We start from the raw sequence: 57,671 nt of genomic DNA, 5'->3' as shown, positions 1-57,671 counted from the left end.
AGTGAGATTGTTGGCGAGGGCCTGCGCATTCATCGCATGGGCAACGCAGAAGAACAGGAGCGCGCCATCATCGAGGCGCTCAAGGAGGTAGGTCTGGATCCGGAAACCCGGCACCGCTACCCTCACGAATTTTCCGGTGGGCAGCGGCAGAGAATCGCCATTGCCCGGGCTTTAGTGTTAAAACCGGCGCTGATTCTGTTGGACGAGCCCACGTCGGCGCTCGACCGCACCGTTCAGCGCCAAGTGGTGGAGCTGCTGCGTTCACTGCAAAAGAAGTACAACCTGACCTATTTGTTTATCAGCCATGACCTGGCGGTAGTCAAAGCCTTGAGCCACCAGTTGATGGTGATCAAGCACGGGCAAGTCGTTGAACAAGGTGAGGCGCAGGAAATTTTTGCCGCACCGCAACATCCCTATACACAGCAGTTGCTGGAAGCGGCCTTTTTGGCGCCGGTAGCTGCCGAATAATCTGAGTCTGAGGAGGAACAACACATGGGTTTTCTCGCCGGTAAGCGCGTCCTGATCGTTGGTGTCGCTAGCAAACTGTCCATCGCATCCGGCATCGCTGCCGCCATGCATCGCGAGGGCGCTGAGCTTGCCTTCACTTATCAGAACGACAAACTCAAAGGTCGTGTCGAGGAATTCGCCGCAGGCTGGGGCTCGAGCCCTGAGCTGTGCTTCCCTTGCGACGTGGCCAGCGATGAAGAAATCGCCAAGGTTTTCGAAGAGTTGAGCAAGAAGTGGGACGGCCTGGACGTGATCGTTCACTCGGTCGGTTTCGCACCGGGCGACCAACTGGACGGCGACTTTACCGAAGCCACCACCCGTGAAGGTTTCCGCATCGCTCACGACATCAGCGCCTACAGCTTCGTCGCTCTGGCCAAGGCCGGTCGCGAGATGATGAAAGGCCGCAACGGCAGCCTGCTGACCCTGTCGTACCTGGGCGCAGAGCGCACCATGCCTAACTACAACGTGATGGGCATGGCCAAGGCCAGCCTGGAAGCAGGCGTACGTTACCTGGCCGGTAGCCTTGGCCCGGAAGGCACGCGTGTCAACGCTGTATCGGCTGGCCCGATCCGCACCCTGGCAGCCTCGGGCATCAAGAACTTCCGCAAGATGCTGGCCGCCAACGAAGCGCAAACCCCGCTGCGTCGCAACGTCACCATCGACGAAGTCGGCAACGCCGGCGCGTTCCTGTGCTCGGACCTGGCGTCGGGCATCAGCGGCGAGATCATGTACGTTGACGGCGGTTTCAACACCACCGCAATGGGCAACCTCGAAGAGTAATCTTCAAGGCTGACCAAAAGCCCGCGCCTCGCAAGAGCCGCGGGCTTTTTTGTGGCCTGCCGAATCCGCTTACGCCTCTGTAGGAGCCAACTTGTTGGCAAGCGGTTTCACGCGGTAAGCCTGACACTCCGCCTCGCGAACAAGTTCGCTCCTACAGGATTCGCGCCATACCATCAAACCAGCGAAGAGGCCCTACCTGACACACCAAACAAAAAAAGGCCGCTCAATGAGCGGCCTTCCTTTTTTACGGTGTAGTCAGCGATCAGTAACGATCAATCTTCGCCTTGCTTTGCAGCAGCGCACGGTAAGCAGCAAAGTCTTGCTGGCCGGCACGCGAAGCGAGGAAGCGACGATACTGCTCTTTCTCGGCATCCGTTGGCGCAGCGCCTGGATTCACGCCGTTCAGACGCACGATCACGAAGCTGCCATCAGCAGCTTTCAGGCTGGAGTAGACCGGCTTGTCCTTGCCTTCCGGCTTGGCCATGCGGAACAGCGTTTGCAGCACCGCCGGATCGACACCTTCCTGATTGCGAGTAGCCGCTTCCAGCACTTTCCAGCTCAGGCCGTCTTGCTTGGCCGCCAGCGGGATCTTGCCGTCGCGCAGGCCAGCCAACAGCGCTTCGCCTTTGGTCTTGACCGCATCGCTCGCGTGATTCTTGGTCAACTGCGTACGAATGGCGGCGGAAACAGCTTCAAGCGGCAACTGCTCTGGCTGACGGTGTTCCTTGACCCGTACCACCAAAGCTGTTTCCGGATCGAGTTCCAGCGCGCCGCTGTTGGCGCCCTCTTCCAGCACTTCACGGCTGAACGCGGCCTGGATCACAGCACGGTTGGAGGCAATACCTTCACCGCCCTCACGCCCGAACGGCGCGGTGGTCTGCACCTTCAGCCCCAGTTCCTGGGCTGGCTGCGACAGATCCGACGCTTCGTACGAGGTATCTTCCAAATGCTTCATCGCATCAACGAAACGTTGCTCGACTTGCGCGGCTTTCAGATCGTGGGTCAGCTTGTCTTTCAGGCTGGCGAAGCTCGGCACCGCCGGTGCTTCAACGCCCAACAGCTTGATCACGTGCCAGCCGAAGCTACTGCGCACCGGCGCGGACACCTGGTCTTTCTTCAGCTCATACAGGGCTTTTTCGAACGCAGGGTCGTAAACGCCCTGACCGGCATAGCCCAGGTCACCGCCTTTGCTGGCCGAACCCGGATCCTGGGAAAGTTCTTTGGCCAAGGCCGCGAAGTCTTCACCTTTCGCCAGACGCGCTTCGATTTCTTCAACCTTCGACTTGGCCTGAGCGTCGCTCACCTTGTCGTTCACTTCGATCAGAATATGCGCAGCACGACGCTGCTCAGCGAGGCCGCTGATTTCTTTCTGATACGCCGCCTGCAGATCAGCGTCCTTGACGGTCACCTGATCAAAGAAAGACGACTTCTTCAATTCGATGTAGTCCAGAACGACCTGTTCCTGACTCATGAATTCTTTGGCGTGCTCGTCGTAGTGAGCCTTGATCTCGTCGTCGGTCACTTTCACGGCCGAGGTATCAGCAGTCAGGGTCAACGTGGCGAAATCGCGCGTCTGTTTTTCCAAATGAGCGAAGGCATCAACTTGAGAGTCAGTCACGAAGCTGCTACCCGCCAGGCCGGCGCGCAGCTGACCAATCAGCATTTCCTGAGCCATGATCTGGCGGAATTGCATGCGGCTATAGCCTAATTGGCGAATGACCTGATCGAAACGATCGGCGCTGAATTTGCCATCGACCTGGAATTCAGGTGTCTGCAAAATCTGCGCATCCAGAGCGGCTTCGGAGAAAGCGAATTTCGAATCGGCGGCGCCTTGCAGCAACAACTTGCGATCGACCAGCCCCTTCAAGGCTGAGTCACGCAGCATCTTGTCGTCCAGCAGCGCAGGATCGAAATCCTTGCCCAACTGTTGTGCCAGCTGACGGCGTTGCGTTTCAACGGCCTGTGACAGCTCGTTGGTGGTGATTTCCTCACCGTTGACCTTGGCAGCATCCTGACTGGTGCTGGTGGCCCTGAAAATGGCGTCAAAACCGGTCAACGCCATCAATGCCATCACGACACCAATGATCGTCTTGGCAATCCAGCCTTGGGAGTTGTCCCTGATATTCTGCAGCATTGCGTCCCCCAGAAACGGTTGTACTGAATTAAACCAACCGCGGAGCGTGGGTAGAATCCGGATAGAAGAAAGGCGCATCCGAGGATGCGCCTTCTCGTAACTGGCGGAGTAGTCGGGGCTCGAATCCGCGACCCCCGGTGGTCAGTTCGACAGGTTAGTCGACCGACCTACCCACTCCGCTGCCAGGACAGGAATGACCCTGCCTGGTTGGGCAAAGGCTCGAAAGAAACTTAGTTAACCGCTTCTTTCAGTGCTTTACCGGCTTTGAAACCTGGTTTTTTGGCTGCAGCGATTTCCAGCGTCTTACCGGTCTGTGGGTTACGGCCGATGCGAGCAGGACGGTCAGTCACGGAGAAAGTACCAAACCCTACCAAAACAACAGAGTCGCCAGCCTTCAGAGCGCCAGTGACGGATTCGATTACTGCGTCCAGCGCACGGCCAGCAGCAGCTTTCGGGATATCAGCAGATGCAGCGATAGCATCAATCAGTTCCGACTTGTTCACTCTAAGTCCCCTTATATCAATAGTGAGTATGTTTCTAAGTTTTTTGGTGTAAGCAAAACGAGTGCTGAATGGCCAACAGACACTTTAAGAGCCGCTTTATAACAAGGGCTCTAAAAAGCTGTCAAGGAAGGCCCTCAGACTAATGCGTGCTAATTCTTTCCTTAGAGTCAGACTCGCGCTTTTCATCTTTTGCAACCAGGTCCGGAGCCACATCCGGCAAGGGCTCCGGCGCGTATTGCAGCGCAATTTGCAGGACCTCGTCAATCCATTTAACGGGTTTAATCTGCAGGTCGCGTTTAATATTGTCCGGAATTTCTTTCAAATCCCGTACGTTTTCTTCTGGAATGATCACCGTTTTGATTCCGCCACGGTGAGCCGCCAGCAGTTTTTCCTTCAAGCCACCGATGGCCAGAACCTGCCCCCGCAGGGTAATTTCACCGGTCATTGCCACGTCCGCACGCACAGGTATCCCTGTCAGCGCCGAAACCAGGGCCGTGCACATGCCTACGCCTGCGCTAGGGCCGTCTTTCGGCGTCGCGCCTTCCGGCATGTGGATATGCGTGTCGCGCTTCTCGTGGAAGTCCAACGGGATCCCCAGGCTTTTCGCCCGGCTACGCACAACCGTCAGTGCGGCAGTGATGGATTCGACCATCACGTCACCCAGCGAACCGGTCTTGATCAGTTGGCCTTTACCTGGAACCACGGCCGCTTCGATGGTCAGCAATTCGCCGCCCACTTGCGTCCACGCCAGCCCGGTTACCTGCCCGATTTGATCCTGCTGTTCGGCCAAACCGTAGCGGAATTTACGCACACCGAGGAAATCCTCGAGCATTTCTGCCGTTACACGGACTGAAAAATGTTTTTCCAACGCGTGCTGCTTAACCGCCTTGCGGCAGATTTTAGCGATCTGACGCTCCAGGCTACGCACGCCAGCTTCACGCGTGTAGTACCGGACTATGTCGCGAATGGCCTCTTCTTCGAACTCGATTTCGCCCTTTTTCAGGCCGTTGGCTTGAATCTGTTTCGGCGAAAGGTACTTGACCGCGATGTTGATTTTTTCGTCTTCGGTGTAGCCAGGTAGACGGATAACTTCCATCCGGTCCAGCAGCGCCGCAGGGATATTCATCGAGTTCGCAGTGCACAGGAACATGACGTCCGAGAGGTCGTAGTCGACTTCCAGGTAGTGGTCGTTGAAATTGTGGTTCTGCTCGGGATCGAGCACTTCCAGCAACGCCGACGCCGGATCGCCACGCATGTCGCTGCCCATTTTGTCGATTTCGTCGAGCAGGAACAGCGGGTTGCGAACCCCCACCTTTGTCATCTTTTGTATCAATCTTCCTGGCATCGAACCGATGTAAGTCCGGCGATGGCCACGAATTTCAGCCTCGTCACGTACGCCGCCGAGGGCCATACGCACGAATTTGCGGTTGGTTGCATGGGCAATCGACTCCGCGAGCGAGGTTTTGCCCACGCCAGGAGGACCCACCAGGCACAACACCGGACCGCGAATCTTCTTCACGCGCTTTTGCACAGCGAGGTATTCGAGGATGCGTTCTTTGACTTCTTCCAGACCGTAGTGGTCGGCATCGAGGATGTCTTCAGCGCGCGCCAGATCGAGACGCACCTTGCTCTGCGCCTTCCACGGCACCTGCACCAGCCAGTCGATGTACGAGCGCACCACGGTGGCTTCGGCCGACATCGGCGACATTTGCTTGAGTTTGTTCAGTTCAGCCTGAGCCTTGGTCAGGGCATCTTTCGGCAGACCGGCAGCATCGATGCGCTTTTTCAGCTCTTCGATTTCATTGTGACCTTCGTCACCTTCACCGAGCTCTTTCTGAATGGCCTTCATCTGCTCATTCAGGTAGTACTCGCGCTGGCTGCGCTCCATCTGCTTTTTGACGCGACCGCGAATGCGTTTCTCGACCTGCAACAGGTCAATTTCGGCATCCAGCAGCGCCAGGACATGCTCGACCCGTGCAGACAGGTCGACAATTTCGAGGATTTCCTGCTTCTGCTCGATCTTCAGCGCCATGTGGGCGGCCATGGTGTCGACCAGGCGACCCGGCTCATCGATGCTGTTGAGCGACGACAGGACTTCAGCCGGGACTTTCTTGCCCAACTGCACATATTGTTCGAACTGCGCCAGCAAGCTGCGCACGAACACTTCGGATTCGCGGTCAGGTGCATCGACCTCGTCGATCAGGATCACTTCAGCGCGGCAATGGCCGTCGACTTCGATGAATCGCTCAACGGTGCCACGCTGCTCGCCTTCGACCAGCACCTTGACGGTGCCGTCCGGCAGCTTGAGCAACTGCAATACGGTTGCAACGGTACCGACGTTATACAGGGCGTCTTCACCCGGATCGTCATCAGCGGGATTTCTCTGGGCAAGCAACAGAATCTGCTTGTCGCCCGTCATCGCGGCCTCGAGGGCTTCGATAGATTTCTCGCGCCCCACGAACAGCGGGATAACCATGTGCGGATAAACCACAACATCACGCAATGGCAAGAGAGGCAATTCGATGGTTGTCTTCATGATTTCGCCTCTACAGCGGCCCTAAGGCCGTGGACAGAAAGAATTGAGCTTGGAGCCAAGATGGGGGCAGCTTCGCAAAAAAACAAGCTCTGACTCAGGAAAAGCAAAAGGGGGCCCTAAGGCCCCCTCTTTATCAGCTATCCACGCAGCAGTTTCGCTTACGCGTCTGGCGCGGCCTTGGCGGCCGGCTCGCTGTTTTCGTAAATCAACAGCGGTTTGGACGTACCCTCGATGACACTCTCATCGATCACCACTTTGCTCACCTCGGTCTGCGAGGGGATCTCGTACATGGTGTCGAGCAGAACGCCTTCCAGAATGGAACGCAGTCCACGAGCGCCTGTTTTGCGCTCAAGAGCGCGTTTGGCGATCGATTTCAGCGCATCAGCACGGAACTCGAGGTCCACGCCTTCCATTTCGAACAGTTTCGCATACTGCTTGGTCAGCGCGTTTTTCGGCTCGGTGAGGATCTGCATCAGCGCAGCCTCATCCAACTCGTCCAACGTCGCCAGAACCGGCAGACGGCCCACGAACTCTGGAATCAGACCGAACTTGACCAAATCGTCAGGCTCGACTTCACGCAGCGATTCGCCAACCTTCTTGCCTTCTTCCTTGCTGCGAACTTCGGCGTTGAAGCCGATGCCGCCGCGAGTGGAACGGCTCTGAATAACCTTTTCCAGGCCCGAGAAGGCGCCACCGCAGATAAACAGAATGTTACGCGTGTCCACTTGCAGGAATTCCTGCTGTGGGTGCTTGCGACCGCCTTGGGGCGGCACGGAAGCCACGGTACCCTCGATCAGCTTCAGCAAGGCTTGTTGCACGCCTTCGCCGGAAACGTCACGGGTAATCGAAGGGTTGTCGGATTTGCGCGAAATCTTGTCGATTTCGTCGATGTAGACAATACCCATCTGGGCCTTCTCTACGTCGTAATCACATTTCTGCAACAGCTTCTGGATAATGTTTTCAACGTCCTCACCCACATAACCGGCTTCGGTCAGGGTGGTGGCGTCCGCGATGGTGAACGGAACATTGAGCAAACGCGCCAATGTTTCGGCCAGCAACGTCTTGCCGGAGCCCGTCGGGCCGATCAGCAGGATGTTACTTTTGCCAAGTTCAACATCGTCATTTTTCTTGTCACGCTGGTTCAAACGCTTGTAGTGGTTGTACACCGCTACCGCGAGAACCTTTTTGGCACGCTCCTGACCAATCACATACTGATCAAGGATGCCGCTGATTTCTTTCGGCGATGGTAATTTATGCGCGCTGCTCTCGGCCTGGGCTTCCTGCACCTCCTCGCGGATGATGTCGTTGCACAGGTCGACGCACTCGTCGCAGATAAAAACCGAGGGGCCGGCAATCAATTTGCGCACTTCATGCTGGCTTTTGCCGCAGAAGGAGCAATAAAGCAACTTGCCGTTGTCCTCGCCGTTGCGGGTGTCAGTCATTCGATCGATCCAATCCGGTAGGCTTGCAACACAAGATGAAGGCTATTGCGGGCTTTTTCAAGTCCGCAGGTGGCCAGTTGTCCCAACCACCTGCGATTAGGCTTATTTAGCCATTTGACGCTGGGTGAGCACCTGATCGATCAGACCGTATTCAGCAGCGCGTTCGGCGCTCATGAAATTGTCACGATTGGTGTCTTGCTCGATGGTCTCAATCGATTGCCCGGTGTGGTGCGCAAGAATTTCGTTCAAGCGAGCACGGATGGACAATATCTCTTTGGCGTGGATATCGATATCCGACGCCTGACCCTGGAAGCCGCCCAGTGGCTGGTGAATCATCATCCGCGAGTTCGGCAGGCAGTAACGCTTTTTAGCGGCGCCGCCAGCCAGCAGCAAGGCACCCATGCTGCAAGCCTGACCGATGCAGATTGTCGAAACGTCTGGCTTGATGAACTGCATGGTGTCGTAGATCGACATGCCCGCAGTCACCGAACCGCCCGGTGAGTTGATGTAGAGATGGATATCCTTGTCCGGGTTTTCCGCTTCAAGGAACAGCAATTGCGCCGCGATCAGGTTGGCCATGTAGTCTTCTACCGGACCGACCAGAAAGATCACTCGCTCCTTGAGGAGTCGCGAGTAGATGTCATAGGCGCGTTCGCCACGGGCGGACTGCTCGATAACCATCGGGACCAGGCCGCCTGCGGCCTGGATGTCAGAGTTCTGCTGAATATAAGAATTGCGGGACATGTCCTGCATTCACTCCCAAATAGTCATTTCTTGAATACACATAAGCCAGCACGAAGGCTGGCTTATGGGTGTTTTCGAACGAGAGAAAAAATCAGTCGGCTTGTGGAGCTTCTACCGGCTTGACAGCTTCTTCGTAAGAGACCGATTTGTCGGTCACGCTAGCTTTCTGCAAAACAGTATCCACAACTTGTTCTTCCAGCACAACCGAACGTACTTCGTTCAGTTGCTGGTCGTTCTTGTAGTACCAGGACACAACCTGCTCAGGCTCCTGGTAAGCGGATGCCATTTCCTGAATCATTTCGCGAACGCGAGCGTCGTCAGGCTTGAGGTCGAACTGCTTGACCACTTCAGCGACGATCAGACCCAGCTCAACGCGGCGCTTGGCTTGTTCGGTGAACAGCTCGGCTGGCAGCTGATCAGGCTTGATGTTGCCACCGAACTGCTGAACAGCCTGCACGCGCAGACGGTCAACTTCGTTGTCGATCAAGGCTTTAGGCACTTCGATCGGGTTGGTGGACAGCAGACCGTCCATCACCTGGTTCTTGACCTTGGATTTGATCGCCTGACGCAGTTCACGCTCCATGTTCTTGCGAACTTCGGTGCGGAAGCCTTCGATACCGGTTTCCTTGATACCGAACTGAGTGAAGAACGCTTCGTTCAGCTCAGGCAGCACAGGCTCGGACACAGTGTTGACGGTCACGGTGAACTCGGCGGCTTTGTTAGCCAGTTCCAGGTTCTGGTAGTTTTCCGGGAAAGTCAGGCTCAGAACACGCTCTTCGCCGGCTTTAGCGCCAACCAGACCATCTTCGAAACCAGGGATCATGCGGCCGGAGCCCAGAACCAGCTGGGTACCGGTGGCAGAACCGCCAGCGAATACTTCGCCGTCGACCTTGCCCACGAAATCGATATTCAGTTGATCTTCGTTCTGAGCGGCGCGGTCGGCAGCTTCAAAACGAACGTTCTGCTTGCGCAGGATTTCCAGCATTTTGTCCAGATCGGCGTCAGCCACGTCTGCACTCAGACGCTCGACAGCGATGGACTCAAAGCCAGCAACCGTGAATTCCGGGAATACTTCGAAAGTAGCGACGTATTCGAGGTCTTTACCTTTTTCAAAGGTTTTTGGCTCTACCGCTGGCGCGCCAGCCGGGTTCAGCTTCTGCTCAACCACTGCTTCGTAGAAAGTCGCCTGAATCAGATCGCTCAGGGCTTCCTGACGAGCGCCGTCTTCGTAACGCTGACGGATCACGCTCATAGGCACTTTACCAGGACGGAAGCCTGGGATCTTGGCGCTACGGGCAGCCTGCTGCAGACGCTTGCTGACTTCAGTCTCGATGCGTTCGGCAGGCACGCCGATGGTCATGCGGCGCTCAAGAGCGGAAGTATTTTCAACAGAAACTTGCATGGATATTCCTCGTTGCACAAACGTTAGCCGGCCGTTTCCGACCCCAGAATCAAGGGCATGCATTCTAGAGGGTCAAACTCAAGAAGTCACCCTACTGAAAACGGCTAAATAAACGGCATGAGATCGAGCCACCGCGAGGGTTCGACAGTGACTCGTGCGAACAATTGACACAGGCAACGGGCGAGGCGTCTGGCGCAGCCTATATAAAGGAAGCGACGGAACCCGATCTGCCACCTGCGCAATCGGAAAACCACCCGTCGCGGAATACGCCGGGAGCAAAAACCAATACGCTGAAACAAAAAAAGCCGCACTAGGCGGCTTTTTCTTTACGCTGCAAAAAGCTTTGGGCATTTCGCAACGTTTATATCTTGGTGCGGACGGAGAGACTCGAACTCTCACACCTTGCGGCGCTGGAACCTAAATCCAGTGTGTCTACCAATTCCACCACATCCGCGCATCAAGCTGTTGAAGCAAAGACGCCAGATTATAAAATCTGGCGTCTTTTTCTAATATGGGGTGGACGAAGGGGATCGAACCCTCGACAACGGGAGTCACAATCCCGTGCTCTACCAACTGAGCTACGCCCACCATATAGCGTGTGACCTGACATCTACATCTTCACTTGTTGCCAAAGCTGCCTTGATTGGCGCACCCGGCAGGACTCGAACCTGCGACCATCCGCTTAGAAGGCGGATGCTCTATCCAGCTGAGCTACGGGCGCTTATTTAATCTGTATCTTTTACCGACTACAAATTAAGAGCTTTCAGTCACGCTGAGCCAACCTTCAACTCTGCCTGACTTTCTTAACCAGTGCTAGGCTGTGCCCGACAAGTGCGACGAATCTTATAGACGGTCCTGAGGGTCGTCAACTTTTTTTTTAAAAAAATTCAGTTAGATAAAGGGGTTAGGGGAATATGCAGACCAAGCGCCTTTGCCCTTGCGCCATGTCATGCGAGAATGCGCGCTCTTTTCCAATCCCTATCGATGGTTAATCACGCGTAATGACTGCAAAACTAATAGACGGTAAAGCGATCGCAGCCAATCTGCGCCAGCAGATCGCCAAACGTGTCGTCGAGCGTCGCCAGCAGGGCCTGCGCACACCAGGTCTCGCGGTGATTCTGGTCGGCAGCGACCCCGCCTCTCAGGTTTACGTCTCGCACAAGCGCAAGGACTGCGAAGAGGTCGGCTTTCTCTCGCAGGCCTATGACCTGCCGGCCCAGACCACTCAGGTCGAACTGACCGACTTGATCGATCGCCTCAATGACGATCCGAACATCGATGGTGTTCTGCTGCAGTTGCCGCTGCCGGAACACCTGGACGCGTCCCTGTTGCTGGAGCGCATTCGCCCGGACAAGGACGTGGATGGCTTCCATCCTTATAACGTCGGCCGTCTGGCGCAGCGTATTCCACTGCTGCGCCCCTGCACGCCTAAAGGCATCATCGCCCTGCTGGAAAGCACTGGCGTCGATCTGTACGGGCTGGACGCCGTGGTGGTGGGTGCTTCCAATATCGTCGGTCGGCCGATGGCCATGGAGCTGTTGCTGGCGGGTTGCACGGTGACCGTGGCGCATCGCTTCACCCGTGATCTGGCGGGCCATGTCGGTCGTGCCGATCTGGTGGTGGTGGCCGCTGGCAAACCGGGCCTGGTCAAGGGCGAGTGGATCAAGGAAGGCGCGATCGTGATCGACGTCGGCATCAATCGCCAGGAAGACGGCAAGCTGGTAGGCGACGTGGTGTACGAAACCGCCCTGCCCCGCGCCGGATGGATCACGCCGGTACCGGGCGGCGTTGGCCCGATGACCCGTGCCTGCCTGCTGGAAAACACCTTGTACGCGGCGGAAACCCTGCACGCTTGATCGGTGTTCATCGCGAAAAAAAACGGCACCCGAGGGTGCCGTTTTTTATGCGCCTAGCGCTTATTTGGTAGACGCTACCTTGCGGGCATCGACCCAGCTTTTCAGCAGATCGTTGTAGCTGACGGTTTCGCCTTTCGGCTTCTCGTTAGCCAGTTTGCGTTGCGGAGCAGCCCAGCCATCAGACGTTGCTTCGCCCTTCTTGTACCAGGCTTCGGCCGTGGTTTCCGGGTTCAGCTTCGGTGCGCAACCGCTGGCGCTTTGCACGCCGGACTTCTCGATACGCTCCATGATCCGGTCCTGATCCTTCGCCAGACCGTCCAATGCCGCCTGAGCCGTTTTCTCGCCACTCACGGCTTCAGCCACATGACTCCACCAGAGTTGCGCCAGCTTCGGATAATCCGGCACGTTGGTCCCCGTCGGGGTCCATTGCACACGGGCCGGGCTGCGATAGAACTCCACCAGACCACCGAGTTTCGGTGCCAGGTCGGTCATCGCCTGCGAGTTGATGTCCGACTCACGAATCGGTGTCAGACCGACGATGGTTTTCTTCAGCGACACGGTTTTCGAGGTCACGAACTGCGCATACAACCACGCAGCCAGGCGCTTCTTCTCGTCAGCCGACTTGAGGAAGGTCCATGAACCCACATCTTGATAACCGAGCTTCATGCCCTCTTTCCAGTACGGACCTTTTGGCGACGGCGCCATCCGCCATTTTGGCGTGCCATCGGCATTCATTACCGGCAGACCCGGCTTGGTCATGTCGGCGGTGAACGCGGTGTACCAGAAAATTTGTTGCGCCACGTTGCCTTGCGACGGCACCGGACCCGATTCGGAAAAGGTCATGCCCGCCGCTTCAGGCGGTGCATAGGCCTTGAGCCAGTCGATGTATTTCTGCGTGGCGAACAACGCCGCCGGGCCGTTGGTGTCGCCACCGCGGGTGATGCTAGAACCAGCCGGGCTGCAACCTTCGACACGAATCCCCCACTCGTCCACTGGTTTGCCGTTCGGCAGACCTTTGTCACCACTACCGGCCATGGAGAACCAGGCGTCCGTGAAGCGCCAGCCCAACGATGGGTCTTTCTTGCCGTAGTCCATGTGGCCATAGACACGTTTGCCGTCCAGTTCCTTGACGTCTTCGCTGAAGAACTTGGCAATGTCTTCATACGCCGACCAGTTGACCGGAACCCCCAACTCGTAACCGTACTTGGCCTTGAACTTGGCTTTCAGATCAGGACGCTCAAACCAGTCAGCGCGGAACCAATACAGGTTGGCGAATTGTTGGTCAGGCAGTTGATAGAGCGTGCCATCCGGTGAGGTGGTGAACGATGTGCCGATAAAGTCCGGGACATCCAGCGTAGGAGAGGTCACCTTCTTGCCTTCCGGGCTAGCCATCAGCTCTGTCAGCGACAACGCCTTGCCGTAACGGAAATGCGTGCCGATCAAGTCAGAGTCGTTGATCCAGCCATCGTAGATGGCCTTGTCCGACTGCATGGCGGTTTGCAGCTTCTCGATGACGTCGCCTTCCTGCATCACGTCATGCGTGACCTTGATCCCGGTGATCTCCGCGAACGCCTTGGCCAGCACCTCAGACTCGTACTTGTGCACGGTCAGGGTTTCCGACACCACCTTGATGTCCATGCCACGGAACGGCTCGGCCGCCTTGATGAACCACTCCAATTCAGACAGTTGTTGCTCAGGGGTCAGGGTGGACGGCGTGAACTCGCTGCCGATCCATTTCTTCGCCGCATCTTCGTAAGCATCCGCCCACGCTGTCAGACTCATTCCGCTGAGCGCCAGCATTGCGGCCAGCGTCACGCTATGTCGCAGTTTGTTATTTTTGTCGAACATAGACACCTCCTAGTCAGTTTCGTAACGAGACCTACCGTTCACAGCGCGGCTAGCCCCAGCGCATCACCACCAACAGCCACACCAGGGACAGTAACGACGCGACCCAGATGCTCCAGTCAGTCACGCCGATTACCAGCAAATGCAGGTAGGCGCTTCCGAGAAGACCGATAAACAACCGATCACCACGGGTGGTGGAGATCGGCAACAGACCACGGCGTTCGATACTGGGCGAACGCAACTCCCACACCGTCATGCTGGTCAGCAGCACGCCGATGGCGATAAAAAAGGCGGCGGTCAGCGCCGTCCAGGACATCCACTCCATACGTCTGCTCCTCAAACCCGGCCCAGAGCAAAGCCCTTGGCCACGTGATTACGAACGAACCAGATCACCAGCATCCCCGGCAGAATGGTCAGCACCCCGGCGGCTGCCAGCACGCCCCAATCGATACCCGACGCCGACACCGTACGCGTCATCACCGCCGCGATCGGTTTTGCATCGACCGAGGTCAGCGTCCGCGCCAACAACAGTTCGACCCAGGAAAACATGAAGCAGAAGAACGCCGTGACACCGATCCCCGAACCAATCAGCGGGATGAAAATCTTGGCGAAAAACTTCGGAAAGCTGTAGCCATCGATGTAGGCGGTTTCGTCGATTTCCTTGGGCACGCCAGACATGAAGCCCTCGAGAATCCACACCGCCAACGGCACGTTGAACAGGCAATGGGCCAGCGCCACCGCGATGTGGGTATCGAACAGCCCGATGGACGAATACAGCTGGAAGAACGGCAGCAGGAACACCGCCGGCGGTGCCATGCGGTTGGTCAGCAGCCAGAAGAACAGGTGCTTGTCACCGAGGAAGCGATAGCGCGAGAACGCATAGGCCGCCGGCAACGCCACGCTCAGGGAGATCACCGTGTTCAGGCACACGTAGTACAGCGAGTTGATATAGCCGCGGTACCAACTGGGCTCGGTGAAAATCACGTGGTAGTTGGCGAAGGTGAAATCCTGCGGCCACAAGGTCAAGGTGCCGAGGATTTCGGTGTTGCTCTTGAACGACATGTTCAACAGCCAGTAAATCGGCACCAGCAAGAACAGGATGTAGATCAACAAGGGGATGAGTTTGCGCTTGGTCATGACGGCCTCAGTTCTTGTCGCCGTGGGTCATGGCGGTATAAAACAGCCAGGACACCAACAGGATGATCAGGAAGTACACCAGCGAGAACGCCGCCGCCGGGCCGAGGTCGAATTGACCGATGGCCATCTGCGTCAGGGTCTGACTGAGGAAGGTAGTGGCGTTACCCGGACCGCCGCCGGTGAGCACGAACGGTTCGGTGTAAATCATGAAGCTGTCCATGAAGCGCAGCATCACTGCGATCAACAGCACGCTCTTCATCTTCGGCAGCTGGATGTGCCGAAACACCGCCCAGCCCGATGCCCGGTCGATGCGCGCTGCCTGGTAATAGACGTCCGGGATCGCCCGCAGACCGGAGTAGCAGAGCAGCGCCACCAGCGACGTCCAGTGCCAGACATCCATCACCAATACCGTGACCCAGGCGTCCATGGTGTTGGCCGCGTAGTTGTAACTCATGCCCAAACTGTTCAGCGACCAGCCCAGCAAACCGATATCGGCACGCCCGAAAATCTGCCAGATCGTCCCCACCACGTTCCATGGAATCAGCAGCGGAATGGTCATCACGATCAGGCACAGCGACGACCAGCGACCCTTGGTCGGCATGGTCAGGGCGATGCCGATCCCCAGCGGAATTTCGATCAGCAGTACGCAAGCCGAGTACACGAACTGGCGCAGCAATGAGTCTTGCAGACGCGGGTCCTGCAACACCTGGCGATACCAGTCCGCCCCCACGAAGTAACGACTCGACTGGTCGAAGATGTCCTGCACCGAGTAGTTGACCACCGTCATCATCGGCACGATGGCACTGAACGCCACCAGCAGAAACACCGGCATCACCAGCCACCAGGCCTTGTTGTTTTGCACCTTCATGGGCTGACCTCCAGCAGGTAATCGTCGGCATAGACCATCAGCCATTGGCTGGGAAAGCTGATCCAGGCCTGCCCCTGAGGTACCGGTTTGTCTTCCTGGAGCCGAACCTTGAGCGTTTGGTCGGCCAGCCGCAGGGTGATGATTTTGTAAGTGCCCAGGTCCTCCACGTAGACCACCTCCGCGCAGAAGGCATCGTCATAGCGACCGTCCCACACATGGACGAACTCCGGGCGAATACCGATCTTCAGAGTTTTCCACGGGGTACTGGCGATTTTCTGTTGCAGCGCGTCGGACAACGGCACGTACACATCGCCGAAACCGACACCGCCGGCGTGGGGCTGGACCTCGATCAGGTTCATCCCCGGGCTGCCAATGAAGTAGCCCACAAACGTGTGCCTGGGCCGCTCGAACAATTCCCGAGGTGTGCCGAACTGCACAATGGCCCCGCCATACATGACCGCGATCTTGTCGGCGAAGGTCGAGGCCTCCAGTTGGTCGTGGGTGACGTAGACCATGGTGATGTTGAATTGCTCGTGGATCTGCTTGAGCTTGCGTCGCAGTTTCCACTTCAAATGCGGGTCGATAACGGTCAGTGGTTCATCGAACAAAATCGCCGACACGTCGTCCCGCACCAGGCCACGGCCCATGGAGACTTTCTGTTTCTCGTCGGCGGTCAAGTTGCTGGCTTTCTTTTTCAGCAGCGATTGCAGGTCCAGCACCTCGGCGATTTCCTGCACCTTGATCGACACTTTCGCCTCCGGCATGCCCTGATTGCGCAGCGGAAACGCCAGGTTGTCGTACACCGTCATCGTGTCGTAGACCACCGGAAACTGGAAAACCTGGGCGATGTTGCGTTTCTCGGGGGTCAGGTCGTTGACCACCTTGGAGTCGAACAGTACCTGGCCTTCCGACGGGCTGAGCAGTCCGGAAATGATATTGAGCAAGGTCGACTTGCCACAGCCGGACGGCCCGAGCAAAGCGTAGGCACCGCCCTGCTCCCAGACGTGATTCATCTCACGAATCGCGTAGTCATCGGCGCCAGTGGGGTTGGCGCTGTAGCTATGGGCGAGGTTCTGCAGGTGGATCTCAGCCATCAGGCAACCCTCGCAATGCGTACACCGGGCGCCTGAATCAGGCGGCCTTGTTGATCGAAAACAAACAGTTTGTGGGTCGGGATATAAATCCGGATCGGCGCGTCGACGTCGTACTCGTGTACGCCCGGCAGGTGCAGGACCAGCAGGAAATGTTCGTTGCGCACGTGGAGGAAGGTTTCCGAGCCGCTGATTTCCGCGACTTCGACCGTCACCGCCATCTCCAGATCGTCATCGTTGGACGGCACCAGGCTGATATGGCTTGGGCGCACGCCAAAGCGGTATTGACCGTCGCCGACCGGGCGCAGATCGACGTTCAACGGAAAATGCACGAAGTCGGCGAAACTCACTTCGTTGCCGCTGATTCGCCCAGGCATCAGGTTGATCGGCGGCTCGGAGAACAACTCGGCCGCTAACACGGTTTGCGGCTGGTGATAGACCTCGGGGGTCCGGCCGCTCTGAATCACTCGCCCCTCGTGCAACACCGTGGTGGTGCCGCCCAGGGCCAGGGCTTCGTTGGGTTCGGTGGTGGCGTAAATCGCGATGGTGTGACGCGCTTCGAACAGCTCGCGCATTTCCTGCCGCAGCTCTTCGCGCAATTTGTAGTCGAGGTTGACCAGCGGCTCGTCGAACAGGATCAGTTCGGCATCCTTGACCAGCGCACGCGCCATCGCCGTGCGCTGCTGCTGGCCACCGGATAGTTCCAGCGGATAGCGCGCCAGGAACTTCTCGATCCGCAACATTTTTGCGGTTTCCAGCACCTTGCTGTGTATCAGCTCTTTCGAGGCACCGGCCTGGCGCAGTGGCGAGGCGATGTTCTCGAACACGGTCATGGTCGGGTAATTGATGAATTGTTGATAAACCATCGACACGTTGCGCCGACGTACCGAGACCTGGGTGACATCCACCCCATTCATCAGGATTCGGCCGCTGTCAGGTTTATCCAGCCCGGCCATCAGACGCATCAGACTGGTCTTGCCCGACAACGTCCGCCCCAGCAGCACATTGAAGGAGCCGGGTTCGAAGCTCAGGCATGCATCATCGATCCAGATCTGGCCCTCGATGGTGCGACTGACATGCTCCAGCGTTAGTGACATGACGTGCCCTATTTATTATTGGATTCAGGGTCAACGGCGCAGTGCACCGTTCAGCAGCCGTTCAGCAAAAGCGACATTCGTGCCAACGCCATATTTTATTGAAAATATTCTTTATCTAATTGATTTATAAATATTTTATAAATTTCAATCACAGACCAACGTTCACAGGCGAACAGAAATGAACAGCGTTCGCTGAACAATTGAACAGCTCGGCTATTGACTTTGAACAGTAATGAACAACACTGGGCGGACGCCTTGAGGCCACTTCGCTCAGGCGCGCGGTAAAAAAAAACAATAAAAGGACCCGCAGGACTTATTGCCCATGGCCGTACCCAGTGCATCAATTGCCCACGACAACCTGATCAAGGATTCATGGAACCGCTGCCGCGAGTTCGGTCTGAATCACCAGTCGCGGCCATCGTTCGATCCATTGCCCAGGGATCAGGTGGCGCAGTTGCTCGAGCGCCATCATTCGCTGGTGCAGACCACGCATCAGGAAGTGCTGCCGTATTACGAGAACATCCTGAGCAACTCCAATTGCCTGATCATGCTTGCCGACAATCGCGGGCAGTTGCTCAAGTCGTGGGGCACCCAGCGTTTTGTCGATCCATCGCGCACCGAGGGGTTTCTGCCGGGTGCCAATTGGACCGAGCGCGGCACCGGCACCAATGCCATCGGCACGGCACTGGCCTGCGAGCAAGCGGTGCATATCGAACACGACGAACACTTCCTCAAGGCCAATCGCTTCATGACCGGCTCGGCGGCGCCGATTTTCGATGCGTCGCGGCGGATGATTGCGGTGCTCGACGTGTCCAGCGACAGCTTTTTGCCGCCCTCCCACACCTTGGGCATGGTGCGCATGATGAGTCAGACGGTGGAGAACCGGCTGATCCTTACCCAGTTTCAGGACACCCATTACCAGTTGACCTTCAATACCGGCCTCAACAACCTCGACAGCCAGTGGGCCGGGTTGCTGATTTTCGATGAGAGCGGGCAGATCCTCTGTTCCAATCGCCGTGCTGATAATTTGCTCGGTGTGAGCCTGCTGCGCGGTAATGTGGAAAATCTGTTCAAAAGTCCACTGTTGCATGTGCTTGGCCAGACCGAAGGGCAGGCCTTTGCCCTGCACTCCGCCGGCCACAACCGTTTTCATGGACTGCTCAGGCGCCCTCGGCAGAAAGCGCCCACGCTGCGAGTGGTGCCGAGTGAGAAAGCCCCCGCTGCGGACGAAGCCCTGACCTTGGCGACCATTGCCTTGGGCGATGCCAAAGTTGAAAAAGCCGTGCGTCAGGCCGAGCGCCTGCTGGAGAAAAACGTTCCGCTGCTGATCCACGGCGATACCGGCGTCGGCAAGGAAGTGTTCGTCAAAGCCCTGCACCAGGCCAGCTCCCGCGCGCGGCAGCCGTTGATCGCGGTGAACTGCGCGGCAATCCCGTCGGAGCTGGTCGAGGCCGAATTGTTTGGTTACGAGAAAGGCGCCTTCACCGGCGCCAACCAGCGCGGCAGCATCGGCCTGATTCGCAAGGCTGACAAAGGCACGCTGTTCCTCGATGAAATCGGCGACATGCCGCTGTCGGTGCAAGCTCGCCTGTTGCGAGTTCTGCAAGAGCGCTGGCGTTCAACCGTTGGGCAGCAGCGAGCTGTACCCAGTGGACATTCGCATCATCTCCGCCACCCACTGCCCGTTACGCGAACTGGTGCACAGCGGGCGCTTCCGCCAGGACCTTTATTACCGAATCAACGGCCTCACCGTCGAACTGCCGCCGCTGAGCCAACGCACTGATAAAGCGGCGTTGATTCAGCGAGTCTGGGCGCAACACCGGGAACCGTCGCAGTCGGCGGGTTTTGCCAGTGAAGTGCTGGAGCTGTTCCATCGCCATCCGTGGCCGGGCAACCTGCGTCAGCTCAGTAGCGTGATTCAGGTGGCACTGGCCATGGCCGACGAAGAACCCATCAGGCCCGAGCATTTGCCGGATGATTTTTTTGCCGATCTGGAGATGGAGTCTGTGTTTTCTTACTCACCGACCCCGGACGAACCGGAAGACCTGAACCGCCTGTTGCAGGCAGCCGGGGGCAATATTTCTCTGTTGGCCAAACAGTTGGGGGTTAGCCGGAATACGCTTTATAAGCGGTTGCGTGAGCAGGGAATGTAATCGCACAGACGAAACGTCCCTGTAGGAGCTGCCGAAGGCTGCGATCGACCGGGAACCGGTCGCAGCCACCGAACGCCATAAAGGTCGTACCGACCTTATCGCAGCCTTCGGCAGCTCCTACAGAAGATGGCAATTGAGGTCAGTCCGCCAAACGCCAGGTGGTGCTGCCTTTACTGTCTTCCAGCACCACGCCCATCGCCGTGAGTTGATCACGAATACGGTCAGAGGCGGCCCAGTCTTTCTCGGCACGAGCAGTCAATCGAGCCTGGATCAGCGCTTCGACTTCTGCCGCATCGACCCGCCCTTCTGCGCCTGCGCGCAAAAAGTCATCGGCTTCGAGCTGCAACACACCCAGCACGCTGGCCAATTGCTTCAAACGCGCCGCCAAACCAGCCGCCGCGGCCAGGTCGGTGTCGCGCAGACGGTTGATCTCGCGCACCATCTCGAACAACACCGCACAGGCTTCCGGCGTACCGAAGTCATCGTTCATCGCGGCAGAGAAGCGCTCGACGAACGCCTCGCCACCCACAGGCTCCGACACCGGCAAGCCTTTGAGCGCGTGATAAAACCGTTCCAGCGCGCCTTTCGACTCTTTCAGACTGTCTTCGGAGTAGTTGATCGAGCTGCGGTAATGGCTCGACACCAGCAGATAACGCACCACTTCCGGATGGTATTTATCCAGCACGTCGCGAATGGTGAAGAAGTTGTTCAAGGACTTGGACATCTTCTCACCATTGATGCGGATCATGCCGCAATGCATCCAGGCGTTGGCGTAAGGCTTGCCAGTGGCGGCCTCGCTTTGGGCAATTTCGTTTTCGTGGTGCGGGAACTCAAGGTCGTTGCCGCCGCCATGAATATCGAAGGTGTCACCCAGGCAGCAGGTCGACATCACCGAGCACTCGATGTGCCAGCCCGGACGCCCTGGACCCCATGGCGATTCCCAACTTGGCTCGCCGGGCTTGACGCCCTTCCACAGCACGAAGTCCAGCGGGTCGTCTTTCGATTCGTCCACTTCGATCCGCGCACCGATGCGCAGGTCTTCGATCTTCTTGCGTGACAGCTTGCCGTAACCGACAAATTTGCCGACGCGATAGTACACGTCGCCATTGCCCGGCGCGTAGGCGTAACCCTTGTCGATCAATGCCTGGATCATGGCGTGCATGCCAGGGATATGATCGGTGGCACGCGGCTCCAGGTCCGGCGGCAGGATGTTCAGGCGCGCTTCATCTTCGTGCATCGCGTCGATCATGCGTGCAGTCAGGGCTTCGAACGACTCGCCGTTGTCCCGGGCACGATTGATGATCTTGTCGTCAATGTCGGTGATGTTGCGCACATAGGTAAGGTCGTAGCCGCTAAACCGCAGCCAGCGGGTGACCAGGTCGAACGCGACCATGCTGCGGCCGTGGCCCAAGTGGCAGAAGTCGTACACGGTCATGCCGCACACGTACATCCGCACCTTGTTGCCATCCAGTGGCTTGAACACTTCTTTGCTCTTGGTGAGCGTGTTGTAGATCGAAAGCACGTTACTACCTCAGCTCCACGAATCGCGCAGAGTTACAGTCCGGTTGAATACCGGGCGACCTGGCTTCGAGTCCTTGATGTCCGCGCAGAAATAACCTTCGCGTTCGAACTGGAAACGGTCTTCCGGCTGAGCTTGCGCCAGGGAAGGTTCGGCACGACAACCGGTCAGGACCTGCAGCGAGTCAGGGTTGATGTTGTCCAGGAAGCTGGCACTGTCTTCGGCTTTCTCCGGGTTCGGCGAGCGGAACAGGCGGTCGTACAGTCGCACTTCGCATTCGACGCTTTCAGCAGCCGGCACCCAGTGCACCACGCCTTTGACCTTGCGGCCTTCAGGGTTCTTGCCCAGGGTTTCCGGATCGTACGAGCAACGCAGTTCGACGATGTTGCCGTCGGCGTCCTTGATCGCTTCGTCGGCACGGATCACGTAGCTGCCACGCAGACGCACTTCGCCGTTCGGCTCGAGGCGCTTGTAGCCTTTTGGCGGCTCTTCCATGTAGTCGTCGCGGTCGATGTAGATTTCACGTGAGAACGGCAGCTTGCGCACGCCCAGTTCTTCGTTCTGCGGATGACGCGGCAGTTCGAGGTGATCGACCTTGTCTTCCGGATAGTTGGTGATCACGACCTTCAATGGGCGCAACACGCACATGGCGCGCGGGGCATTCTGGTCGAGATCCTGGCGGATGCTGAATTCGAGCATGGCGAAATCGACCACACCGTCGGAACGGTTGGTGCCGATCATTTCGCAGAAATTGCGGATCGACGCCGGAGTGTAGCCACGACGACGGAAGCCCGAGAGCGTCGACATGCGCGGGTCATCCCAGCCATGCACGTGCTTCTCATCCACCAGTTGCCTGAGCTTGCGCTTGCTGGTGATGGTGTAGTTCAGGTTCAGGCGCGAGAATTCGTATTGGCGCGGCTTGCTCGGCACTGGCAGGTTGTCGAGGAACCAGTCGTACAGCGGACGGTGGCTTTCGAACTCCAGGGTGCAGATCGAGTGGGTGATGCCTTCGATGGCGTCCGACTGACCGTGGGTGAAGTCGTAGATCGGGTAGATGCACCACTTGTCACCGGTCTGATGGTGATGGGCGTGGCGAATGCGGTACAGGATCGGGTCGCGCAGGTTCATGTTCGGCGAAGCCATGTCGATTTTGGCCCGCAGTACGCGTGCGCCATCTTCGAATTCACCGGCTTTCATGCGGGCGAACAGGTCCAGGTTTTCCTCGACGCCGCGCTCACGGAACGGGCTGTTCTTGCCCGGCTCGGTCAGCGTGCCACGGTATTCGCGGGCTTGCTCCGGGGTCAGGTCGTCGACATACGCCTTACCCGACTTGATCAGCTCCACGGCCCAGTCGTGCAGTTGGTCGAAATACTGCGAGGCGTAGCGCACTTCGCCGGACCATTGGAAGCCCAGCCACTTGACGTCGCTTTCGATGGCGTCGATGTATTCCTGGTCTTCCTTGGCCGGGTTGGTGTCATCGAAACGCAGGTGCGTGACGCCGCCGAATTCCTGAGCCAGGCCGAAGTTGACGCAAATCGACTTGGCGTGACCGATGTGCAGGTAGCCATTGGGCTCAGGCGGGAAGCGGGTCACGATCTGAGTGTGCTTGCCCGAATCCAGGTCCGCCTGCACGATTGGGCGCAGGAAATTGGTAGGGACGGCAGGGCCTGCCTTGGAATTCGCAGCGGAGTCAGTGGGCTTGCTCATAGGATCCTTGGGCGTACAAGTGCGCGGCCTGGGTAGGCCGACTAAATCAAAGCGCTTATCATAGCCGAAGCTGTCAAGGTGTTGCGACCGGCGCGACCCCTTCCTCGAAGTCAAAAAGAGCGATTTTTACGATGTCCAAAGTCAAATTGAGCACCAACCATGGCGATATCGTCCTGGAACTGAACGCTGAAAAAGCGCCGGAGACGGTGGCCAACTTTGTGCAGTACGTTAAAGAAGGGCATTACGCCAACACCGTTTTCCACCGAGTGATCAGCAACTTCATGATCCAGGGCGGCGGTTTCGAGCCTGGCATGGCGCAAAAGAAAACCCGCGCCACCATCAAGAACGAAGCCGACAACGGCCTTTCCAACGACAAGTACACCGTCGCCATGGCCCGCACCATGGAGCCGCATTCGGCATCGTCGCAGTTCTTCATCAACGTCGGCGACAACGAGTTCCTCAACCACAGCGCACCGACCGTGCAGGGCTGGGGCTATACCGTGTTCGGTAAAGTGATCGAAGGTCAGGACGTGGTCGATAAGATCAAAGGCGTGGCCACCACCATGAAGGCCGGTCATCAAGACGTGCCGGCCGATGACGTGATCATCGAGAACGCCGAGATCGTTGAGTGATACTACTCATCTCTGATTTGCACCTGGAAGAACAGCGCCCGGACATTACCCGGGCGTTTCTGGATCTGCTCGACGGTCGGGCCCGCTCCGCCGAAGCGTTGTACATCCTCGGCGATTTTTTCGAGGCCTGGATCGGCGATGACGCGATGTCGCCTTTTCAGCTGTCTATCTGCAAAGCCTTGCGCGCCTTGAGCGACAGCGGCACACCGATATTTCTGATGCACGGTAACCGCGACTTCATGATCGGCCGGCGCTTCTGCAAAGCCGCTGGCTGTACGTTGCTGCCCGACCCGAGCGTGGTGCAACTCAATGGCGAACCGGTGCTATTAATGCACGGCGACAGCCTGTGCACCCGCGACGAGGCCTACATGCGCCTGCGCCGCTACCTGCGCAACCCGCTGACGTTGTGGATTCTGCGCAACCTGCCGCTGCGCACCCGCCACAAACTGGCGCGCAAGCTGCGCAATGAAAGCCGTGCGCAAACCAAAATGAAAGCCAACGACATCGTTGACGTCACCCCCGAGGAAGTGCCGCGGATCATGGAGCAATACGGGGTGAAAACCCTGATCCACGGCCACACCCACCGCCCGGCGATTCACAAGCTGCAAGTGGGGGAAGACGCGGCAAAAAGGATAGTGCTGGGGGACTGGGACAAGCAGGGATGGGCGTTGCAGGTGGATGAGCATGGGTTCCAGTTGGCGGCGTTTGATTTCATTCCGGTGCCACCCGCATTGACTCATTCAGGCTGAAAATGCGATCCCTGTAGGAGCTGCCGGAGGCTGCGATAAGGCCGGAACGGCCTTCAAACAGCGGCTGGTGCCCAGCCCATCGCAGCCTTCGGCAGCTCCTACAGGTTTTGTGTGTGTATCAATGCCCCGCCGATGCCCCGGCCTTGGCGGTAAACGGCGGTTTGGCGAACCACACCAACAAAATCAGCGCCATGAACATCCAGCCCAGCATGTAGAAGTAATCCACCGTCGACATCATGTACGCCTGACTGTTGAGCACCCCTTCAAGCTTGGCATACGCCTGACTGCTGGCGCCGCCCAAGGTAGTTAGCGCATCCCGAGTCGCCTGATCGTAGGTATTGATGCTCTCGCTCAGGTACGCATGGTGTTGGTCGGCCCGGCGAATCCAGATCCAGGTGGTCAACGAGGCGGCGAAACTGCCGCCCAGGTTACGCAGGAAGGTCGCCAGCCCCGAGCCGTCGGCAATCTGATTCGGCGGCAAGTCCGACAGCAGGATGGTCAGGGTCGGCATAAAGAACAGCGCCACACCAATACCCATGAACAACTGCACCATCGCGATGTGCCCCACATCCACCTCGGTGGTGAAATTGGCGCGCATGAAGCAGCTGGCACCAATCGCGAGGAATGCCAGGCCAGACAGCACGCGCATGTCGAACTTCTGTGCGTACTTGCCGACGAAAGGCGACATCAGTACCGGCAAAATGCCTAGCGGTGATACTGCCAACCCGGCATAGGTCGCGGTGTAGCCCATCTGCGTCTGCAACCACTGCGGCATCAGCAGGTTGATCCCGAAGAAACCCGCGTAACCCAGCACCATCGCAATCGTCCCCACGCGAAAGTTGCGGTAAGCAAACAGGCGCAAGTTGACGACGGGGTGCTTGTCGGTCATTTCCCAAATGACGAAGATCGACAAGGCAATCACCGAAATCGCGGTTCCGATCAGGATGAAGTGCGACTCGAACCAGTCCAGGTCGTTACCCTTGTCGAGCACGATCTGCAAGGCGCCGACGCCAATGATCAAGGTGATCAACCCGACGTAGTCCATCGGCTGGCGACTGGTGGTTATCGGCCGGGTGCGCATTTGCGAGCGAACCACCCATGCCGCGAAGATCCCGATCGGCACATTGATGAAGAAAATCCACGGCCAGCTATAACTGTCGGTAATCCAGCCACCGAGGATCGGTCCGGCAATCGGCGCCACCACCGTAACCATCGCCAGCAATGCCAGGGCCATCCCCCTTTTCGCCGGGGGGTACACCGCGATCAACAGCGTTTGCGTCATCGGATACAGCGGCCCGGCCACCATGCCCTGGATCACGCGAAAGCCCACCAGCTCGGGCATCGAGGTGGAGATCCCGCACATGAAAGAGGCCAGCACGAACAGCAATGTAGCCCAGATAAACAGCTTCACTTCGCCGTACCGGCGGCTGAGCCAACCGGTCAGCGGCAAGGCAATTGCGTTACTCACCGCAAACGAGGTGATTACCCAGGTGCCCTGCTCCGAACTCACGCCCAGGTTACCGGCGATGGTCGGCAAGGCGACGTTGGCGATGGTGGTGTCGAGAACCTGCATGAAGGTCGCCAGCGACAGGCCGATGGTGCACATCAGCAAACTGGGCGGCGTAAAAGAAGCGGGGGCGTTAGCGCTCATCGCAAATCCTTCGAAACTTTAGCGGTGCTCCGGCCGTGTGGCCGGAGCGGACGGATTGGCGGATCAGCGCTGGACAGTTTTGCTGGCGACGGCGCTGTTTTCGTGGATCAAACGGGTGATCAGCGTATCAGCCTGGGCCAGTTGCTCATCGTAGATCGGGGTGCTGAACGCGGGTTTCTGTGGCGGTTGCTGAGTCAGCATCGGGCCGCTCTGGTCGTGCAGATCGACGTCAACCACAGTCGACAGGCCGATCCGCAACGGGTGGTCCGTCAACTGTTCAGGGGCGATGTGAATCCGCACCGGAATCCGCTGCACGATCTTGATCCAGTTACCGGTGGCGTTCTGCGCCGGCAGCAGGGCAAACGCGCTGCCGGTACCGGCACCCACGCTGTCGACGGTGCCGCTGTACTTCACTTTGCTGCCGTACAGATCAGACTCAATATCCACCGCCTGGCCAATGCGCATCTTGCCCAGTTGGGTTTCCTTGAAGTTGGCATCCACCCACACTTCGTTGAGCGGGATCACCGCCATCAACGCCGTGCCAGGCTGAACCCGCTGGCCCAATTGCACCGTACGTTTAGCCACATAACCGGTGACCGGCGCGATCAAGGTGCTGCGAGCGTTGCTCAGATACGCCTGACGCAATTGAGCTGCAGCTGCCGCCACTTCCGGGTGCGACGACACCACGGTGTCATCCACCAACGCCGAACTGGTCGCCAATTGCTGCTGAACATTGTTCAGCGAGTTTTGCGCGGTGGTCAGGTCATCGCGAGCATGGGACAGCTCTTCCTGCGAGATCGCCCCGCCCGCCGCCAGGTTCTTACGACGGTTGTAGTTGTCCTGAGCTTTCTGCACTTCGGCGCGCTGGGCAGCCAGTTGAGCGCGGATCCCGTCGACGTTGCTGTACAAGCCACGCACTTGACGCACGGCCTTGCCCAGATTGGCTTCAGCGCTTTGCAGGCCGACTTGCGCGTCGCTCGGGTCGAACTGGACCAACACCTGCCCTTGACGGACCAGATCGCCATCATCGGCGCCGATGCTGACCACGGTCCCGGTGACCAGCGGCGTGATCGAGACCACGTTGCCGTTCACGTAGGCATCGTCGGTGCTTTCGCTCCATTGCCCGTATTTTTCGTACCAGCCCCAGATCCCCAACCCGCTGAGGATCACCACCAGCAGCACGACGAACAGCCAGATCTTGCGCTTGCGAGGATTTTGATCTTTTACAGGAGCCTGATCGGTAGGCCCGTTCTGACCTTTCGGGTCGTTGGAAGATGCAGTGTCGGTAGTGGCAGTGGCCATGACGATTACCTTAATTATTCAGTCTGCGAAGCGGTTGATGGGGAGGCAGCGCCGGGGGCTTTATTGGCGGAGGCGACCTGACTGTCGCCGGGGCCCACACTGTGGAAGCCGCCGCCCAGGGCCTGCATCAACTGAATCGACAAATCGATTCGCTCGGCGGTGAGGTCGGCCAGTTGGCGTTGCGACTGGAGCAATGTTTGTTCGATGGTCAGCACGTCGAGATAGTTGCCGATACCTGAGCCATAACGCTGGGTCGCCGTGTCATAAGACGCTTGCGCCGCATCGGTCGAGCGCTGTTGGGCGTCGATCTGACCGCTGATGGAACGCAGTTGCGACAGCGTGTCGCTGACATCACCCAAGGCCTGGACCAGGGTTTTGTTGTACTGCGCCACGGCGAGGTCGTAATCGGCATCCTTTGCGTCGAGGTTGGCCCGTAGACGTCCACCATCGAAGATCGGCAATGACACGGTCGGCGCGATATTGAAGAAACGGCTGGCCGAACCGAGCAACGAGTCACCCAACAACGACTGAGTGCCGGCGGCGGCGCTGAGGTTCAGGTTCGGGTAAAAGGTGGTCTTGGTCGCGACGATGTTTTTGCTCGCCGCTTCAACGCGCCAGCGAGCGGCGACCAAATCAGGACGACGCCCCAGCAACTCGGCCGGCAGCATTGACGGCAACGCTACGGCACCAGGCTTGAGCACGTTCGGCCGGGTGATGTCTTCACCACGGTCCGGCCCTTTGCCCAACAGCACCGCCAAGGCGATTTTTGCACTGCGCAGGCGCTTGCCGGCGTCGATCAATTGCTCTTCGGAGCTGGCTTCCAGGCTTTGCGTCTGCTGGAACTGGAAGCGGCTGTCGATCCCGGAACTCAGGCGACGGTTGCCCAGGTCCAGCAATTGTTTGGTGCGCTTCAGATCCTGTTCGGCGAGGTCGTACACCACGTGGGCCTGGCCCAGGTCGCTGTAAGCACGAGCCACGTTGGAGGCGATGGTCAGCTGTGCAGCCTGTTCATCGATTTCGGCGGCACGCGCCTGGCCCAACGCCGCTTCCCAGGTAGCACGCTGGCCGCCCCAGAGATCGAAGGTGTAATTGAAGTTGGCCCCCAGGCTACGCACGGTACCGTAGGTACCGCCCTGCCCGGTCGGGCTTTGATCGCGGGCCAGACGCTCACGGGTGACACCGGCACTGGCGTTCACGTCCGGCATGCGCGCAGCGTCGGCAGCATAGGCCGCGGCGCTGGCCTGATGCGCACGCGCGCCAGCGATTTGCATGTCCGGGTTATCGCGCAGGGCTTCCGTAATCAGCCCGTCGAGCTGTGGATCGCCGAGGCTTTTCCACCAATCACTCTGCGGCCAGGCCGCCGACGACAGTTTTACATCCTTAAAGCTCTGCGCGGTGTGCAGGCCTTTGGCGTCCAGCTTAACGCCTTCGGTGTCGAGGCCCAGGTAGTTGGCGCAACCGGCCAGGCTCATGGCGAGGACGATCAGGCTCATTGACGTGCGCAAGGTTGCGTTACTCATTTCTCACCTGCCTGCACAAAGCTCAAACGGGCGATGGTGGTCTGGTCGTCAGCGGCCACAAGCACCTTTTTCAGGATGCCCTCCAGCAGTGCCAGCTCTGATGCGTCGATACAGCCGAACATCTCGTTCATCGCCGCTGCGCCGACTTGCGGCAGCAAATCCGAGAGTTTCTTCCCCTCTTCGGTCAAATTGAGGTGCACCTGGCGCCGATCAATGTCTGAACGGTTGCGCACGATCAGTTCTTTCTGCTCCAGACGATCGAGCATGCGCGTCATCGAGCCGCTGTCCAGCGACAGGTGACGGCACAGGTCAGCCGGCGTATCGGTGCCGAACTGCGCGACGATAATCAGCACCTTGAACTGCGATGCGGTCACGCCATGCGGCACCAGAAACTTGTCCAGCAAACGGTCTTTGACGGCATTCATGCGGCCCAACAAGAGGCCCATGAGACCGGAGTCATAATTTTCAGGAGTGAAGTGCTTCATCGGATTCACCAGAAAGCTGCCTAGGCAGAGAGTTAAGGTGATCTTACTGCCTAGGCAGCGAATGTCAATGCATTAAATAGCAAGCTTTCTATTGTTACGATGAATGACATTCATCCCCATGACCCCTGCCCCGTTCTCTGTAGGAGCGGGCTTGCCCGCGATGACGGTGTACCTGACACACCGCATCAAACGGATCGCCGGCAAGCCAGCTACTACATAGTTCCTGTGTACGGCCGGAAACAAAAAAGCCCCGCTGGATCGCAGCGGGGCTTAGAGAAAGCAAGGAGTGAAGCGTCAGTGCGCCTCTTCCAGTTCATCATGCAGCAGACCGAAGATCTCCCGTTTCATCTCAATAAACGAACGCTCCATGACCATGTCCAGCGTGCGCGGACGTTCGATCGGCACATCAAGGATCTGCTTGATCCGCCCCGGTCGAGCACCCATCACATACACCCGGTCGCCGAGCAGAATCGCTTCGTCGATGTCATGGGTGACAAACAACACGGTCTTTTTGCTGTTGCCCCAGACCCGCAGCAACAGTTGCTGCATCTGTAGCCGGGTCTGACTGTCCAGCGCGCCGAACGGCTCGTCCATCAACAGAATCTGCGGATCGTTGGCCAACGCACGGGCGATGGCCACGCGCTGCATCATCCCGCCAGACAACTGCTTGGAGAAGTTGTCGGCAAACTGCGTCAGGCCGACTTCATTTAGGTAGTAATCGACGATCTCCTTGCGCTGGGCGGCAGGCATGCTGCGTCGTTTCAGGCCGAACTCGATGTTCTGCCGCACGGTCAACCAGGGAAACAAGGTGTAGCCCTGAAACACCATGCCACGATCAGCACCCGGCCCTTCCACCAGATTGCCGCCGACATAGATGTCGCCTTCGGTAGGTTCCGCCAGCCCGGCGGTGAGGTACAGCAAACTCGACTTGCCGCAACCGGACGGGCCGACCAACACCGCGAACTGCTGGTCCGGCACCTCGAACGACACCTGCTCCAGCGCAGTGAAGGTGCTGCCGTTCGGGCTTTGATAGCGCAGGCTGACCTTGTCTACCTGCAAACGTGGCGCCGCCTGGGGCGCCACCGCCAGCGGTGTGGCAAAACGTGGATTCACTGCAGTTACAGAGCCCATGCGGCCACCTTCAGACGGAGGAATCGGAACAGTTGATCGGTCACCAGCCCCAACAGGCCGATGATGGCAATTGCCAGGAAAATCACATCCACCTGAAAACCACGCATGGCTTTCAGACTCAAATAACCCAGGCCACTGGAGGCCGCGACCAACTCGGCCACCACCAGATACGTCCAGGCCCAACCCATGGTCACCCGCAAGGTATCCAGCACGCCCGGCAATGAGGCAGGCGCAATCACATGCACCACCGCGTCGTAGCGATTGGAACCCAGGGTGTAGGAAGCGTTGATCAGGTCCTTGGAGATGCCTTTGGACACGTCGGCAATCATCACCAGTTGCTGGAAGAACACGCCGAAGATGATCACCGAGACCCGTTGCTCCAGGCCGATGCCGATCCACAGGATGAACAGCGGCACAAACGAGGTCACCGGCAGATAGCGAATGAAATTGACCATGGGTTCGAGGAACGCCTGGACAATCCGGAAGCTACCCATCAACAACCCCAGCGGCACCGCCACCAGCGACGAAATAATGAAGCCGACCATCACCACTTCGACGCTGGCCCACACGTGTTCGCCGAGGGTGCCGTCGCGGGCCAGACGCATGGCCGCCTCCAGCACCGCGCCCGGTGTCGGCAGAAACATGCCCGGCACCACGCCACCGTAGGACAGCCCGGCCCACATGCCGATCAACAGCAACCAGGCCAAACCGCTGGCACTCCAGATCAGTTGCACCGGCAAACCGGTCTTGGGCGTGATGCAACGGTTCAACCATGAATTGCGCTTGGACATGCTGACCTCCTATCGAGGGGTAACGAAGCGGCTGTCGACCAGGTCGTCGTAGCTGACGTTGTAAGGCTTGCCCTGCAGTTCGCTGGCGGTTTCATTAGCCAGTTTGATCACGGCGGCGCCGTCACCCGGCTTGCCCGGCGAGCCCAGCAGTTTTTCGCTCATGGCTTGATCGTAGAAGCGCACGCCTTTTGCGGCGGAAGCCAGTTCAGCCGGATCGGCGAGGTAGCCACCCACGCCTTTGGCCATGATCGCGTAGGCCTCGGTCGGGTGGTCCTGGGTGTACTTCACCGCCTTGTACAAACCGGAGACCAGTGCCTTGACGTCGGCCGGCTGCTTGTCGATGACGTTGCAGTTCAGCGCCACCACATCGACGATCACTCCAGGCGTCGAGCTGCTGTCGATCAGCACCTTGCCCTGTTGCTTGGCGCGCACCAGCGACAGATGCGGTTCCCAGGTCACGGCAGCAGGTACGCGCCCGGCGATGAATGCGGTGGCAGCATCGTCGGCAGTCATGTTCTGCACGGTGATGTCGCTCATCTTCATGCCATTCTTTTTCAGCAAGTACGACAGCCAGAACTGCGACACTGAACCTTCGTTCACCGCCACGGCCTTGCCTTTCAGCTCCTGGAGGCTGTTGACGTCCTTGCCCACCAATACGCCGTCGCCACCGTGACTTTCATCCAGCGCCGCGACCGCGCGGAAGCAGAACTGTGGGCGGTACTTGAGCACTTCGTCGAGGGTCGACGCCGAGCCGGACAACTTGCCCGACGCCTGAGCGGCCATGTACATCGAAGCTTCTTCAATCGTCGGCAGCTCGACCGTCAGGCCGTTTTCCTTGAAGTAGCCGAGGTCTTGGGCGAGGTACAAGGTGCCGTAACCGACCCAGGTGGTATGACCGATGGACAGGGTTCCGGCCTGGGCGCTGGTGGCGACGCCGGCAGCGATGGCGGTCAGGGCGAGGGGATGAGCAAAACGTTTAAGCAAGGACTTGATCATGAAGCACTCCCACAGTATCGAATTGGTTTTGTCTTGCGGGGCAGTACGGCCAGCGGCCTTGAACAGGGGTATGTCCGGTCTCTGACGGACCTTGGAACGTCAGTCATTGGCTGACTGGCGAGGTTGATGTTGGCCTAAGCCGGGGGATAGGAAAATGAGTAAATATGTGGTTGCTAGCGAGGAAAAAGATGGGCTGTGGTGCTGCGCACAATCACGGATCGAAGCCGCCGAGCACGGCCTCTTTTTGGTGCTTTCAGGTTGGGAGCGAAGGTCAAAACTGTAGGAGCAACTGTCTTCCGCGCTTTTTGCTCTGACTAGGAGTCAAGGGGCATGGCCTCGCAAGCGATAAGGGCCTGGCAGCCGCTATCGCCAGTGCTGCAGCCAGTGATTGCAAGGCTGCTCCAGCGGTTTTCGTCCTTAGTTTGTCGGTTTGCACCGTCTTGCCGGGCAGCATTTCCTCGCCGCGAATGCTGTCGAACTGTGTGTCCGCGAGCACCCTGCGTGCCAGTTTCAACCCTTCGATCACTCGGGTCCGCACTCAAGCGGTTTGCCAGAACACAGCCGGAAGAACCAGCGCCGACGATCACATAGTCGTAAGAGGTCTTCATGTTGGCATTCCCCGTCTTAACGCAACTGGAACCAGGTGGTTTTCAGTTGCGTGTACTTGTCGAATGAATGCAGCGACAGGTCCCTGCCGAAGCCCGACTGCTTGCCGCCGCCAAACGGCACGCTGACGTCCAGCGCATCCACGGTATTCACCGACACGGTCCCGGCATTCAACCGGCCTGCCACCCGGTGCGCGCGATTGAGGTTGTCGGTCCAGACCGACGCCGCCAGACCGTAGATGTGATCGTTGGCCAGCTTCACTGCCTGCTCTTCGTCGTCGAAGGCGGTAATCGCCAGCACCGGGCCGAAGACTTCCTCGCGGGACAATCGCATGTCGGGGCTGACCTGAGTAAACAGCGTCGGCTGAATGAAATTATTCGAACCGTTGATCATCAGGCGATCACCACCGGCCACCAACTGCGCACCAATGGCGCTCGCTTCAGCGATGTAACCCATCACGCGTTCGGCTTGCTGGGCATCGACCATCGCGCCCATCTTGCTCGCCGGATCGAGCGGGTCACCCGGCTGCCATTGCTTGGCTTTATTGACCAGGCGCTCGACGAATTCATCGTGAATCGACCGCTGCACCAGCAGGCGCGAGTTTGCCGAACACACCTCACCCTGATTGAAGAAGATACTAAACGCGGCTTTTTCCGCCGCCAGGTCCAGGTCCTGACAGTCGTCGAACACCAGATTCGGACTTTTGCCGCCGCACTCCAACCACACTTGCTTGAGGTTCGATTGCGCCGAGTACTGCATGAAGTACTTGCCCACCTGGGTCGAACCAGTGAACACCAGCGCGTCGACGTCCGGGTGCAGGCCCAGTGCGCGGCCGGCCTGCTCGCCGAGCCCGGTGACCACGTTGAACACACCTTCCGGCACGCCTGCTTCCAACGCCAGTTCGGCCAGGCGCAGAGCGGAGAACGGCGACTGTTCCGCCGGCTTGAGAATCACGCTGTTGCCGGCCGCCAATGCCGGTGCGACTTTCCACGCGGCCATGTCCAGCGGGAAATTCCATGGCACTACGGCGGCGATCACACCCAACGGTGTCCGCGTGATGGTGGCCAGGGTGTCGCGGCCAGTGGGTGCCACTTGGTCGTAGAGTTTATCGAGGCTTTCCGCGTACCAGGCAAACACCTGAGCGGCGCCCGGTACATCTATCATATAGGCGTCCATCACCGGCTTGCCCATGCTCAATGAATCGAGCAACGCCAGCTCCTCGCGATGGGTCAGAATCAGCTCAGAAAGACGAAGCAGAATACCCTTGCGCTCGCGCGGTGCCATTCGCGCCCAAGGCCCGTTTTCAAAGGCGTGGCGAGCGACGCCGACGGCCAGCTCAACGTCCGCCTCGGAACAGGCGGCGACACGGGCCAGCAGGGTGTTGGTGGCCGGATTGATCACTGCAAACGTCTGGCCGTCCTGCGCGTATTGGGCACGGCCGCCGATGTTTGCCGCATCGATCAAGCGTTGGTTTCTTGCGAGGTTTTGCCAGCTGTTGAGGTCGGTCATTGCAGGCTCCTTGTCCGCTATCAGTTGCGCCGATAGTGGCTGAGGCGTGCATGGCGAGAAATGAGTAAAAATGTGGTCGTTATCGATAAAAAACCTCGCCAGTTGCGTACGTCTTTGCTGCACAACGAGCAAGCAATGGACTAACCTGCGGGCGACGATCAAGGTCGTCGGTCCACCACTTTCGAGGTAGCCATGGCAGCCTACAACCTGCGACAACTCAAATATTTTGTCACCACCGTCGAGTGCGGCAGTGTGGCCGAGGCGTCACGCAAGCTGTACATCGCACAGCCTTCGGTGTCGACCGCGATCAAGCAACTGGAAGACAGTTTCGGCGTGCAACTACTGATTCGCCATCACGCTCAAGGCGTGTCATTGACCCCCAGCGGCGCGCGCTTCTACCGCAAGGCGCAGGAGCTGTTGCGCGTGGCCCACGAGTTCGAACAGAACGCCCTGGCCGACAACGACGTGGTCGCCGGGCAGATCGATATCGGTTGTTTTGAAACCGTCGCCCCGCTGTATTTGCCGCGCCTGATTGCCGGTTTCCGCGATCGCTGGCCGGGCGTTGAAATTCGTATTCGCGACGGCGAACAACAGGAGCTGGTCCAGGCCTTGACCTCTGGCAGCATCGACCTCGCGATGCTCTACGAGCACGACCTGGACAGCACCATCGAAACCGCGCCGTTGATGCCACCGCAACAACCTTACGCGCTGTTGCCGGAGGGCCACCGCTTCGCCCAGCAGGCCAAGGTGTCACTGAATGATCTGGTGCTGGAACCCATGGTTTTGCTGGACGTACAACCCAGCCGCACCTACTTCGTGAGCATCTTCGAAGAACGTGGACTGAACCCGCATATCCTGTTCAGTTCACCCTCCATTGAAATGGTCAGAGGCATGGTTGGCCGCAGTTTCGGCTTTTCGATCCTGGTGACCCGCCCGCACTCTGATTACACCTACGATGGGCAAAAAGTCGTGTGCGTGCCCTTGGCTGAACACGTCACCGGCTCCGGGTTGTCAGCGGCCTGGCTGCGCCGCTCGCAACTGACCAAACCGGTACAGCTATTTGTGGATTATTGCCGGGAGGTGTTGGCGCCTAAGGAGTAATGCCTTTCAGCCAAGAACACGGTCCCCTGTAGGAGCTGGCTTGCCTGCGATCTGGCGCGAAGCGGCAGTATAACCAGAACCCGCGGAGTGTCTGATTCAATCGAAAAATCCGGATTTGCGACTGCTACGCAGCCGATCGCAGGCAAGCCAGCTCCTACAGAGATCGCAACACCAACGCCATACGCTCAAGCATCGCGTCACATTTATCCAACTGCTCAACACTGACAAACTCATCAGCCTTATGCCCCTGATCCATACTCCCCGGCCCGCAGACCACGGTCGGGATGCCGATCGCATCGAACAACCCGCCTTCGGTCCCGAACGCCACGGTGCCGAACTCGCTTGAACCACAAAACTGCGCAATCAACTGCGCCGCCTGGCTCTGCGCATCGGTGGCCAACCCCGGATAGGCCGACAGTTCGGAAAAACTGATGTCACTCGCCGCATTCACCGCGCGCATCCGCGGCAAGATTTCCTGCTCGGCGTAGCGCGCTAGCTGCTCGGCAACTTCACGTGGGTCCTGCGCTGGCAGCGCGCGCACTTCGAAATCGAAACGACAGTTTTCCGGGACGATGTTGAGGGCCTTGCCGCCGTTGATCACGCCGGTCTGTACCGTGCTGAACGGTGGATCGAACCGCCGGTCGTGCAGTGCAGGGGCGCGCAGGCGCGAGCCGATTCGGCCCAGTTCGCCAATCAACTCGGCGGCGTATTCGATGGCATTCACGCCTTGGGGTGCATAGGCCGAGTGACACGCCGCGCCGTGTACATCACAGCGCATGGCCAATTTGCCCTTGTGCCCGAGCACCGGTTTCAGCTCGGTGGGTTCGCCGATGATGCACAGCAGCGGTGTGTGCGGCCGCTGTGCGAGTTCGGCCAGCAGCGAGCGCACGCCCAGGCAGCCGACTTCTTCGTCATACGACAGGGCAATGTGCACCGGCATGCGCAGCGGCGCGGCCAGCAGTTTGGGCACGGCGGCCAGCACGCAGGCGATGTAGCCCTTCATGTCGGCCGTGCCGCGTCCGTAGAGCTTGCCGCCTTTTTCTGTCAGCTCGAAGGGCGGGACGCTCCAGGCCTGGCCATCCACCGGCACCACATCGGTATGCCCCGACAGCACAATGCCCGGGCGGTCATCCGGGCCGAGGGTGGCGAACAGGTTGGCCTTGCTGCGCTCGTCGTTGAAGATCAGTTCGCAGGGCACGTCGAATTGGGCCAGGTAGTCGCGGACGAATTCGATCAACTGCAGATTCGATTCGCGGCTGGTGGTGTCGAAGCCCACCAGCGCGGCCAACAGTTCTCGGCTGCTACTCATCGCCAGGCACGCCATAGCTCGGGGCCTTGGTCGGGTCCAGGGCGCGGACGATGTAGTCCTGCATCTGTGGACTGTAAGCGCTCCATAGCTGGGCCAGTTGGCCGATGGGGTCTTGATCCGCCCAGTCGACGCGCAGGTCTACAATCGGCCACGTTAGCTCACCGACCACCACCAACGCCGCCGAATGCACCGGTCCCGCCTCTCCGCCCGCCGCGACGGCAGCCTGCATCGCGGCCAGTAGCCGATCCGCCAACTGGCCGCCGCTGTTTTCGAAGGTCTGCACCAACGTTTCAATCACGGAGCGGTCCGCCAGCATGTTGCCGGCCGCCACACACTGTTCACCGGCCAGCGCATTGTGCGTGCCAAGGGTTTCGTTGCCACTGAAATGAGCGGTCTGCCCCAGGTGATCGATGGCCGTCAGTTGGCGGTACTGACTGTAGCCATTGCTGGTCAATGCCTTGTCCAGCGCCTGCGCCGGAGACAGCCCGCTCTCCATCAGTTCGAGTACTTGCGGACCCAGCGCCGGCAGGGTGATGTTCTGCGTGGCGACCGCCCCCACACCCGGCAGCAACCATGGGCAACGCGCACCCACGGCGATGCTGGAGGAACTGATGGCAATGCCCAGTTGACCGGTTTCGGCGCAACGGCCGACGATTGAAAACGTCATGCGGTGTTCCCCCTGTCTATTCTGGAATAACCGCGATCACGTCGATTTCCATTAGCCATTCAGGCTGCCCCAGCCCGGAAATGACCAGCCCGGTGGAGATCGGAAACACGCCTTTGAGCCACTTTCCGACTTCCTGATAAACCGGCTCGCGGTAACGCGGATCGGTCAGGTAGGTGGTGGTTTTGACGATGTGGCTGAGGTCGCTGCCCGCCTCTTCAAGCAGTTGCTTGACGTTGCGCATGGCCTGCTCGGCCTGGGCACGCGGGTCGCCGAGGCCAATCAGGTTGCCTTCGAAATCGGTACCAATCTGACCGCGAACATAGACGGTGTTGCCGGCGCGCACGGCCTGGCAGAGATCGTTATCCAGGTTTTGATTGGGGTACGTCTCTTTGGTGTTGAACATGCGGATGCGGGTGTGGGTCGGTTGAGTCATGCTCGTTCCTCCGTTGGACATGAAGCATTCTGTCCATGCCCGGTTGCTGGCGAAACGAGGTTTTTTGTGGGGCTTGGCTAGCAAAAAAATAGCTAGAGAAGGCGCTGCAAAGGAATGACCGGCCCGTAACAACGAGCCGGCTTTTTAGCGATTAAAGCCGACCGTATTCCCGCGCCGTGCGATCCACCGCGATGCGCGTTTTGTCCACCAGTTCATCAAGCTCCATGCGTGTCGCCACCAGTGCCGGGGCCATGATCATCCGGCCCAACGTCGAACGAATAATGACGCCCTCCTCGAAGCCGATGGTCCGGCAGCGCCAGGCGATATCGTTCTCGTTGGCGAAGCGCTTGCGGGTCGCTTTGTCCTCGGCGAACTGCAACGCCGCCACCAGACCCACGCCCTGCACCTCGCCCACCAACGGGTGATTGCTGAACACTTCGCGCAGACAGTTTTGCAAATACGGCCCGGTGTCGTTTTTGACCTGGGTCACCACCCCTTCATCGCGCAATGCCTTGAGGTTGGCAATGGCCACGGCAGCGGCGACCGGGTGCCCGGAGTAGGTCAGCCCGTGAGCGAACACGCCGCCCTTTTCCACCAGCGCTTCGGCCATGCGTCGCGACAAAATCAAACCGCCCATGGGGATATAACCGGAGGTCAGGCCCTTGGCGATGGACAGCGTGTCGGGTTCGAAGCCAAGCGTTTGATGAGCGAACCACTCGCCGGTCCGGCCGAAGCCGCCGATCACTTCGTCAGCGCACAACAGCACGTCGTATTGGCGGCAAATACGTTGAATCTCCGGCCAGTAAGTGGCCGGTGGAATAATCATGCCGCCCGCGCCCTGGAACGGCTCGGCAACGAACGCCGCGACTTTGTCGGCACCCAGTTCGAGGATTTTTTCCTCCAATTGTCGGGCTGCACGCAAACCGAACTCTTCAGGGGTCAAGTCACCTTCATGGGCAAACCAATACGGCTCGTCGATGTGCGCCACATCAGGAATCGTGCCGCCCATTTCGTGCATGAACTTCATGCCGCCCAACGCCGTCGCGGCCAGGGTCGAGCCGTGATAGCCGTTCCAGCGACCGATCATGATTTTCTTGTCCGGCTTGCCCATCACCTGCCAGAACTTGCGCACCGTACGGATCAACACCTCGTTGGCTTCGGAGCCGGAGTTGGTGTAAATCGCGTGGCTGTAGTGCGAGGGCAGCAGGCTGAACAGCAGCTCGGACAGCTCGATCACCGCCGGGTGGGTGGTGTGGAAAAACATGTTGTAGTACGGCAGTTGCTCCAACTGCGCACAGGCCGCGGCCGCCAGGTCCTTGCGCCCGTACCCGAGGTTGGTGCACCACAAGCCCGACATGCCGTCCAGGTAGCGCTTGCCCTCGTTATCCCACAACGCCAGCCGCTCGCCGCGCACCATGACTCGCGGCCCCTCTTCGTTCAGTAGTTTCTGATCAACGAAGGCATGGATGTGGTGGGCCGCATCGGCCGCCTGATAGTCACTGGTGGTACGGGTTGGGCTGAGTTCAGTGGACATGATTGTCTCCATTGTTATGTTCGACGGCTGCCAGGGCCTGGATAATATTTGTCATCTAAAAATATTTTTGTAAAGAAAATATTTGTGATTGAAAATAAATATCCCTAGGCTGGGCGCCATCGATACACGGCGTCAGGAAAAAATGACCGGACTTAGAGAAAGACAAAAAGAGCAGCGCCGACAGCTGATCGCCGACGCCGCCCTCGAGCTGTTCAAGGCCAACGGCTTCATCGCGACTACCCTGGAACAGATCGCCAACCACGCGGGTGTGTCTGCACCGACGGTGGTGAACTACTTCGGTGGCAAACAGGAAATCCTGCTCGCACTGCTCAAAGAGCCGGACGAACAAGCCATGCGCGAGGCGCGCTCCCACCTGGACGACAACGCCGACCCGCTGGACGCCTTGTGTGAACTCGAAGGGCTGATGACCACCTATCAACTGCGCGCCATGCCGGCTTCGCTGTGGCGCGAACTGGCGCCGTTTTTGTTCACCGGCGAACTGTCGGCGGCTTTTCATCCGTGGAATGTGGCGGTTGTTGAAGAGACCAAGGCGTTGCTGGTGCACTTTCAACGCAAAGGCGCGTTGAGCGAGTCGGTGGATATCGACTTGGCGGCCACCATATTCAACCAATACGCGAACATGGCGTTTATTCGGTTGGCGACTGAGCCGACACCGGACAGAGAAGCCCATGCCCTGCATATGCGCGGTGTGTTGGGGTTGATGTGTCAGGGCATGTTGAAGCGGTAGACATGGGAGTGTCAGATTTTTTGTGTTCGGGCTGGTTGTGGCCTGCCGTCAGGCAGGCCTTTGTTTTACCAGCTCGGCCTGGTAAATCGATCTCCATAGAGAATCGCAAATTGATTCATCGCCACCTTCCAATCATGCGCTGCGTTACCCCAGTTAGCGGTGATGTTGCGTAATCCCAGCCATATCAGCTTCGTCGCTGCATCGTCAGTGGGGAAGTGCCCTCGGGTCTTGATGATCTTTCGTAGCTGAGCGTTGATGCTTTCGATGGCGTTGGTTGTGTAGACCACCTTTCGGATGCCTGCCGGGAAGACAAAAAACGGGATGACTCGATCCCAGGCTCTACGCCAAGCAGCAACTACAGTCGGATACTGCTTGCCCCAAGGCCCCGCCTCAAAGGCGTTCAGTTCCTGCTCAGCGATATCGGCGTTAATGGCTTGATAAATCGGCTTGAGCGCCTTGGCCAGTGCTCGACGTTTATCCCAAGCCGCATAGTCCAGGCTGTTGCGGATCAGATGCACGATGCAGGTTTGCAGTGTGGTAGCAGGAAACACCGCCCCTAGGGCCTCTGGTATCCCTTTAAGGCCGTCTGTGACGGCGATCAGCACATCTTCAACACCACGAGTCTTCAGGTCGTTGAACACCTTCATCCAGAACTTGGCACCCTCGGTGCTTTCGATCCAGATGCCCAAAATATCTCGTGTGCCATCGGGTAACACGCCCAGTGCCAAGTACACCGCCTTGTTACGCACCAAGCCTTCGTCGCGAATTTTGACCCGCAGCGCATCAAAAAAGATGACTGGGTACATAGGCTCTAAAGGGCGTTGCTGCCAAGCGCCAACCTCTTCCAGCACAGCATCGGTCACTGAACTGATGAAGTCATGCGACACATCGGTTCCATACTGCTCGGACAGGAAAGCGCGTATCTCACGCACCGTCATCCCTCGGGCGTACATGGCAATGATCTTGTCATCAAAGCCTGTAAATCGGCGCTCATGCTTGGGAATGAGGATCGGCGCGAAGCTGCCATCGCGGTCTCTGGGGATATCCAGGCGAAGTGGCCCGTCATCGGTCAGTACCGTTTTACCGCTTTTACCATTGCGCTGGTTGGTTGAATCCTCAGGGCGCTCCGCGCCCTGAGGATAGCCAAGGTGGTGACCCAGTTCGGCGCCTAGCGCACGCTCGATCAGCGCCTTTTTGAACGCCATAGAGGCGTCCTGAATGGCTGCGGCGCTCATCGGGCCTTGGACGAACTGATCAATCAGCTCTTTGGGTATCGAGGGCAATTCCCTCGGTGTTGCACTGGCGGACTTCTTTTTGGTCGGCATAAATGTACCTCTGGTGACATGTTATGCCCGAACACAAAATTTCTGACAGTCTCGTAGACATTCGTCAAATGATATACCCCCTGTAGGATCTGGCCTGCCTGAGTCCTCGCACCAACCCTCCCCAGCTTTTTCCTGCCTTGCGACGACAAAAATCATAATTTCGCTCGCCCCCGTATCTGAACAGAATGCAGCCAACGTCACCCCACAGCCGCAAGTCTCAACCTGCCTTTGAGAAGGACACAGACATGACAGTTGGAAAAATTGAAGTCGATACGCTTGTTGTTGGCGCCGGTCAGGCAGGCGTGGCCATGAGTGAGCACCTGAGCAAACTTGGCGTGCCGCACCTGGTGCTGGAGCGCGATCGGATTGCCGAGCGCTGGCGCACGGGGCGGTGGGATTCGTTGGTAGCCAATGGTCCGGCCTGGCACGATCGCTTTCCCGGTCTTGAGTTTGACGACCTCAGCCCCGACGGCTTTGCGCCTAAAGAACGAGTGGCGGATTACTTCGAAGCCTATGCCAAGAAGTTCAACGCGCCGGTCCGCACTGGCGTGGACGTCAAGAGCGTAGTGCGCAATGTTGGCCGGCCGGGCTTCACCATCGAAACCTCCGAGGGTGTGATCGAGGCCAGTCGGGTGGTGGCCGCGACGGGGCCGTTTCAGCGTCCGGTGATCCCGCCCATCGCCCCGAAAGATGACCGCCTCACGCAAATCCACTCGGCCGAATACCGCAATCCACAACAACTGCCTGAAGGCGCAGTGATGGTGGTGGGTGCCGGTTCGTCAGGGGTGCAGATCGCTGATGAATTACAGCGTGCCGGCAAGAAGGTATACCTCTCGGTCGGGGCGCATGATCGTCCTCCCCGCGCCTACCGTAACCGCGATTTTTGCTGGTGGTTGGGGGTGCTCGGTGAGTGGGATCAGGCCAACGTGAAAGCCGGTAGAGAGCACGTGACCATTGCTGTCAGCGGTGCCCAGGGAGGCCGTACGGTTGACTTCCGCGGGCTGGCTCATCGCGGCATGACCCTGGTGGGCCTGACGCAATCGTTCACTAACGGCGTGGCGACCTTTCAGGCAGATCTTGCGGAAAACCTGGCGCGCGGCGATGACAACTACCTTTCGTTGCTGAATGCCGCTGACGCCTATATCGAGCGCAATGGTCTCGACCTTCCGCTGGAACCTGAAGCGCGCACGACGTTCCCGGACCCGGACTGTGTCACCCATCCGATGCTTCAACTGGACCTGGCCAAGGCCGGCATCACGTCGATCATCTGGGCAACCGGTTTCGCCGTGGATTACAGCTGGTTGAAAGTCGACGCCTTCGATAGCAACGGTAAGCCGCAGCACCAGCGCGGTGTTTCAAGCGAACCAGGCGTGTATTTCCTCGGCCTGCCGTGGCAGTCGCGTCGAGGTTCTTCGTTTATCTGGGGGGTTTGGCACGATGCGAAACATGTGGCTGACCACATCGCCACCCAGCGTAAATACCTGGCCTATCGCGATGCGGCGCAACGTCAGGCAGACGATGGTGAAACCGCCAAGGTCAGCCATAAACCGCTGGTCAGCGCTTGATGTTCGGGCCCGGCGCTTATAACGTCGGGCCGATTTGGCGGGTGTTCAAGTCTTGGTCGGGATACCACTGTGGAAGCGGAATTCAACGTCTGGGCTGTCGATCAGGCTGGCTTCGAGCGCCCTGACCTTCTCGATAGTGCGTTCGACATCTTTCGCTTCGCCGTATTGATAGGCCAGCTTCAAATAATTCTGATAGTGCCGCGCTTCGCTTTTCAGCAGGCCGTAATAAAAGCGGCCCAATTCGTCATCCAGATGTGGCACCAACGCCTCGAATCGCTCGCAACTGCGGGCTTCGATAAACGCGCCCACCACCAGGGTATCCACCAGTTTCACCGGTTCATGACTGCGCACTGCGGCACGTAGCCCGGACGCGTAACGGCTGGCCGACAGCGGGTACCACTCGACCTTGCGCTTTTTCATCAGGCGCAGCACTTGCTCGTGATGCACCAACTCTTCACGGGCCAGGCGCGACATCATCAGTACTAGATCCGGGAAACCGCCATATTTGGCGATCATGCTCAACGCGGTGCTGGCGGCCTTGAACTCGCAATTCTTGTGATCCAGCAGCATGGTGTGCTGATCGGCCAACGCCGCTTCAACCCAGCCCATCGGGGTCCGGCAGCCGAGAAAATCATGGATTTCAGGCAGCATGACTTTGCCCGACACCTTGGCGGCAGCGTAATCATCAAGGTGGGAAGGGTCGATTTCTGGGTTCAGTTGCATAGGCTCACAGTACGGCCGATTGGACAAAGCGCAGCATTATACGAGCGCGGCGCGAATCAACCAGCGCCTTGCGGCAGATTTCCCCTGATCTGGATCAATAACCGAGTCGGCCGACTGCAACTATAGTTGTCTGTACCAGCCGTCGGTCTAATGGATCAGCAGTGCCGTGGCTATAGCAACGTCATCGTCGAGGGCATCCTCATGCAAGCCGTTCGCAGCATTCTCGTGGTCATCGAACCGCATCATGCGCAAACTCACGCTGAAAACCTGGCCCTGAAGCGCGCCACGATGATTGCCGACGTGACCCGGGCCCATATTCACCTGCTGATCTGCGAAAAAAAGCACGATCACTCGGCGTTGCTGACCGCCCATGAGCATCATCTATATGGCAAAGGCTATAGCGTCTCTGCCGAGCAGGCGTGGAACGACAGCCTGCACCAGACCATCATCGACGTGCAGCAGGCGAAAAACTGCGGCCTGGTGATTAAGCAACACATGCCAGATAACCCGTTGAAAAAGGCTCTGCTGACGCCCGACGACTGGAAACTGCTGCGGTTGTGCCCCAGTGCGGTGCTGATGGTGAAAACCGACAAGCCCTGGGGCGGCGGCGTCATCCTTGCGGCGGTGGACGTCGGCAATGCCGATGGTGAGCACAAAGCCCTGCACTTCAGCATCGTCGATCATGGCTTTCAGATTGCCGCGCTGGCCAAAGGTCAGTTGCACGTGATCGCCGCCCATCCGTCGCCAATGCTGTCGGCGGCGGACCCGGTGTTTCAGCTCAAGGAAACCATCGAAGCGCGCTATCGCGAGCAATGCCTGGCGTTTCAGGCCGAATTCGATGTTGACGACTTGCACCTGCACGTCGCCGAAGGCCCGGCCGACGTGTTGATCCCCTACACCGCCCATGCCCTCAGCGCCGCCGTGACCGTGATCGGCACCGTCGGCCGCACCGGGCTTTCCGGTGCGCTGATCGGCAATACGGCGGAGGTGATACTTGATTCGCTGGAAAGCGACGTGTTGGTGCTGAAGACCGAGGAGACGATCGCGCACCTGGAGGAACTGGCGTTTAAAGGCTGACATCATTTTGTAGGAGCGGGCTTGCCCGCGATGGCGGTATGTCAGGCCAATTGCGTCAAGCTGATCGCGGGCAAGCCCGCTCCTACAAGGATCTGCATTACCCGCCAAACGCATCCTTGAGAAACCCCGGCGCGATATAACGCTCGTAATGGGCCTCGGACAGCAGGAAAAATTCCCGATCAATGGCATCACGCAGATCCGGTAGCGCCCAATCGCGAAACTCAGGCATCAACACGATCCCGTACGCCTCAAGCTGACTGATCACCCGCGCGCCCCGTGCGATCAACTGGTAGGCCCAGCAATACACCGACTGCTGCGGCACGAAGCGGATTTTCCGTTGCTCCAGCTGCTGACGCAGCTTGGCCGGATCGAACACCTCCAGCTTTCCGACCATCACCTGGACCAATAACTGCTCAAGGCGCAGCCAGACCGCACGTTTTTCGTCCTCGTTGTAACCGTTCCAGTTGATCACTTCGTGGTGGAAACGCTTGCAGCCACGGCACACCAGATCCCCGTAAACAGTGGAGCAGAGGCCGACGCAGGGGGTTTTGATGGTTTGATTGGACATTGTTGACAGTACTGGAAAAGGTGAGACACGCCGGCATGTTAGCCCTTTGTCTAATCAGGGTCACCCCTAAGCGTGTTGGACACAACTTACCTTTCTCGAAATTTTGCCGTAGAATCATCGGGCCTTTTAAGGCGCCAATGTCCGTTAGAAGCTGTTTTCAAAGCGTCACGAGCACAGTTAAGTTAACCCCGCAGTCGGTGTTGGTGCAGGTTTCCCTACCTCAGGAACCCTTCACCGACACACGTCAAACCGTCATGCAGGCGTAAAACTTTGAAAGCAGCTTCTACAAGGAATTGTCGACACTCTGGCCAAGAAGCTCAAAAAGCTTCGTAGCGCAGGGTACGACCAATTGCTGGATGAGCGTCCCGGATACCCATTTGGGACCACTGATGAGGGTAATAACTGTGCTTGAAGCCTACCGTAAACACATCGAAGAGCGTGCCGCCCTGGGCATCGTGCCCCAGCCGCTTAACGCCGAACAAACTGCAGGCCTGGTCGAGCTGCTGAAAAATCCCCCGGCTGGCGAAGAAGCTTTCCTTGTCGACCTGATCACCAATCGCATTCCACCAGGCGTTGACGAAGCTGCCTACGTCAAGGCTGGCTTCCTGTCCGCCCTGGCCAAAGGCGAAGCCACTTCTCCGCTGATCGACAAAAAACGCGCCGTTGAACTGTTGGGCACCATGCAAGGTGGCTACAACATCGTCACGTTGGTCGACCTGCTGGATGACGCTGTCCTCGCGCCTGTGACTGCCGAGCAACTGAAGCACACCCTGCTGATGTTCGACGCGTTCCACGACGTGGCTGAAAAAGCCAAGAACGGCAACGTCCACGCTAAAGGCGTTCTGCAATCCTGGGCCGACGGCGAGTGGTTCCAGAAGCGTCCGACCCTGGCTGACAAAATCAGCCTGCGCGTGTTCAAGGTGACTGGCGAAACCAACACCGACGACCTGTCCCCTGCACCTGATGCCTGGTCCCGTCCTGACATCCCGCTGCACGCCCTGGCCATGCTGAAAATGGCCCGTGACGGTATCGTGCCTGATCAACAAGGCGCCATCGGCCCGATGAAGCAAATCGAGCAAATGCGCGGTGAAGGCTTCCCGATCGCCTACGTTGGCGACGTGGTCGGCACTGGTTCGTCGCGTAAGTCGGCAACCAACTCCGTGCTGTGGTTCTTCGGCGACGACGTTCCTAACGTCCCGAACAAGCGCGCTGGCGGTTTCTGCTTCGGTTCCAAAATCGCTCCGATTTTCTACAACACGATGGAAGACGCCGGCGCACTGCCGATCGAATTCGACGTGACCAACATGAACATGGGCGACGTGATCGACCTTTACCCGCACGCGGGCAAGGTCTGCAAACACGGCACCGATGAAGTCCTGACCACCTTCGAACTGAAGACCCCGGTCCTGCTCGACGAAGTCCGCGCTGGCGGCCGTATCCCGTTGATCATCGGCCGTGGCCTGACCAGCCGTGCTCGCGCCGAGCTGGGTCTGCCAGCTTCGACTCTGTTCAAACTGCCTGAGCCACCAGCTGTCAGCACCAAGGGTTACACCTTGGCGCAGAAAATGGTCGGCAAGGCGTGCGGCGTAGAAGGCATCCGTCCTGGCACGTACTGCGAGCCGAAGATGACCACCGTCGGTTCTCAGGACACCACCGGTCCAATGACCCGTGACGAACTGAAAGACCTGGCGTGCCTGGGCTTCTCCGCTGATCTGGTCATGCAGTCGTTCTGCCACACCGCAGCGTATCCAAAGCCGATCGACGTCACCACGCACCACACCCTGCCTGACTTCATCATGACCCGCGGCGGCGTTTCGCTGCGTCCGGGCGACGGCATCATCCACAGCTGGCTGAACCGTATGCTGCTGCCGGACACCGTCGGTACTGGTGGTGACTCGCACACCCGTTTCCCAATGGGTATCTCGTTCCCTGCCGGTTCGGGTCTGGTCGCGTTCGCCGCAGCCACTGGCGTCATGCCACTGGACATGCCGGAATCGATCCTGGTGCGTTTCAAAGGCAAAATGCAACCAGGCGTCACCCTGCGTGACCTGGTTCATGCCATTCCTTACTACGCGATCCAGGCTGGCCTGCTGACCGTAGAGAAGAAAGGCAAGAAAAACGCCTTCTCCGGCCGTATCCTTGAGATCGAAGGCCTGGACAACCTGAGCATCGAACAGGCTTTCGAACTGTCCGACGCTTCGGCAGAACGTTCTGCTGCCGGTTGCACCATCAAGCTGTCGAAAGAGTCGATCACCGAGTACCTGAACTCCAACATCACCCTGCTGCGCTGGATGATCGGCGAAGGCTACGGCGATGTACGGACTCTGGAACGTCGTGCTCAAGCGATGGAAGCCTGGGTCAAAAACCCGGAACTGATGGTTGCCGATGCTGACGCGGAATACGCTGAAATCATCGAAATCGACCTGTCCGAGATCAAAGAGCCTGTGCTCTGCGCACCAAATGACCCGGACGACGCCCGTCTGCTGTCCAGCGTTGCTGGCGAGAAGATCGACGAAGTGTTCATCGGTTCGTGCATGACCAACATCGGCCACTTCCGCGCTGCGGGCAAGTTGCTGGACAAGGTCAAAGGTCAGCTGCCAACCCGTCTGTGGCTGTCGCCGCCGACCAAAATGGACGCTCACCAGCTGACTGAAGAAGGTTACTACGGCATCTACGGCAAAGCCGGCGCGCGCATGGAAATGCCGGGCTGCTCGCTGTGCATGGGTAACCAGGCTCGTGTTGAACCGAACGCCACTGTGGTGTCGACTTCGACGCGTAACTTCCCGAACCGTCTGGGTGATGGCGCGAACGTTTACCTGGCTTCGGCTGAGTTGGCGTCCGTGGCTTCGATCCTGGGTCGCCTGCCGACCGTCGAGGAGTACATGGCCTACGCGAAGGAAATCGACACGATGGCGGCGGATGTTTATCGCTACCTGAACTTCGATCAGATCGCTGAGTTCCGTAAAGTCGCTGCGAATGCCAAAATTCCGGTGATTCAGGCTTAATTACCAAGCCTGGTTGTGAAAGAGCCCCGTCCTTGTGACGGGGTTTTTTTATGGGTTGGTTTGTGTGTATATCCGGTATTTGTGGGGGCTGTTAGTACGGTTCCGCCCTTACGGCGGCTCACTTTTGGCAAACAGCCCCAAAAGTAAGCAAAAGGTCCTTGCCCCGCCATACGGGTCCTCGCTTAGGCTCGGACTGCCCTCACTCCGGTCCTGTTCCGGGGGCACGCCGCGACCCGCCATCCCTGGCGGGGGTCGCGGCTTGCTCGACATCCATGTCGAGCATCCCCCGGAACAGGACCTGCGCTCGGCCTGCTGGGAACGGAGCGATAGTGGGTTTCGTCAGTTGGATCGCAAAGATCAAAATCAAAATCAAAATCAAAAAATATCCTGTAGGAGCTGCCGAAGGCTGCGATCGACCGGGAACCGGTCGCTGCGTTCTGTGGCCAATCGCAGCCTTCGGCTCCTACAGGGGGTCTGTGTTATGTCAGACGCACCGCGCGAAGCCGCTCGCCAACAAGTTGGCTCCAAAAAAGCCCAGTCAACCAAAACCCTGAGTACATTGAATCTCGAGGCCGGGGAAAGGCCCCGTTTTCAGAAGGCTGAACGCAGGCGGTGTTCCGGGGGACGCGAGGCAGGGATGCCGAGCGAGCCACGACCCCCGCCAGGGATGGCGGGTCGTGGCGTGCCCCCGGAACAGCGCCGGAGTGAAGGAACCCCGAGCCAAAGCGAGGGGCCGGATGTTGGGGCAAGCGTTTTGGTTCCTTTTTGGCGTTTGAAAAAGGGACACGCCGTACGGGCGTAACCGTACTAAAAGTTAAACGCCGATAACGGATATGTACCCCAAAATACCAGTTAAAACCAAAACCAAAACCCATAAAAAAACCCCACATCTCACGATGCAGGGTTTTCCTATTACCAGAGAATCAAATCAAACCACGCTGGTTTGACCACTCATCGCCAGGTCCAGCAACTCACGGTTGGCCACCGCATACATCGCGTAGTCCGTCCCGCTCGCCGCACGCAACTCAACCAACATTGCACGCCAGCGCTCAACCATCGGCAGATGCTGTTCCAGCCACGCATCCAGACGCTGATCGATCTCTTCCGGCCGCTGCAGCACCGACACCGTGATCGCACGCTGTTGCCAGTCGATATCGTCACGGAACGCTTCACGCGCCAGCGCTTGCCAGTTGTTTTCCACCGGCAAGTTGCTGATTTGCTGCAAGTACCAGGTCACGTCCAGCGTGCTACCCACGGCGAAGTAAGCCTTGGCCACGTCGGCAGCGTTCTGCCCGGTGACGTCCGACGCTTCGATGATCGGCAACAGCGTGTACAGGTGAGTGGTGCCGGCAACCATCCGCGCCAGTAACTCTGGCACACCGGCTTCGACGTACGCCTGATAACGGGTCTGCCAGACTTCGCGAGTCGGGCCTTCCAGCAGTTCGTCGAGTTTCAGACCCAGTGCCGCCAAGTGCGGACCGAAGTGCGCAACGTCACGCGCAGCGTCCAGTTCGTTACGACGGCTGCGCAGGAACCAGCGCGTCGCGCGACGGCCCAGGCGCATCAGTTCGTCCATCAAGGCCAGCTGGATTTCAGCCGGAACCTTGGAGTCCAGCGCTTCGATCTGACGGAACCAGTGCGGGAGATGGAAGATGTCACGCACGATCACGTAAGCACCGGCCACGTTGGCAGCGCTCATGCCGGTCGACTCTTTGAGTCGCTGCACGAAGGTGATGCCCATGTGGTTGACCAGGTCGTTGGCGATCTGGGTGCTGACGATTTCACGCTTCAGACGGTGACGGCGCATGCTGTCGGAAAACTTGCTCGCCAATGAAGGCGGGAACGCCGTTTCCATGTCGCGCGTCAGGTAGTCGTCGTCCGGAACGCGGGATTCCAGCAGCGCTTCCTTGAGGTCGATCTTGCTGTACGAGATCAGCACCGACAGTTCAGGACGGGTCAGACCATGGCCGGCGGCGACCCGCTCGACCAATTGCTCTTCGGTCGGCAGGAACTCGATGGCGCGATCCAGCTTGCCGCGCGCTTCCAGGTCGTTCATCAGACGCTTGTATTCAGCGATCCGCTCGTAAGCACGACGGGCCGCCAGGGACAGCGCCTGCGTCTGCTTGTAGTTGTTGCCCAGCACCAGGTTGCCGACTTCGTCGGTCATGCTTTCCAGCAACAGGTTGCGCTGCTTTTCAGTCATGTCACCGGCCTGAACCACTTCGTTCAGCAGGATCTTGATGTTCACTTCGTGGTCGGAGCAGTCTACGCCACCGGCGTTGTCGATGAAGTCGGTGTTGGAACCGCCGCCATTGAGACCGAATTCCACACGACCCAGTTGGGTCATGCCGAGGTTACCGCCCTCGCCCACCACTTTGCAGCGCAGTTCGTTACCGTTCACACGCAGCGCGTCGTTGGCCTTGTCGCCGACATCGGCGTGGCTTTCTTCGCTGGATTTGACGTAAGTGCCGATACCGCCGTTCCACAACAGGTCCACTGGCGCCTTAAGCAAGGCATTCAGCAGTTCGGTCGGGGTCAGTTTGTCGGCGGTGATGTCAAAGCGTTCTTTCATCTGCGGGGTGATGGCGATGCTTTTCAGGCTGCGAGGGAAGATACCGCCACCTGCCGACATGATGCTGGTGTCGTAGTCGGTCCACGACGAACGTGGCAGGTCGAACATGCGCTGACGCTCGGCGAAGCTGCTGGCCGGCTCAGGGTTTGGGTCGATGAAAATGTGCAGGTGGTTGAACGCAGCGACCAGTTGCAGTTTTTCGGACATCAACAGGCCGTTACCAAATACGTCACCGGCCATGTCGCCGATGCCGACCACGCTGACGCTTTCTTTCTGCACGTCGATGCCGCGCTCACGGAAGTGACGCTGCACACCGACCCACGCGCCTTTGGCGGTGATGCCCATTTTCTTGTGGTCGTAACCGGCCGAACCACCGGAAGCAAACGCATCGCCCAGCCAGAAGCCGTAGTCGATGGCGATGCCGTTGGCGATGTCGGAGAAGGTTGCAGTGCCTTTGTCTGCCGCAACTACCAGGTACGGGTCATCGTCGTCGTGACGCACGACGTTGGTCGGCGGAACCAGCGCGCCTTCTTTCAGGTTGTCGGTGATGTCCAACAGACCGGAAATGAAGATGCGATAGCACGCGATGCCTTCCGCCTGGATCTCGTCGCGACTGCCGCCCAGTGGCATGCGACGCGGCAGGAAGCCGCCCTTCGCGCCCACCGGCACGATCACCGAGTTCTTCACTTGCTGGGCTTTTACCAGGCCCAATACTTCGGTGCGATAGTCTTCTTCACGGTCCGACCAGCGCAGGCCGCCGCGAGCGACGTTGCCGAAACGCAGGTGAACACCTTCGACGCGTGGCGAGTAAACGAAAATCTCGAACTTCGGCACCGGCTTCGGCAGCTCGGGAATCAGCCGCGGGTTGAACTTGAAGCTGAAGTAGCTCTTGTTCTGGCCGCTGGCGTCCGGCTGGTAGAAGTTGGTACGCAGGGTGGCCTTGATCAGGTCCAGGTAGCGACGCAGGATGCGGTCTTCGTTGAGCACCTGAACGTCGTCCAGGGCGGAAACAATCGCTTGCTCCAGACGCAGTTGCTTGTCGTCCAGGTCGTCGGCGGACAGCTTGCGCGCCAGGTAGAAGCGGGTCTTGAACAACCGGGTCAATTCGCGCGCGATGTCGGTGTGGTTGTTCAGGGTGCTGGCGATATAGCCGAGGTCGAAGCCCAGGCGAATCTGCTTCATATAACGGGCGTAAGCACGCAGTAACGCCACGTCGCGCCATGGCAGACCCGCGGTCAGTACCAGACGGTTGAACGCATCGTTCTCCGCGTCGCCGCGCACGATGTGCACGAAGGCATCTTGCAGGGTGTCGTTGAGCTGCTGGATGTCCAGGTTCAGCCCTTCACCGGCGGTGAAAGCGAAGTCGTGAATCCAGAATTCGCGGCCGTTGGTGTGACGCAGGCGATACGGGAACTCGCCCAGCACGCGCAGGCCGAGGTTTTCCAGAATTGGCAGGACGTCGGACAGCGCCAGCGGGGTATCGGCGTGGTACAGCTTGCAATGCAGTTGTTGCTTACCGGCTTGAGCCAGTGGCTGGTAGAAACTCATCACCAGCGGGCTGGCTTCGTTGAGGCTCAGCAGGTGCTGCATGTCGACCACGGCCGAATGCGCGGCAAAACGCTCGCGGTAGCCCGCCGGGAAGCCTTTCGGGAAGTCAGCCAGTACGTTGGTGCCGTGGGCTTCGCCGAAGCTTTCGACCACCAGACTGGAGTAATCGTCCTGCCACGAACGGCAAGCCTGGATCACTTCGTTTTCCAGTTGCTGCGGATCGATGTTCAGGGTGATTTTCGGGTCCACACGCAGAATCAATTGCACGCGCGCCAGGACGGACTCGGAGAAGAAGGTCCAGAACTCGCAATCGCTGGCCTGCAGGCGATCCATCAGCACTTGCTGGATCTTCTGTCGAACTTCGGTCGAGTAAACGTCGCGCGGCACGTAGGCCAGGCAGTAGCAGAATCGGCCGTACGGGTCTTTGCGCAGGAACACGCGGATCTTGTTACGTTCCTGGATCTGCACGATCGACATCACGGTGTTGAACAGCTCGTCCACCGGGGTCTGGAACAGGTCGTCGCGCGGCAGCACTTCCACCACCTGCGTCAGTTCCTTGCCCAGGTGCGCCTTGGCGTCGAAACCGGAGCGGCGTTCCAGCTCGGCCACCTTCCGGCGGATGTACGGAATCTGACGCACGCTTTCGCCATACACCGACGAGGTGTAGAGGCCCATGAAGCGGCATTCCTTGATCACTTTACCCGTGGCGTCGATCGTGCGAATCGACACATAGTCCGGGTATGCCGGACGGTGTACCCGGCTTGGGTGTGCAGCCTTGGCGAACGACAGCAGCATCGGCTCTTGCAGGTAATTCACTGCGTAGTCTTCGATGTGCCGGTCGGCGATGGTCAGACCAGCGCGCAGTAGCTTGGTCAGGCCGAGGAACGACGATTCGTCGTAGGCGATGTAGCCGCCATTCTCGTCGCTGCCAACTTCGAATTCTTCATAACCGAGGAAGGTGAAGTGGTTGTCTACCAGCCACTGCAGGAAGACCTTGATCTCGGACTTCTCGTCTTCATCGATGGCATATTCCAGGGTGTCGATGCCCGCCAGCAGTTCGCCGATCTTGGCCTTCATCGGCAAGAAATCAGCGACTGCAACTCGCACTTCGCACAACACTTTTTCCAGCTCGCGGACCAGCACGTTCATTTCGGCGGCGTTGGCGCAGCGGTCGATCTCCAGGTACATCAGCGATTCTTGCTGGATGTCGTCGCCGTGGGAGCCTTTTGGCAGCAACTCCAGCAGCTCGCCCGCAGGACCGCGACGTGCACTGAGTACCGTGGTTTGCAGGGTGTGGATGCTGTAGCCGCGACGGTTCAGCTCGGTACGGACCGAATCCACCAGGAACGGCAGGTCGTGGTGCAGGACTTCGACCGCGGTGTGGGTCGATTGCCAGCCATGACGCTCGTAATCAGGGTTATAAACGCGTACTTGCGGCTGGGAGGACTCGAAGCGCTCGAGCAGACGCCAGGCAGAAAGGGTGCAGCCCGCCAGGTCGGAAAGGCGGCGCTGGGTCAGCTCGTCGAGGGAAATGATGCCAAAGAATTGTTCAGCGAACAGCGCCACTTGTGGCAGTGCCTGTTCACTGATGTGCTGCGCCAGTGCTGCTTGCAGTTGATGCTGAAAGTCAGACTTGCTGGCTGCGGTGAAGAACGCCATCTGTAGTACTCCGCTTGGGCTTTTATTGATGGAAGCGTCGTATCCCCCTGTTTCAGGGGATCGCCATCACGCGTGCTGGGGGGTGAAACGGCAGCAGCGCCGCATGACAGGGTAGTGAAGCTAAAGAACAAACGCTCGTCACGAGGGGGTAGTCACATGCTTTTTTTCAACAAAGGCCCCTGTAAGGCAGATGGGCATCTTCAAAAACGACTGCCCAGGCAGGCTGTGTCTTTAAGGGTGTCCATCTGCTGCGCAGCTTAACGACAGCTGACAGGAGGTTGCTTGCGGTGCTGCGACATATTCGGTCATAGGCACGTAACAGACGTGTGACAAAGCGTTTAAATGACCATTGGCAACCGATAAAGTGCCAAAACCACCGTCGATTAATCGGCAAAAAACGACCGGGGCTGGCAGAATCCCGTTCTGACCGCCCAGACCAGGAAAACCTCATGCTCATCAATACCGCAATGCTCATCGTCAACCCGTGCGACGACGAATACGACGACATGGCCCTGTTCTGCTGCCACAGCGATACCGGCGACCTGTTCTCGCTGACCCGCTTCCCCGACGAGAACCAGGTGGAAATCACCGTCGGCGACGACAAGACCCTGAACCTGAAAAGCCTCAAGGTCACCTTCAGCGCCGAGCGCGTGCTGGTCGAGCTGGATCCGGCCGACGGCAAGCAACTCGATGGCCACACCGAATACGAAATCCGCCACGACACCCCGGCGTCGGAACTGCGCGATGTGCAGGAGACCTTGCAGATCATCCTGGAAGATGTGGGTACTTACGTCAGCGAGATCGAGTAACGACTATTCGCAGGCAATATGTTCTGACGCAATACACATACCCCCTGTAGGAGCTGCCGAAGGCTGCGATCGGCTGCGCAGCAGTCGTGTTTTCATAATCGCTGAAGGTCCTTCGGACCTTATCGCAGCCTGCGGCAGCTCCTACAGGGATCTGCGCGAAAATGACCAAAAAACACCACTAGTCCCGCAGGCGGCCGACTCATCACGTCAGGCATTTCCAAACCTGTCGTAAACTCATTCTGTTAATCCGGTAAAAATCCCTCTCGCCGTTAGTCGGCACCGCCCCGGATGGATTAAAGTATCGCCCCCACCTTCAGCGTCATTGGACGCGGCTGGTCACCCTGTCAGGAACCATCAACGATGGAACATCGTGAAGCGCTGATTGCGCTGCGAACCTTTCTCTCAACCCAGATTCTCGGTCAGGAAAAGCTGATTGAACGGCTGTTGATTGCCCTGCTTGCCGACGGCCATATGCTGGTCGAAGGGGCTCCGGGCCTGGCCAAGACCAAGGCGATCAAGGAATTGGCCGAAGGGATCGAAGCGCAGTTTCACCGCATTCAATTCACCCCCGACCTGCTGCCCGCCGATATCACCGGCACCGAGATCTATCGCCCGGAAACCGGCAGTTTCGTGTTCCAGCAAGGACCGATTTTCCACAACCTGGTGCTGGCCGACGAAATCAACCGCGCCCCGGCGAAAGTGCAGTCGGCGTTGCTCGAAGCCATGGCCGAGCGTCAGGTCAGTGTCGGGCGCAGCACCTACGATTTGTCGCCCTTGTTTTTGGTGATGGCCACCCAGAACCCCATCGAGCAGGAAGGCACCTATCCCCTGCCCGAGGCCCAGCTCGACCGCTTTCTGATGCACGTCAAAATCGGATTCCCCGACGCGACGGTTGAACGCAAAATTCTTCAGCAAGCTCGTGGCGAAGCGCTGAACGGCGAGACCAAGCCCGAGCGCCGGGTCAGCCAGCAGGCGATCTTTGCTGCGCGCAAGGAAATCCTCGGCCTGTACATGGCCGATGCCGTGGAGGAATACCTGGTGCAACTGGTCATGGCCTCGCGCACGCCCGCCAAGTTCGATCCGGAAATGGCCGACTGGATTGCTTACGGCGCCAGCCCGCGCGGCTCCATCGCCCTCGACCGCTGCGCACGGGCGCACGCCTGGCTGGCCGGACGTGATTTCGTCAGCCCCGAAGACATTCAGGCGGTGCTGTTCGATGTGTTGCGCCACCGCATCATTTTGTCTTTCGAAGCCGAAGCTGCCGGGATCGATCAGGATCGGGTGATCCAGCGCATTCTCGATGTCGTCGCCGTTGCCTGAGCCTATGCAACCGCAGCCGAGGGCCGAGCCAGGCATTCGCATTACTCTCGAACAATTGATCGAGATGCGTCACCGCGTGCGCGAAGTGCAGTTGTTTTCCACACCTGGCCAACGCAGCCCGCTGATCGGCCTGCACCATTCCAAGTTGCGCGGCCGTGGCGTCGACTTCGACCAGGTGCGGGTCTACCAGGCTGGCGACGATGTGCGCACCATCGACTGGCGGGTTACCGCTCGCACCCAGGAGCCGCACACCAAGCTGTTTCATGAAGAACGCGAGCGGCCGATTTTCATCATGGTCGAGCAAAGCCGACGGCTGTTTTTTGGCTCGGGGCTGATGTTCAAGTCGGTGCTCGCGGCCCAGGCCGCGGCCTTGATCGGCTGGGCCGCACTGGGCCACAACGACCGGGTCGGCGGGCTGGTGTTTGGCGACAACGAGCACTACGAAATCAAACCCCGACGCAGCAAGCAAAGCCTGTTGCAGCTACTCAACCGACTGGTGCGGGTCAACCAGTCGCTGCACACCGAAATCGAGGCCGACCGCGACGCGTTCGGCATCGCTCTGCGCCGGGCCCGCGAAGTGCTGCGCCCCGGCAGCCTAGTGTTTGTGATCTGCGACGAACGGGCGATTTCCGACGCGGCGGAGCAACAACTGAGCCTGTTGTCGCGGCATTGCGACCTGCTGCTGTTGCCCTTGTCCGACCCCTTGGACCATGCACTGCCCGCCGCCGGTTTGTTGCGCTTTGCCGAACGCGGCGCACAATTGGAACTCGACACCCTGAAACCGGATCTACGTCAGGCCTATCGTGCCCAGGGCGAAGCACGCACCGCGCGCTGGGACCTGCTCGCGCAAAAGCTGCGCGTGTTGTTAATTCCGTTGAGTACCCAAAGCGAGATCGTCGACCAGTTGGATGAGTACCTGAAAGCCCAGCGCCCCGGAAGAAAACGATGAGCAGCCTGGAGCAACTGCAACCCCTGATCCCGCCACCGGAGATCAGCGCCTGGCCGCCTGCGCCGG

At 58.7% G+C, this 57,671-nt stretch carries 44 protein-coding genes, 3 tRNA genes and 2 pseudogenes (2 of these 49 cut by a window edge); 15 read left to right on the top strand and 34 right to left on the bottom strand.

The window, feature by feature from the left end; translation table 11 throughout:
* Positions 1-468 carry the 3' portion of an ABC transporter ATP-binding protein gene (locus ACF0H7_RS07945; protein ID WP_397452215.1) on the top strand. It extends 1,143 nt beyond the left edge of the window, so 468 of the gene's 1,611 nt are visible here — the last part of the coding sequence; its start codon lies off the left edge, out of view; its stop codon occupies positions 466-468.
* A 24-nt stretch (positions 469-492) separates the two neighbouring features.
* A complete protein-coding gene (gene fabI / locus ACF0H7_RS07940) occupies positions 493-1,287 on the top strand; it encodes an enoyl-ACP reductase FabI (protein ID WP_397452214.1) in 795 nt (264 codons plus the stop codon).
* A 262-nt stretch (positions 1,288-1,549) separates the two neighbouring features.
* Here the strand turns inward: fabI and ACF0H7_RS07935 are convergent, their stop codons facing one another.
* From ACF0H7_RS07935 to ACF0H7_RS07895, 9 genes are all read right to left on the bottom strand, one after another.
* Positions 1,550-3,421, bottom strand: coding sequence for a SurA N-terminal domain-containing protein (locus ACF0H7_RS07935; protein WP_397452213.1), 1,872 nt, complete (start codon positions 3,419-3,421; stop codon positions 1,550-1,552).
* A gap of 230 nt (positions 3,422-3,651) precedes the next feature.
* Positions 3,652-3,924 (bottom strand): HU family DNA-binding protein, encoded by a 273-nt coding sequence (locus ACF0H7_RS07930; protein ID WP_002552737.1) that lies wholly within the window; start codon positions 3,922-3,924, stop codon positions 3,652-3,654.
* 139 nt (positions 3,925-4,063) lie between these two features.
* Positions 4,064-6,460: an endopeptidase La gene (lon, locus tag ACF0H7_RS07925; protein ID WP_397452212.1), complete on the bottom strand. Its 2,397-nt coding sequence runs from the start codon at positions 6,458-6,460 to the stop codon at positions 4,064-4,066.
* Positions 6,461-6,618: 158 nt separating this feature from the next.
* Positions 6,619-7,902: an ATP-dependent Clp protease ATP-binding subunit ClpX gene (gene clpX / locus ACF0H7_RS07920; RefSeq protein ID WP_397452211.1), complete on the bottom strand. Its 1,284-nt coding sequence runs from the start codon at positions 7,900-7,902 to the stop codon at positions 6,619-6,621.
* Between the two features lie 102 nt (positions 7,903-8,004).
* On the bottom strand, positions 8,005-8,646 hold the full coding sequence (gene clpP / locus ACF0H7_RS07915; RefSeq protein ID WP_297835915.1) for an ATP-dependent Clp endopeptidase proteolytic subunit ClpP: 642 nt from the start codon (positions 8,644-8,646) through the stop codon (positions 8,005-8,007).
* Between the two features lie 91 nt (positions 8,647-8,737).
* Positions 8,738-10,048: a trigger factor gene (gene tig / locus ACF0H7_RS07910; RefSeq protein ID WP_397452210.1), complete on the bottom strand. Its 1,311-nt coding sequence runs from the start codon at positions 10,046-10,048 to the stop codon at positions 8,738-8,740.
* Positions 10,049-10,417: 369 nt separating this feature from the next.
* A tRNA-Leu gene (locus ACF0H7_RS07905) sits at positions 10,418-10,502 on the bottom strand.
* A 58-nt stretch (positions 10,503-10,560) separates the two neighbouring features.
* Positions 10,561-10,636: transfer RNA gene (locus ACF0H7_RS07900), tRNA-His, on the bottom strand.
* 56 nt (positions 10,637-10,692) lie between these two features.
* Positions 10,693-10,769: transfer RNA gene (locus tag ACF0H7_RS07895), tRNA-Arg, on the bottom strand.
* Positions 10,770-11,049: 280 nt separating this feature from the next.
* On the opposite strand from ACF0H7_RS07895, the gene folD reads away from it, so the two are divergent.
* Positions 11,050-11,904, top strand: a complete 855-nt coding sequence (folD, locus tag ACF0H7_RS07890) for a bifunctional methylenetetrahydrofolate dehydrogenase/methenyltetrahydrofolate cyclohydrolase FolD (RefSeq protein WP_397452209.1) — start codon at positions 11,050-11,052, stop codon at positions 11,902-11,904.
* Between the two features lie 60 nt (positions 11,905-11,964).
* Here the strand turns inward: folD and ACF0H7_RS07885 are convergent, their stop codons facing one another.
* Genes ACF0H7_RS07885 through ACF0H7_RS07860 form a run of 6 tightly spaced genes read right to left on the bottom strand, consistent with a single transcriptional unit; the run spans position 11,965 to position 17,942 of the window.
* Positions 11,965-13,752, bottom strand: a complete 1,788-nt coding sequence (locus tag ACF0H7_RS07885; RefSeq protein WP_397452208.1) for an ABC transporter substrate-binding protein — start codon at positions 13,750-13,752, stop codon at positions 11,965-11,967.
* Positions 13,753-13,801: 49 nt separating this feature from the next.
* Entirely contained in the window at positions 13,802-14,074 is a 273-nt protein-coding gene (locus ACF0H7_RS07880) for a DUF2160 domain-containing protein (RefSeq protein WP_397452207.1), read from the bottom strand.
* A gap of 11 nt (positions 14,075-14,085) precedes the next feature.
* On the bottom strand, positions 14,086-14,886 hold the full coding sequence (locus tag ACF0H7_RS07875; protein WP_397452206.1) for a carbohydrate ABC transporter permease: 801 nt from the start codon (positions 14,884-14,886) through the stop codon (positions 14,086-14,088).
* 7 nt (positions 14,887-14,893) lie between these two features.
* Entirely contained in the window at positions 14,894-15,754 is an 861-nt protein-coding gene (locus ACF0H7_RS07870) for a carbohydrate ABC transporter permease (RefSeq protein WP_397452205.1), read from the bottom strand.
* Positions 15,751-16,848, bottom strand: coding sequence for an ABC transporter ATP-binding protein (locus tag ACF0H7_RS07865; RefSeq protein WP_397452204.1), 1,098 nt, complete (start codon positions 16,846-16,848; stop codon positions 15,751-15,753). The genes ACF0H7_RS07870 and ACF0H7_RS07865 overlap by 4 nt, the downstream gene beginning before the upstream one ends.
* Positions 16,848-17,942, bottom strand: coding sequence for an ABC transporter ATP-binding protein (locus ACF0H7_RS07860; RefSeq protein WP_397452203.1), 1,095 nt, complete (start codon positions 17,940-17,942; stop codon positions 16,848-16,850). The genes ACF0H7_RS07865 and ACF0H7_RS07860 overlap by 1 nt, the downstream gene beginning before the upstream one ends.
* A 322-nt stretch (positions 17,943-18,264) precedes the next feature.
* Between ACF0H7_RS07860 and ACF0H7_RS07855 the strand changes: the two are divergent.
* Positions 18,265-20,095, top strand: a pseudogene (locus ACF0H7_RS07855) (sigma-54-dependent Fis family transcriptional regulator).
* A 139-nt stretch (positions 20,096-20,234) separates the two neighbouring features.
* Here ACF0H7_RS07855 and cysS read toward each other — a convergent pair.
* Both cysS and ACF0H7_RS07845 read right to left on the bottom strand, forming a co-directional pair.
* Positions 20,235-21,617, bottom strand: a complete 1,383-nt coding sequence (cysS, locus tag ACF0H7_RS07850; protein WP_397452202.1) for a cysteine--tRNA ligase — start codon at positions 21,615-21,617, stop codon at positions 20,235-20,237.
* 9 nt (positions 21,618-21,626) lie between these two features.
* Complete coding sequence (locus ACF0H7_RS07845; protein WP_397452201.1) at positions 21,627-23,321, bottom strand: glutamine--tRNA ligase/YqeY domain fusion protein; 1,695 nt, start codon at positions 23,319-23,321, stop codon at positions 21,627-21,629.
* A 131-nt stretch (positions 23,322-23,452) separates the two neighbouring features.
* On the opposite strand from ACF0H7_RS07845, the gene ACF0H7_RS07840 reads away from it, so the two are divergent.
* Together ACF0H7_RS07840 and lpxH are read left to right on the top strand one after the other, a co-directional pair.
* Positions 23,453-23,953, top strand: a complete 501-nt coding sequence (locus ACF0H7_RS07840) for a peptidylprolyl isomerase (RefSeq protein ID WP_397452200.1) — start codon at positions 23,453-23,455, stop codon at positions 23,951-23,953.
* Positions 23,950-24,702 (top strand): UDP-2,3-diacylglucosamine diphosphatase, encoded by a 753-nt coding sequence (gene lpxH / locus ACF0H7_RS07835; RefSeq protein WP_397452199.1) that lies wholly within the window; start codon positions 23,950-23,952, stop codon positions 24,700-24,702. The genes ACF0H7_RS07840 and lpxH overlap by 4 nt, the downstream gene beginning before the upstream one ends.
* A gap of 118 nt (positions 24,703-24,820) precedes the next feature.
* On the opposite strand, the gene ACF0H7_RS07830 is transcribed toward lpxH, so the two are convergent.
* The 9 genes and pseudogenes from ACF0H7_RS07830 to ACF0H7_RS07790 form a co-directional block, all read right to left on the bottom strand.
* Positions 24,821-26,353 carry a DHA2 family efflux MFS transporter permease subunit gene (locus ACF0H7_RS07830; protein WP_397452198.1) on the bottom strand — a complete coding sequence of 511 codons (1,533 nt, stop codon included), beginning with the start codon at positions 26,351-26,353 and terminating at the stop codon, positions 24,821-24,823.
* A 63-nt stretch (positions 26,354-26,416) separates the two neighbouring features.
* Entirely contained in the window at positions 26,417-27,655 is a 1,239-nt protein-coding gene (locus tag ACF0H7_RS07825; protein WP_397452197.1) for an HlyD family efflux transporter periplasmic adaptor subunit, read from the bottom strand.
* Positions 27,656-27,669: 14 nt separating this feature from the next.
* Positions 27,670-29,175, bottom strand: coding sequence for an efflux transporter outer membrane subunit (locus tag ACF0H7_RS07820; protein ID WP_397452196.1), 1,506 nt, complete (start codon positions 29,173-29,175; stop codon positions 27,670-27,672).
* Positions 29,172-29,660 (bottom strand): MarR family winged helix-turn-helix transcriptional regulator, encoded by a 489-nt coding sequence (locus tag ACF0H7_RS07815; RefSeq protein ID WP_397452195.1) that lies wholly within the window; start codon positions 29,658-29,660, stop codon positions 29,172-29,174. The genes ACF0H7_RS07820 and ACF0H7_RS07815 overlap by 4 nt, the downstream gene beginning before the upstream one ends.
* 294 nt (positions 29,661-29,954) lie before the next feature.
* Positions 29,955-30,791 (bottom strand): ABC transporter ATP-binding protein, encoded by an 837-nt coding sequence (locus ACF0H7_RS07810; protein ID WP_397452194.1) that lies wholly within the window; start codon positions 30,789-30,791, stop codon positions 29,955-29,957.
* Positions 30,779-31,582: an ABC transporter permease gene (locus tag ACF0H7_RS07805; RefSeq protein ID WP_397452193.1), complete on the bottom strand. Its 804-nt coding sequence runs from the start codon at positions 31,580-31,582 to the stop codon at positions 30,779-30,781. Before ACF0H7_RS07805 ends, ACF0H7_RS07810 begins: the two co-directional genes overlap by 13 nt.
* A 9-nt stretch (positions 31,583-31,591) precedes the next feature.
* Complete coding sequence (locus ACF0H7_RS07800; protein WP_397452192.1) at positions 31,592-32,578, bottom strand: ABC transporter substrate-binding protein; 987 nt, start codon at positions 32,576-32,578, stop codon at positions 31,592-31,594.
* Positions 32,579-33,096: 518 nt separating this feature from the next.
* Positions 33,097-33,186: pseudogene (locus ACF0H7_RS07795) on the bottom strand (hypothetical protein); the annotation flags it as partial.
* A gap of 16 nt (positions 33,187-33,202) precedes the next feature.
* A complete protein-coding gene (locus ACF0H7_RS07790; RefSeq protein WP_397452191.1) occupies positions 33,203-34,693 on the bottom strand; it encodes an aldehyde dehydrogenase in 1,491 nt (496 codons plus the stop codon).
* A 192-nt stretch (positions 34,694-34,885) separates the two neighbouring features.
* Between ACF0H7_RS07790 and ACF0H7_RS07785 the strand changes: the two genes are divergently transcribed.
* Positions 34,886-35,794, top strand: a complete 909-nt coding sequence (locus tag ACF0H7_RS07785) for a LysR substrate-binding domain-containing protein (protein WP_397452190.1) — start codon at positions 34,886-34,888, stop codon at positions 35,792-35,794.
* 154 nt (positions 35,795-35,948) lie between these two features.
* On the opposite strand, the gene argE is transcribed toward ACF0H7_RS07785, so the two are convergent.
* From argE to ACF0H7_RS07765, 4 genes are all read right to left on the bottom strand, one after another.
* Positions 35,949-37,103, bottom strand: a complete 1,155-nt coding sequence (argE, locus tag ACF0H7_RS07780; RefSeq protein ID WP_397452189.1) for an acetylornithine deacetylase — start codon at positions 37,101-37,103, stop codon at positions 35,949-35,951.
* Complete coding sequence (locus tag ACF0H7_RS07775; protein ID WP_397452188.1) at positions 37,096-37,770, bottom strand: DUF1028 domain-containing protein; 675 nt, start codon at positions 37,768-37,770, stop codon at positions 37,096-37,098. The genes argE and ACF0H7_RS07775 overlap by 8 nt, the downstream gene beginning before the upstream one ends.
* A gap of 16 nt (positions 37,771-37,786) precedes the next feature.
* A complete protein-coding gene (locus ACF0H7_RS07770) occupies positions 37,787-38,203 on the bottom strand; it encodes a RidA family protein (protein WP_397452187.1) in 417 nt (138 codons plus the stop codon).
* Between the two features lie 151 nt (positions 38,204-38,354).
* A complete protein-coding gene (locus ACF0H7_RS07765; RefSeq protein ID WP_397452186.1) occupies positions 38,355-39,737 on the bottom strand; it encodes an aspartate aminotransferase family protein in 1,383 nt (460 codons plus the stop codon).
* A 142-nt stretch (positions 39,738-39,879) separates the two neighbouring features.
* On the opposite strand from ACF0H7_RS07765, the gene ACF0H7_RS07760 reads away from it, so the two are divergent.
* Entirely contained in the window at positions 39,880-40,485 is a 606-nt protein-coding gene (locus ACF0H7_RS07760; RefSeq protein WP_397452185.1) for a TetR/AcrR family transcriptional regulator, read from the top strand.
* 65 nt (positions 40,486-40,550) lie between these two features.
* Here the strand turns inward: ACF0H7_RS07760 and ACF0H7_RS07755 are convergent, their stop codons facing one another.
* Positions 40,551-41,810, bottom strand: coding sequence for an IS256 family transposase (locus tag ACF0H7_RS07755; RefSeq protein ID WP_397449066.1), 1,260 nt, complete (start codon positions 41,808-41,810; stop codon positions 40,551-40,553).
* 245 nt (positions 41,811-42,055) lie between these two features.
* Between ACF0H7_RS07755 and ACF0H7_RS07750 the strand changes: the two genes are divergently transcribed.
* Complete coding sequence (locus ACF0H7_RS07750; RefSeq protein WP_397452184.1) at positions 42,056-43,375, top strand: flavin-containing monooxygenase; 1,320 nt, start codon at positions 42,056-42,058, stop codon at positions 43,373-43,375.
* A 45-nt stretch (positions 43,376-43,420) separates the two neighbouring features.
* Here the strand turns inward: ACF0H7_RS07750 and ACF0H7_RS07745 are convergent, their stop codons facing one another.
* Positions 43,421-44,026, bottom strand: coding sequence for a tRNA-(ms[2]io[6]A)-hydroxylase (locus tag ACF0H7_RS07745; protein WP_397453855.1), 606 nt, complete (start codon positions 44,024-44,026; stop codon positions 43,421-43,423).
* A gap of 273 nt (positions 44,027-44,299) precedes the next feature.
* Here ACF0H7_RS07745 and ACF0H7_RS07740 point away from each other — a divergent pair, with 273 nt between their 5' ends.
* Entirely contained in the window at positions 44,300-45,175 is an 876-nt protein-coding gene (locus tag ACF0H7_RS07740) for a universal stress protein (RefSeq protein WP_397453854.1), read from the top strand.
* A gap of 97 nt (positions 45,176-45,272) precedes the next feature.
* Here ACF0H7_RS07740 and ACF0H7_RS07735 read toward each other — a convergent pair whose 3' ends face one another.
* Positions 45,273-45,743, bottom strand: coding sequence for a DUF1289 domain-containing protein (locus ACF0H7_RS07735; RefSeq protein WP_397452183.1), 471 nt, complete (start codon positions 45,741-45,743; stop codon positions 45,273-45,275).
* Positions 45,744-46,147: 404 nt separating this feature from the next.
* On the opposite strand from ACF0H7_RS07735, the gene acnB reads away from it, so the two are divergent.
* Positions 46,148-48,748, top strand: a complete 2,601-nt coding sequence (acnB, locus tag ACF0H7_RS07730; RefSeq protein WP_397453853.1) for a bifunctional aconitate hydratase 2/2-methylisocitrate dehydratase — start codon at positions 46,148-46,150, stop codon at positions 48,746-48,748.
* Positions 48,749-49,676: 928 nt separating this feature from the next.
* On the opposite strand, the gene ACF0H7_RS07725 is transcribed toward acnB, so the two are convergent.
* Positions 49,677-54,527, bottom strand: a complete 4,851-nt coding sequence (locus ACF0H7_RS07725) for an NAD-glutamate dehydrogenase (RefSeq protein WP_397452182.1) — start codon at positions 54,525-54,527, stop codon at positions 49,677-49,679.
* Between the two features lie 449 nt (positions 54,528-54,976).
* Between ACF0H7_RS07725 and ACF0H7_RS07720 the strand changes: the two genes are divergently transcribed.
* From ACF0H7_RS07720 to ACF0H7_RS07705, 4 genes are all read left to right on the top strand, one after another.
* Complete coding sequence (locus ACF0H7_RS07720) at positions 54,977-55,336, top strand: hypothetical protein (protein WP_397452181.1); 360 nt, start codon at positions 54,977-54,979, stop codon at positions 55,334-55,336.
* 360 nt (positions 55,337-55,696) lie between these two features.
* Positions 55,697-56,656 (top strand): AAA family ATPase, encoded by a 960-nt coding sequence (locus ACF0H7_RS07715; RefSeq protein ID WP_397452180.1) that lies wholly within the window; start codon positions 55,697-55,699, stop codon positions 56,654-56,656.
* Complete coding sequence (locus ACF0H7_RS07710) at positions 56,637-57,605, top strand: DUF58 domain-containing protein (protein ID WP_397452179.1); 969 nt, start codon at positions 56,637-56,639, stop codon at positions 57,603-57,605. Before ACF0H7_RS07715 ends, ACF0H7_RS07710 begins: the two co-directional genes overlap by 20 nt.
* A protein-coding gene (locus tag ACF0H7_RS07705; protein ID WP_397452178.1) for a DUF4381 domain-containing protein crosses the window boundary here: on the top strand, positions 57,602-57,671 show its beginning. Its footprint extends 425 nt past the window's final position; 70 of the gene's 495 nt are visible here — the first part of the coding sequence; the start codon lies at positions 57,602-57,604; its stop codon lies beyond the right edge, outside the window. Before ACF0H7_RS07710 ends, ACF0H7_RS07705 begins: the two co-directional genes overlap by 4 nt.

The sequence above is a fragment of the Pseudomonas sp. NA-150 genome (assembly GCF_044336365.1).
Lineage (GTDB): Bacteria > Pseudomonadota > Gammaproteobacteria > Pseudomonadales > Pseudomonadaceae > Aquipseudomonas.
The sequence above is the reverse complement of the archived record's forward strand: the minus strand, read 5'-3'. Positions and strand labels throughout refer to the sequence as shown.

Coding starts and splice junctions, on each gene's coding strand:
- ACF0H7_RS07885 (WP_397452208.1), bottom strand. CDS start 13,752: ATGTTCGACAAAAATAACAAACTGCGACATAGCGTGACGCTGGCCGCA.
- ACF0H7_RS07880 (WP_397452207.1), bottom strand. CDS start 14,074: ATGGAGTGGATGTCCTGGACGGCGCTGACCGCCGCCTTTTTTATCGCC.
- ACF0H7_RS07770 (WP_397452187.1), bottom strand. CDS start 38,203: ATGACTCAACCGACCCACACCCGCATCCGCATGTTCAACACCAAAGAG.
- tig (WP_397452210.1), bottom strand. CDS start 10,048: ATGCAAGTTTCTGTTGAAAATACTTCCGCTCTTGAGCGCCGCATGACC.
- ACF0H7_RS07720 (WP_397452181.1), top strand. CDS start 54,977: ATGCTCATCAATACCGCAATGCTCATCGTCAACCCGTGCGACGACGAA.
- ACF0H7_RS07815 (WP_397452195.1), bottom strand. CDS start 29,660: ATGAAGCACTTCACTCCTGAAAATTATGACTCCGGTCTCATGGGCCTC.
- ACF0H7_RS07830 (WP_397452198.1), bottom strand. CDS start 26,353: ATGAGCGCTAACGCCCCCGCTTCTTTTACGCCGCCCAGTTTGCTGATG.
- ACF0H7_RS07710 (WP_397452179.1), top strand. CDS start 56,637: ATGTCGTCGCCGTTGCCTGAGCCTATGCAACCGCAGCCGAGGGCCGAG.
- ACF0H7_RS07805 (WP_397452193.1), bottom strand. CDS start 31,582: ATGTCCAAGCGCAATTCATGGTTGAACCGTTGCATCACGCCCAAGACC.
- ACF0H7_RS07865 (WP_397452204.1), bottom strand. CDS start 16,848: ATGGCTGAGATCCACCTGCAGAACCTCGCCCATAGCTACAGCGCCAAC.
- ACF0H7_RS07775 (WP_397452188.1), bottom strand. CDS start 37,770: ATGACGTTTTCAATCGTCGGCCGTTGCGCCGAAACCGGTCAACTGGGC.
- ACF0H7_RS07735 (WP_397452183.1), bottom strand. CDS start 45,743: ATGTCCAATCAAACCATCAAAACCCCCTGCGTCGGCCTCTGCTCCACT.
- ACF0H7_RS07790 (WP_397452191.1), bottom strand. CDS start 34,693: ATGACCGACCTCAACAGCTGGCAAAACCTCGCAAGAAACCAACGCTTG.
- ACF0H7_RS07715 (WP_397452180.1), top strand. CDS start 55,697: ATGGAACATCGTGAAGCGCTGATTGCGCTGCGAACCTTTCTCTCAACC.
- ACF0H7_RS07800 (WP_397452192.1), bottom strand. CDS start 32,578: ATGATCAAGTCCTTGCTTAAACGTTTTGCTCATCCCCTCGCCCTGACC.
- folD (WP_397452209.1), top strand. CDS start 11,050: ATGACTGCAAAACTAATAGACGGTAAAGCGATCGCAGCCAATCTGCGC.
- ACF0H7_RS07725 (WP_397452182.1), bottom strand. CDS start 54,527: ATGGCGTTCTTCACCGCAGCCAGCAAGTCTGACTTTCAGCATCAACTG.
- fabI (WP_397452214.1), top strand. CDS start 493: ATGGGTTTTCTCGCCGGTAAGCGCGTCCTGATCGTTGGTGTCGCTAGC.
- ACF0H7_RS07810 (WP_397452194.1), bottom strand. CDS start 30,791: ATGGGCTCTGTAACTGCAGTGAATCCACGTTTTGCCACACCGCTGGCG.
- ACF0H7_RS07745 (WP_397453855.1), bottom strand. CDS start 44,026: ATGCTGCCTGAAATCCATGATTTTCTCGGCTGCCGGACCCCGATGGGC.
- ACF0H7_RS07935 (WP_397452213.1), bottom strand. CDS start 3,421: ATGCTGCAGAATATCAGGGACAACTCCCAAGGCTGGATTGCCAAGACG.
- ACF0H7_RS07825 (WP_397452197.1), bottom strand. CDS start 27,655: ATGGCCACTGCCACTACCGACACTGCATCTTCCAACGACCCGAAAGGT.
- ACF0H7_RS07785 (WP_397452190.1), top strand. CDS start 34,886: ATGGCAGCCTACAACCTGCGACAACTCAAATATTTTGTCACCACCGTC.
- ACF0H7_RS07870 (WP_397452205.1), bottom strand. CDS start 15,754: ATGAAGGTGCAAAACAACAAGGCCTGGTGGCTGGTGATGCCGGTGTTT.
- ACF0H7_RS07740 (WP_397453854.1), top strand. CDS start 44,300: ATGCAAGCCGTTCGCAGCATTCTCGTGGTCATCGAACCGCATCATGCG.
- ACF0H7_RS07860 (WP_397452203.1), bottom strand. CDS start 17,942: ATGTCACTAACGCTGGAGCATGTCAGTCGCACCATCGAGGGCCAGATC.
- ACF0H7_RS07760 (WP_397452185.1), top strand. CDS start 39,880: ATGACCGGACTTAGAGAAAGACAAAAAGAGCAGCGCCGACAGCTGATC.
- ACF0H7_RS07755 (WP_397449066.1), bottom strand. CDS start 41,810: ATGCCGACCAAAAAGAAGTCCGCCAGTGCAACACCGAGGGAATTGCCC.
- clpP (WP_297835915.1), bottom strand. CDS start 8,646: ATGTCCCGCAATTCTTATATTCAGCAGAACTCTGACATCCAGGCCGCA.
- clpX (WP_397452211.1), bottom strand. CDS start 7,902: ATGACTGACACCCGCAACGGCGAGGACAACGGCAAGTTGCTTTATTGC.
- ACF0H7_RS07845 (WP_397452201.1), bottom strand. CDS start 23,321: ATGAGCAAGCCCACTGACTCCGCTGCGAATTCCAAGGCAGGCCCTGCC.
- lon (WP_397452212.1), bottom strand. CDS start 6,460: ATGAAGACAACCATCGAATTGCCTCTCTTGCCATTGCGTGATGTTGTG.
- ACF0H7_RS07750 (WP_397452184.1), top strand. CDS start 42,056: ATGACAGTTGGAAAAATTGAAGTCGATACGCTTGTTGTTGGCGCCGGT.
- ACF0H7_RS07875 (WP_397452206.1), bottom strand. CDS start 14,886: ATGACCAAGCGCAAACTCATCCCCTTGTTGATCTACATCCTGTTCTTG.
- ACF0H7_RS07820 (WP_397452196.1), bottom strand. CDS start 29,175: ATGAGTAACGCAACCTTGCGCACGTCAATGAGCCTGATCGTCCTCGCC.
- ACF0H7_RS07840 (WP_397452200.1), top strand. CDS start 23,453: ATGTCCAAAGTCAAATTGAGCACCAACCATGGCGATATCGTCCTGGAA.
- argE (WP_397452189.1), bottom strand. CDS start 37,103: ATGAGTAGCAGCCGAGAACTGTTGGCCGCGCTGGTGGGCTTCGACACC.
- ACF0H7_RS07765 (WP_397452186.1), bottom strand. CDS start 39,737: ATGTCCACTGAACTCAGCCCAACCCGTACCACCAGTGACTATCAGGCG.